This is a genomic window from Methylobacterium sp. Gmos3 (assembly GCF_056430985.1).
The window spans coordinates 274927-329430 of record NZ_JBWJYL010000007.1 but is presented as its reverse complement, the minus strand read 5'-3'; the positions used below and the strand labels follow the sequence as shown (position 1 = coordinate 329430).

The following is a 54504-nucleotide window of genomic DNA, read 5'->3' as shown; positions in this document are numbered from 1 at the left end:
CGGCATGAAGCCCATCGATTCGGTGACCGAGGATCTGACGGGAATCCTGGAGCCGCACCGGGAGCGCATCGCGTCCTGACGCGTTGGGCGGGTCATCCGAGGGGCGTTCGCCAGACGGCGGGCGCCCCTTTTCCATGCCGGACAGCCTCGATGATTGCCCGCCTGACCCTTGCCGCTGCTCTCCTCGTTGCCGGGAGTGCCCTGCCCGCTTCCGCGCAGAGCCCGGCCCAATCCTTCGTCTACGGCCAGAAGCAGTTCCGCAACGCCTGCCGGCCGCCGCTGAAATACGCCGCCGGCGCCTGCGTCCGCCGCTGCCCCGCCGGCTATCGCAACGAAGGCCGCACCTGCCGCCTGTCGAACCAGCGGATGCACTGAGTCGTCAGGGCCGGGTGCGCGCGGCTTCGGCCTCGCGGCTCGGCCCGAAGAAGTTGACGATGTCCATCGGGAGGGAGCGCCGCCCGAATCGGCGTATGGGATGCTCTTCGAGATCCCCCGACCGCAATTCGATCATCGCGGTCATCGGGTTGTACCGGAAGGCCATTCGCTCGCCGCCGAACGACGCCCATAGTGTCCCGCCCGCGCCGTCATCGGCATCCCGGAGACTGACGCTCTCCGGCTCGGCCGAGGCGAGAACGCCACCGGCCACGGCGAGGATGACCGGCACGACCTCCTCGGCATTCGACTCGGCCGCTTGCATGACGCCGGCCACGAAGGCTTTGAGTGTCTCACCGTGATGCGTGGCCCGTGCCATTGCTTTTCGTTCCCATGTGATTGACAGGCCGCCGCGCGCGGAGTAGCAGACCCCCCTTCGTCCAACCGAACGATGGTTCGAGGTGCCCTGTCGAGGGGCCGCCCTCGGGCCGCGTCGTCGTTGCACGCGCGCAGGGGCCGGCCTCCACCGGACGCGCGCGAAACCCCGAGCCCGGCTTCGCCGGGCCTCACATGGAGTGAGACTGTGGCCCGTATCGCAGGCGTCAATATCCCGACTGGCAAGCGCGTCGTCATCGCGCTTCAGTACATCCACGGCATCGGCCCCAAGAAGGCTGAAGAGATCACCGGCAAGGTGGGCATCCCCGCCGAGCGTCGTGTCAACGAACTGACCGACGCCGAGGTTCTCTCGATCCGTGAGGCCATCGACCGCGATTACATCGTGGAAGGCGACCTGCGCCGCGAGATCTCGATGAACATCAAGCGGCTGATGGACCTCGGCTGCTACCGTGGCCTGCGTCACCGCAAGCAGCTGCCCGTGCGCGGCCAGCGGACCCACACCAACGCCCGCACCCGCAAGGGCAAGGCGAAGCCGATCGCCGGCAAGAAGAAGTAATTTTTTCAGATCGGGAGGCCGTGCTTCGCTCGGCCTCCTTGTCGCGGCGGGTGTCCCTCGGCGGATCCCGCTCAGCCTCGCCGGTCCCGCAGGACCGCGAGGCTAAGTCCCTAAAGAATCCCGAGCGCCTGGTATTACGGGCGTGCCTGAAGGAAGAGTGGAAGTCAGATGGCCAAGGAACCGCAACGCGTTCGTCGTCGTGAACGCAAGAACATCGTGTCGGGCGTCGCCCACGTGAACGCCTCGTTCAACAACACGATGATCACCATCACCGACGCCCAGGGCAACACCATCTCGTGGTCGTCCGCCGGCGCGATGGGCTTCAAGGGCTCGCGCAAGTCGACACCCTACGCCGCCCAGGTCGCCGCCGAAGACGCCGGCCGCAAGGCCGCCGAGCACGGCATGCGCACCCTCGAGGTCGAGGTTTCGGGTCCCGGCTCCGGCCGTGAGTCGGCGCTCCGAGCCCTCCAGGCCGCGGGCTTCACCGTGACCTCGATCCGTGACGTCACCTCGATCCCGCACAACGGCTGCCGTCCGCGCAAGCGTCGTCGCGTCTGATCGATCATCCTTCGGCGAACAGGGAGAAGCTTATGGCGGGATCGAAGCCACTGCCCGGCGTGCTGCGTTGGAACCTCGGCGACCTCACGGTCACCGCGCTCAACGACGGCTGGTTCCAGGCGAGCCTCGATCTCGTCACGGGCATCGACAAGGCGGAGGCGGCGCGCCTGCAGCGGGCCGGTTTCCGCACCGAGCAGCCGAAGATCACCCTGAACGCCTTCCTGATCACCGGAGCCGGCCGCAAGCCGGTTCTGGTGGATACCGGCTACGGCGCCCTGGCGCCGGTCGAGACGATGGGGCGTTTGGGGGCCGCTTTGGCGACCACCGGCGTGAAGCCGGAGGACGTGGAGACGGTGCTGATCACGCACCTGCATCCCGACCATTGCGGCGGTCTCGCCGAGGATGGCCGGGCCGTCTACCCGAATGCCGAGATCGTCGTCCATTCGGACGAAGCGGCGTTCTGGCTTCCCGACGAGGCGCTCTCCAAGGCGCCCCAGGATGCCAAATCGTATTTCGAGGGCGCGCGGAATGCCGTGGCGCCCTATGCCGGCCGGATGCGCGAGCATCGCGGCGGTGAGGTGCTCTCGGGCATCGAGGCGGTACATCTCCCCGGCCACACGCCGGGGCATTGCGGTTTCCGGGTGACGTCGGGTTCCGAGTCGCTGCTGATCTGGACCGACGTGGTCCACCTGCCGGCGATTCAGTTCAAGAATCCGGACGCGGGTGTCGGCTTCGACGTCGACGGCGATCAGGCCCGGCAGACCCGCAAGCGGATCATGGACCAGGCGGCGTCGGAGCGGAGCTTCATCGCCGGCTGTCACCTGGAATTCCCAGCCCTCGGCTACGTCGACCGCGACGGTGCCGGGTACAGCTTCGTCCCGGCCCTGTGGGTCGGCGGCGAGTAGGGTTTAAGTCAGACGAATCGAGACCGGGCGGTGTGCCAGGGGGCGCCTCCACCCGGCCGGAACGCGGATACCGGACGATGCGGATCCGCGAGGCGTGAGAGGTAGGACCGTGGTCATTCAGAAGAATTGGCAGGAACTCATCAAGCCGAACAAGCTGCAGGTCTCGACCGGCGACGACCCCAAGCGGATCGCGACGGTCGTCGCCGAGCCGCTTGAGCGCGGCTTCGGCACCACCCTGGGCAACGCCCTGCGGCGTGTTCTGCTGTCCTCGCTGCAGGGCGCGGCGGTAACTTCGGTGCAGATCGACGGCGTGCTGCACGAGTTCTCGTCGATCCCGGGCGTCCGCGAGGACGTGACCGACATCGTCCTGAACATCAAGACGATCGCCATCCGCTCCCAGACCGACGCCCCCAAGCGCATGACCCTGCGCAAGACCGGCCCGGGCACGGTGACGGCGGGCGACATCGGCACGGTCGGCGACATCCAGATCCTCAACCCCGAGCTCGTCATCTGCACGCTGGATGACGGTGCCGAGATCCGCATGGAGTTCACGGTTTCGACCGGCAAGGGCTACGTCCCGGCCGAGCGCAACCGCCCCGAGGACGCGCCGATCGGCCTGATCCCGGTGGACTCCCTGTTCTCCCCGGTGACCAAGGTCAGCTACCGCGTCGAGACCACCCGCGAGGGCCAGGATCTCGATAAGGACAAGCTGACCATGACGGTCGAGACCAACGGCGCCGTGAGCCCCGAGGATGCGCTGGCCTATGCCGCCCGCATCATCCAGGACCAGCTCCAGGTGTTCGTGAACTTCGAGGATCCGCGCAAGGAAGAGGCCGCGCCGCTCACGCCGCAGCTGCCCTTCAACCCGGCGCTGCTCAAGAAGGTGGACGAGCTGGAACTGTCGGTCCGTTCGGCGAACTGCCTGAAGAACGACAACATCGTCTACATCGGCGACCTCATCCAGAAGTCGGAGGGCGAGATGCTGCGCACCCCGAACTTCGGCCGCAAGTCGCTCAACGAGATCAAGGAAGTGCTGGCCGGCATGGGCCTGCACCTCGGCATGGATGTTCCCGGCTGGCCGCCGGAGAACATCGAGGACCTCGCCAAGCGCTTCGAAGAGCATTACTGAGCGCCTGCGGCGCTCAGGGGCGAATAGGGAATAGCGAATAGGGGTGTCGGAGAAGCGGAACGGTTGAACGCCTCAGGGCTCAGCTACTCGCTATTCGCCACTCCCTATTCGCTCAACAGGCGGCCGACCCTTGGCACGGCGGTCGCGAACAACAGGAGAGCCACCATGCGTCACGGTTATCGCGGTCGTCGTTTCAACCGCACCGCCGAGCATCGCCAGGCGATGTTCGCCAACATGTCCGCCGCGCTGATCAAGCACGAGCAGATCATCACCACCCTGCCGAAGGCCAAGGACCTGCGTCCGGTCGTCGAGAAGCTGATCACGCTCGCCCGCATCGACAGCGTGCACACCCGCCGCCTCGCCATGTCGAAGCTGCGCGACGCCGACATGGTCAAGAAGCTCTTCTCGGTGCTCGGCCCGCGCTACCAGGGTCGTCCGGGTGGCTACTGCCGCATCATGAAGGCCGGCTTCCGCCAGGGCGACAACGCCCCGCTCGCCGTGATCGAGTTCGTGGATCGCGACGTCGATGCGCGCGGCAAGGATTCCGGCCCGTCGCAGATCGCCGACGCCGCCTGAGGCATTCGCCGTTCCATTTTAAAGGCCGCCCCGATTCATTCGGGGCGGCCTTTTTCGTTTGGGTTGTATCGTTGGAATCGCCCGGTTCCCCAGCCTCCCCCGTCATTGCGAGGGGGAGCGAAGCAATCCAGGGTTCCGCCACGTCCGTAAACGGCCCGCTGCCCTGGATTGCTTCACTGCGTTCGCAATGACGGCAGGGGGTGTTTGCCCGTCACACCCGTCGAGGACGGCAAGACCGCGCCTCAATCCGCCATCGTCTTCTTCACCGTCTCGACCAGCTGCTTCAGGCTGAAGGGCTTGGGGAGGAAGTTGAAGGCTTCGCCTTCGGGCAGGTTCTTGCGGAAGGCGTCCTCGGCGTAACCCGAAACGAAGATCACCTTCAGGTGCGGTTGATGCTTGCGCACCTCGCGCAGCAGCGACGGGCCGTCCATTTCCGGCATCACCACGTCGGAGACCACGAGGTCGATGGGCTGTTCGCCGTCGCGGACGATCGCCAGCGCCTCGAGGCCCGAGGCCGCTTCCAGCACGGTGTATCCCCGGGCCGAGAGGGCACGGCTGTTGACGGCCCGCACCGGGTCCTCGTCCTCCACGAGGAGGATGACGCCCTGGCCGGTATGGTCGGTCGCCGGGCGGCGCGGAGCCGGCGGCTCGGCGGCCTTGGCACCCGGCGCAGCGGCCGTTCCGTTTGGCGATTTCGCATCGGCCGGGGCCGCAGCCTCGACGGGCACCACCTCGGGAGCGGGGATGTGCCGGGGCAGATAGATCTTGAAGGCCGTGCCCTGGCCCACCGTCGACTGCACGTCGATGGTGCCGCCCGATTGCTTGACGATGCCGAACACCGTCGACAGGCCGAGGCCCGTGCCCTTGCCGATCTCCTTGGTGGTGAAGAACGGCTCGAAGATCTTCTCCATCAGTTCGGGGGGGATGCCCTGGCCGGTGTCGCACACCTCGATGAGCACATGGTCGCCGGCCGGCGGGCCGCCGCGCCCGTCCGTGACCGCCTTCTGGCCGGGATCGACCACGTTCTCGGTGCGGATCGTCAGCTTGCCGCCTTCCGGCATCGCGTCGCGGGCGTTCACCGCCAGGTTCACGATCACCTGTTCGAACTGGTTCACATCGGCCTTCACCGGCCAGACATCGCGCCCGTGCTTGAGTTCGAGGGTCACGCGCTCCCCGAGGAGACGCTTCAGCAGCAGGGTGAGTTCGGAGAGGCTTTCGCCGACATTCATCACCTCCGGCCGCAGGGTCTGCCGCCGCGAGAACGCCAGGAGCTGGCGGACGAGGCCCGCCGCCCGGTTGGCGTTCTGCTTGATCTGCATGATGTCCTGGAAGGCCGGATCGTTCGGCCTGTGGCTCGCCAGGAGCAGGTCGGAATAGCCGATGATCGCCTGCAGGACGTTGTTGAAGTCGTGCGCGATGCCGCCGGCCAGCTGGCCGACCGCGTTCATCTTCTGCGCCTGCGCGACCTGTTGCTCCAGCTGGCGCTGGGCCGTCGTGTCGAGGGCGTAAAGGATCACCCGCTCGGCCTCGTCGGCCTGCTCGCCCTCCGCGCCGCCATCGGCCGGGCTCAGCCACAGGCGCGCCGAGCGACCGCCCGGCCCCTGCAACAGCACCTCGATGGGCTCGGCTTCGGTGATGCCGCTGGCCGCGCGGTTGAGGCCGGTTTCCAGCGCGGTCTTGTCGAGGACCGAATCGGCGAGATTCGGCTCGGCGCGGGTGCCGCCCTCCCCGTCCAGCTCCGCCCCGTCCGACGTGAGCGGCGCGGTGCCGAACAGCCGCGTGAACGAGGCGTTGGCGCGGGCGATCCGCCCCGAGCGATCGAGCGTCGCGATGGCGATGGGCGAGTTGTTGAGGAACCGCGCGAGCCGCACCTCGGCGGCGCGCTGGGGCTCGTCCGCGTCGGCCCCGGCCGAGCGGTTGATGACGAAGGTGCGCGAGGCGCCGGGCTTGCCGTCCTTACCGAAGGCGACCCGGTGGTAGAGGCGCACGGGCACCGTGTGGCCGTTGCGGCGGCGCAAATCGAGGTCGAACCGGTCGGTGCGGACCTCGCCGGGCAGGCCGGCGGTGCGAATCAGGACGTCGGCGCTGGGCGCGATCTCGGTGAGGTGCAGGCCGCCCGAGCCGACGCTGGCGAGGTCGTAGCCGAGCCACGCGGCCAGCGTGGCGTTCATGTAGACGATGGTGCCCGTAGGGCTGATCGACAGGAAGCCCGCCGGGGCGTGATCGAGGTAATCGATGGCGTGCTGCAATTCCTGGAAGACGTTCTCCTGGCGCTCGCGCTCGGCGGTGACGTCGGCGACCGTCCAGAGGGAGGCGGCCCGGCGCGGGCGCGGCAGGGGCCGCACCGAGACCCGGTACCAGCCGAAATCGCGCTCGCCCGCCACGCCGGCCACCTGCCCGAGGGGCGGCGCCATGCGCATCTCCTCGGTGTGCGGGCGCCCGTCGCGGGCGGCCTGGGAGAGGCGGTAGACCGCCTCCGACACTTCCGGCGAGCCGACGAAGATCCGCTCCACGGGGGCGAGGTTCGAGAAGCTGTCACCGCCGGCGAGGCGCAGATACGAGGCGTTGGCATAGATCAGCCGCCCCCCATCTTCGACCACGAGGGCACCGTCAGGCCCGCCATCCACGATGGCGCGGGTGATGTCGTCGCGGGCGCTGCTGCCGGAGAGCTGGATCGCGCCGATGGCGAGGGCGAAGAGGAAGAACACGCCGGCCATGGCGAGCAGCGCCAGCAGCCACACGATAAGCGCCTGCGCCTGCTCGTTGGCGACGAAGGACAGGCCGATCGCCGCGCCCACCAGCAGGCCGGCGAGCATCAGCAGCAGGCCGACGCGGCCGGGCTGCTCCGAACGGTCGATGGACCCGTTCACCGGCGGCTGAACCGCCAGGATCTCGGACGCGCTCTCCGGCCTCGCCGGGTCTGCCTTCAAAGTCGGGGCCGGGGATCCGGTCACGTCGGCCATCGGGATCTTTCCAGAAACGGGCTCCGGTTTGGCCCGCGGCCCGCCCCACGGCAAGGGGCGTCGGACCACGGACGGTACCAAGCCCATCAAGAGCTTCGCGCAAAATGGTGGAGGAAGGGTAGCCCCGCCCTCACGCGGCCCGGCGGCGCAGGCGCATCACGAAGCCGATCACCTCGGCCACCGCCTTGTAGTGCTCGGTCGGGATCTCCCGGTCGATCTCGACGGTGGCGTGCAGGGCGCGGGCAAGCGGCGGGTTCTCGACGATGGCGACGTCATGCGCCTTGGCGACCTCGCGGATGCGCAGCGCCAGGGCATCGACCCCCTTCGCGACGCAGATCGGGGCCGGCATCCCCGCCTCGTAGCGCAGGGCGACGGCGTAGTGGGTCGGGTTGGTGACGATGACGGTGGCGCTCGGCACGGCGGCCATCATGCGCTTCTTGGCGCGGGCCATGCGCAACTGCTTGAGCTTGCCCTTCACCTCGGGGTTGCCCTCGGATTCCTTCATCTCCTGCTTGATCTCTTCCTTCGACATGCGCAGCCGGCCGCGCCAGCGCAGCCGCGCATAGAGGTAATCCGCCCCCGCGATGGTCACGTGGACCGCGAGCATCCCCGCGAGGAGCTTGAGGCTGAGGGTCAGGATCGCCGGCAGGCAGGCGCCGGGATCGAGCCGGGCGAAGACCTCCAGCCGGTCGCGGTCCCGCCACAGGATGGAGCCGCCGACGACGCCGACGGCGATCATCTTCGCCAAGCCCTTGCCGAACTGGAACAGGGCCTCGACGCCGACGATGCGCTTGAGCCCCGCCATGGGCGAGATGCGCTCGAATTTCGGCATCAGCGCCTCGGCGTTGAACACCGGCGGATGCTGGAGATAGCCGGCCGCGACGCCCGCCACGAGGGCGACTCCCACCGGCACGGCCACGGCTTCGAGCCAGATCCACAGGCCGCTGCGGGCCGCCCGCGCCATGGCCCAGGGGCCGTCCGGCACTTGATGGGCGTTGGCGAGGAAGCCGGTGAGGCTGTGCATCAGGCCGCTGGCGATGCCCGGCGCGGCCACGAGCAGGGCGAGGGTGAACGCGCCGAGGATCGCGAGGGTGTTCACCTCCACGCTCTTGGCGACGTCGCCGCGCTCGATCGCCTGATCGATCCGCCGCTGGGTCGGCTCTTCGGTCTTGTCTTCCTGCTCCGCGCCCTCGGCCATGGCTCAGCGCCTCCGGCCGTCGGGGGTCAGCGCCCGACGAACTCGTTGAGATACCGGCCCATGTCGTCGAGGAAGACACCCATCATCACGCCGAGCGACCCGGCGAGGATCAGCATCCCGATCAGCACCGAGGCCGGCACCGCCAGGAAGAACACCTGCAATTGCGGCATCAGCCGCGAGAGCACCCCGAGCCCGAGGTTGAACAGGATGCCGAAGGCGATGAACGGGCCGGAGATCTGCACGGCCAGGGTGAAGCCCCGCGCCACGGCCTTGAGGGCCAGCATCAGCGCGTCGCCGAAGGCCGGCACGCCGTCCGGCGGCAGCACCTGATAGCTCCGGGCGATGGCCGCGATGGCGAGGTGGTGCAGGTCGGCGGCGAAGATCAGCGTGATGCCGAGCAGCGACAGGAAGTTGCCCACCGCCGCCGATTGCCCGCCCACGGTCGGGTCCACGGTCATGGCGTAGGACAGGCCGAGCTGCTGCGAGATGATGAGCCCCGCCGTCTGCAGCGCGGCGAGCACCATCCGCACCGTCAGCCCGATGACGAGGCCGATGATCGTCTCCCCGAACAGGAGCGCGATCAGCCGGGGCCCGGCGATCCCCTCGGTGCCGCCGAGCAGCGGGCGCGCCATGGGATAGAGCACCAGCGTGACCATCAGCGCGAAGGCGAGACGCAGGCGCGGCGAGACGGTCTGCTCGCCGACGCCCGGCATCAGCATGATCAGCGTGCCGACCCGCGCGAAGACGAGGAGGAAGGCCGAGGCCACGCCCGGCAGGAGGAGGTTCATGCGCCTCCCTATAGCGCATGACGGGCGCCATCACCCGCCCGCCGCGATCCGCGCGGCGATGCGGGTCATGTAGCCGGCCATGGCATCGCCCATGAACGGGAGCATCAGCAGGAGGGTCGCGAAGACCGCGACGATCTTGGGCACGTAGATCAGCGTCTGCTCCTGGATCTGCGTCAGCGCCTGCACCAGCGAGACGACGAGACCCACGAACAGGGCGACGAGCATCAGCGGGCCGGCGACCTTCAGGAAGACGAAGATGCCGTCGCGGGCGACGTCGAGGATGGCGAGGCCGGTCATCGTGGGGTTCCGCGCGGTGTCAGATCTGCATCCGCATGATTTCCTCGTAGGCCGAGATCATGCGGTCGCGGACGGCGACCATGGTTTGAAGGGCCGTCTCGCTCTCGGCGACGGCGGTGACGACATCGACCACATTCGCCTTGCCCGAGGCGGCGGTGATCGCCTGGGCATCGGCCCGGCGGCCGGCATCGCCGACCCCGTCGATGGCTTGGCCCAGGAGGCCGGCGAAACCCTCGCCGGGCGATTGGGTCTGCTGGACGCGGGGCGCCGGCCGCCCGGAGGCGAGGCCCTGGACGGCGGCGTAGGCGCCCGCCGCGAAGTTGCTCGAAGCCATGGCGCCGCCCCTACTTCAGGATCGCGAGGGTCTGCGCGATCATCTTGCGCGTCGTCGTGACCATGTTGAGATTCGCCTCGTAGCTGCGCTGGGCCTCGCGCATGTCCATGTTCTCGATCAGCGGATTCACGTTCGGCATCGACACGTCGCCCTTCGCGTCCGCGACGGGGTTGCCGGGGTCGTGCTTCATGCGGAAAGCGCTCGAATCGCGCCGCACGCGGCCCGTCTCCACGACGTTGGCGCCGGTCTCGCGGTCGAGATGGCTGGTGAAGGTCGGGATCTTGCGGCGATAGGGCTCGGCGCCCTTGCTCGCCGGCGCGGAATCCGCGTTCGCGATGTTTTCCGCGATGATGCGCATCCGGCCCGATTGGGCCTTCAGGCCGGAGGTCGATGCCGCCAGGGATTTCGAGAATTCCATCGCCCGCCCCTTCCTTCAAGGTTTCCGCACGCTCTAGGAGCCCGTTCGATCAGCTCTTGCCGATGGCGATCTTCAGGGTCGTCAGGCTGTGCTGGTAGAGCGAGGCGGCGAGCTGGTAATCGGTCTGGATATCGCCGGCCTTCATCATCTCGTCCTCGAGATTGACGCCGTTGCCGCTGGGCCGGATCTCGAAATCCTTCACCTTCCTCGGGTCGGCACCGGCTTCCGGCTGCCCGATCGGCGCCATGTGGCCCGCCGCCGTGAGGGCGAGCCCCGGGGATGTCCGCTGCGCCTGCCCCGTCGCCCTGTCGAAGCGCAGCTCCGCGAGGTCGTGCGGCTTGAAGCCCGGCGTGTCGGCGTTGGCGACGTTCTCGGCGATGACGGTCTGGCGCGCCTGGTTCCACTGCATCCGGGTGCGCAGCATCGCCAGCATGGGCAGGTCGGAAATGGCCATGGCCCCCTCGCGCGGCGGAACCCCGCAGATCCGGGGTCGGCAAAAACTGCCGCCTGCATGGTTAACGCGCCGTTAAAGCCGGCTCCTCTCCGGCCTCTCGAGCCGCGAATGCCGGATCGTCCTTGCCCGAAGCGGTACGAACGGGTCCTCGGCCCTCCAACGAGCTGTTAACGAAGCCTTAATTCGGCCTGCCCGATTGATGCGGCCTCGTGTTATGACGCGAGGCCTGCCGCGGAACCCGCCACGGCAGGATTGTGTGAGTGCGTAACCTTGTCATGGCTACGATCCGTGTTCGGCTCTGACGGCTCCCCGGTCATCCAGTACCTCGTCATCTTCGCGATCATCTTCTCGGCCCTCGCCGCGATCGTGTTCGTGGTCCGCCGCCTCACCGGAGGCGGGGGCGCGCTCCAGGGGCGCAGCGGCCGCTCGCGCCAGCCGCGCCTGGGGATCGTGGACGTGTACGAGCTCGACCGCGCCCGCCAACTGATCCTGCTGCGGCGGGACAATGTGGAGCACCTTCTCCTCGTCGGCGGCCCGAACGACGTGGTGATCGAGCGCAACATCCAGCGCGGGCAGCGGCCCCTGCCCGAGGCGACGCTGCGCGCCGAGCCCGCCGCCGAGCCCCTGCCCGATCCGCTGGCGGAAGCCGGGCGCCTGCCCGAGCCGCCCCGCGCCATCGCCGAGGCCGCGCGTCCGATCATCGAGACGCCGCCACGCCGGACCGAGCCGGCCTTCGAGATGCCGGTGGTGGTGCCCCCACCAGTCCCCGGCTCCAACGCGCCGCCGCCGGTGCGCCTCCCCCTCGACGCCGCCTTGCTCGACGGCGACGAACCGGGACGGGACATTCCCGTGCCGCCGCCGAACCCCGCCCCTCCGGCCGCGCCGATCCTGCCCGCCCCGCCGCCCCCGGTGCGGGAGGCCCTGATGCGCCCCCGTCCGCCGCGCGGCGCCACTCCGACCCTCGACCGCAAGCCGGAAGCCGAGAGCCCGGCCGAGCCCATCCGCCTGCCGGATGCCGTCCCTGCCAGGCCCTCGATCAGCTCGCCCCCGATCACCCCGCCCCCGCTGACGCCGCCGCCGAACCTGACGCCGCCGCCGGCCAGTCCGCGTCCGGTGGATCCGGCGATCCTTTCGGACATGGCGCGGCAGCTTCAGGCCGCCATCGCCCGTCCGAGCTCGGCCGTCGCCCCGCCGCCGGCCCCGCCGGCCCCCGCCGTCCAGCCACCGCCGCAAGGAGCGCCGCAGGTCGATCCGATCGCCGCCGCGATGGCGGCCCTGGTTCCACCGGCGCTCGACCCTGTCGCCTCCGGCATGTCGAAGGCGGAGGTGGAGCCCGAGCCGGCCCCAACCTTCGAACCGCCCCCGCCCCCGCGCCCCGAGCGGAAGCCCACCGTGCCGCGCCCGGAACCGGCGGCGGCGATGCCCGAGCCGAAATCCCCGGGCAACCCGTTTTCGGTGGAGGAGATCGAGGCGGAATTCGCCCGGCTTCTCGGCCGCCCCCTCGACAAGCGTAGCTAGGACGGGGGCATAAGCGCCTCGCTTGTGCGAGTCGGGCGCGACGGCCTTGCCTTCGCTCCGGTGCTTCGCCAAGCTGAACGACCGTTTTCCTGGGGCCGCCGCGGCCCCGAATGATCAGAGTTTGTGCGATGAAAGTCATCGTCGAGCGCGCGGCCCTTCTCAGGTCGCTCGGCCACGTCCACCGGGTGGTGGAGCGTCGCAACACCATTCCGATCCTGTCGAACGTGCTCCTGCGCGGCGAGGGATCGACGCTCCAGCTGAAGGCGACCGACCTCGACATCGAGGTGACGGAGGGCATCGCCGCCGACGTGTCCGATCCCGGCGCCACCACGGTGCCGGCGCACGTCCTCTACGACATCGTGCGCAAGCTCCCCGAGGGCGCGCAAGTCTCGCTGGAGACCGGCGGCGAAGGCGGGCAGATGACGATCCGCTCCGGCCGCTCGCGCTTCGCGCTAGGTGCCCTGCCGGAGGGCGATTTCCCCGATCTCGCCACGGGCGAGATGCCGCATGGGTTCGAGATCGGCGCCGCCGACCTCAAGCGCCTGATCGACAAGACGCAATTCGCGATCTCCACCGAGGAGACGCGCTATTACCTGAACGGCATCTACCTGCACGTTCTGGAGGCGGACGGCGCGCCGGTCCTGCGCGCGGTGGCGACCGACGGGCACCGCCTCGCCCGCGTCGAGATCCCTGCCCCGGCGGGCAGCGTCGGGATGCCGGGGGTGATCGTGCCGCGCAAGGCGGTGGCCGAGATCCAGAAGCTCCTCGACGACGGCGGCGAGACGGTCGGCATCGACCTCTCTCCGGCGAAGATCCGCCTGCGCTTCGCGGACGGGCTGACGCTGATCTCGAAGCTGATCGACGGCACCTTCCCCGATTATCAGCGGGTGATCCCGGCCAACAACGACAAGCGCCTGACCGTCGAACGCGATACCTTCGCCAAGGCGGTGGACCGCGTCTCGACCATCTCGTCGGAGCGGGGCCGGGCGGTGAAGCTCGGGCTGACGGACGGGCGCCTCGCCCTCTCCGTGAACAATCCCGACGCGGGCAGCGCCACCGAGGAACTGGACGTCGACTACGCGGCGTCCGCCCTCGATATCGGCTTCAACGCCCGCTACCTGCTCGACATCACGGCGCAGCTCGAGGGCGACACCGCCCTGTTCAAGCTCGCCGATCCCGGCTCGCCGACGCTGATCCAGGACCGCGAGGGCGCCTCGGCCCTCTACGTGCTGATGCCGATGCGGGTGTGAGGCTGCGGGCGGGGTGCCCGCAGCCCGCCGCCCCTACTCGCAGACCTGCACGCGCTTGAAGGTGAAGTTCTCGTCGTCGAGCCACACCTTGCGGCGCTCGTAATGGCAGATCGGCCCGCGACGCTCGCGGACGATGACGGTCTCGGGCTCGTCTTCCACCAGCACCCGGCGCGGGCGGTACTCCGGCGGGGGCGGCGGCGGCGGGTTGTTGGCGCCGTTCACGATGGCGCTGCCGACCATGCCGCCGACGACGCCGGCCGCGAGGCCGCCGATGATCGCGCCGTTCTGCCCGTCGCGGGCGGTGGCGGGCATGGCGGTGACGGTGAGAAGACCGGCCAGCGCGAGGGCGCCGGCACGGAGCGTGGTGAAGGAACGGTGGACGGACACGCGAGAACTCTCCTGCTCGTGTTGAGCGGATGAGAGCGCGAGAGCCTTAATTTTGTCGGAAGGCCCTAAGCCGGCAGCAACCCGTCGAGGGAGCCGAGCACCGCCACCGGGGCGAAATCCGGGTACTCGTCGGGCAGGCCCTTCCGGTTGATCCAGACCGGACGGAAGCCGTAGGCGGCGGCGCCCGCGATGTCCCAGCGGTTGGAGGAGCTGAACAGCACCTCCTCGCGGCTCACACCGAAATGATCGAGGGCGATCCGGTAGGCGTCCGGGTGCGTCTTGAACATCCGCACCGCATCCACCGTCAGCACCGCATCGAGATGCCCCGCCAGCCCGGCCGAGGCCACCGCCCGCTCGATCATCGCAGTGTCGCCGTTGGTGAGGATCGCCGTCCGCAGGCCCCGTTCCCGGAGCGCCGAGAGTACGCCCGGCACTTCCTCGTAGGCATCGAGATCGCGATAGGCGTCGAGCAGCCGCTCGCGCAAACCCCGGTCCACCTCCGGGTGCCTGGCCAGTGCAAAATCGAGGGCGCGCTCGGTCAGCGTCCAGAACGGCTCGTAGCGGCCCATCAGGCCGTGGATCCAGCTGTATTCGATCTGCTTGGTGCGCCAGAGCTCGGACAGGGAAGTGGCCTGCGGGCCGACAGCGGCGGCGTGGCGCTGGACCGCCGCGTTGACGTCGAACAGCGTGCCGTAGGCGTCGAAGACCGCCGCGCGGATCCCGTCCAGAAGGTTCAAGTCGGACATGCGGTCTCCCTCGCATTCTCCGCCATCAACTCGGCCGGCGGTCCTCCGTTCACGCGCGGCGCAGGCGTAGGCCGAACAGGTGCAGCAGCCCGAGGAGCAGGCCACCATAGACCACGGCCCCCGCGATGCCGAGAAGGGCGAGCACCGCGATCTCCCGCCCATGGGACAGGGCCGGCACCAGCGCCTCGGCGACGGGACGGCCGAACAGGGCCACGCCGGTCAGGGCGAGGCAGGCGACCACCACCCCCGCGAGGGTCAGGCCGAGAGTCCGTCCCGGCGCCGTCCATCCCCTCCGCAGGGCGAGGCCGACGAGGATCGCGAGGTTGACCCACTGGCTCACCGCCGTCGCCATGGCGAGGCCGGTAACGCCGTAGGGGCCGGTGAGCCACAGCTTCAGCACCACGTTCACGGCGATGGCGGTGAGCGAGGCCCAGAGCGGCGTCTTGGTGTCCTGGCGGGCGTAGAAGCTCGCCACGGCGCTGCGCACCAGCACCACCGCCGGGAGCGCCAGCCCGTAGGCCGCAAGCACCGACGCGGCGCGGGCGGCGTCCTCGCCGCTGAATTCGCCCCGCTGGAACAGGGCGGCCATGATCAGGCCGGGGATCGTCAGGAACGCGACGGTGAAGGGCGCCGACAGGGCCAGGGAGAACCCCGCCGCCCGGTTCTGTGCCCCATGCGCGCCGGCCACGTCCCCGGCTGCGATGCGGCGGCTCATCTCCGGCAGCAGCACCGTGCCCGCCGCGATGGCGATGACGCCGAACGGAAGCTGATAGAGCCGGTCGGCGTAATACAGCGCCGAGACCGCCCCGGTCGGCAGCCAGCTGGCGATGATCGTGTCGGCGAAGGCCGCGATCTGGAACCCGGCCGAACCGATCACCGCCGGGCCGAGCACCGCGAAGAAGCGCTTCAGCGCCGGATCGAGGCGCGGCACGGCGAGGTCCGGCATCACACCCACGCGGCGGCAGCCCCACCAGAGCAGGCCGAACTGGAGCAGGCCCGAGACCGCGACGCCCCAGGCGGCGGCGTAGGCAGCGTTGGGGAACAGGGCCGTCAGGCTCAGGGCCGCCAGCATGGCGAGGTTGAGCAGGACCGGCGCGCCCGCCGCCACGGCGAAGCGGCGATGGGCGTTGAGGATGCCCGACAGCAGCGTCACCAGGGTCATGAACAGCAGGTAGGGGAAGGTGATGCGCGTCAGCGCCACCGCGAGCTGGAAACGCTCGCCCCCCTCCTCGAAGCCGGGCGCCAGGGCGTGGACCACCCAGGGCATCAGCGGCAGGGCGAGGTTGAGCAGCACGAGCTGCACGATCAGCATCAGCGTGAACACGCGGTCCGCGAAGCGCCGCGCGGCGCCTGTCGCCCCCGCCTCCTCCAGGGAGGCGTAGGAGGGCACGAAGGCGGTGTTGAACGCCCCCTCGCCGAAGATCGCCCGGAAATGGTTGGGGAGCCGGAAAGCGACGACGAAGGCGTCGGCGATGGGGCCGGCACCCATCACGGCGGCCATCACCACATCGCGGGCGAAGCCGGTCACACGCGAGACGAGCGTCCACCCGCCGACGGAGAGGATGGAGCGGATCATGAGTGGCAATCCGGGCGCGCGACCGGCTCGAAACGATTGTCGGAAATGGCCGCGCCCCCGTCTCGCCGGGTCGGCCCGGCGGGCGCATCAAGAACGGGTTTCGGCTTTCATCTCAAGGGCCCGGGCGCCACAACCGCAAGGCGCGGCGCCCGGAGGGATACGCTCAGGCGGTGGCCTCGGCGTACATCTTCTCGACGTGCTCCCAGTTTACGAGGTTCTCGATGAACGCCTTCAGGTAGTCGGGGCGACGGTTGCGGTAGTCGATGTAGTAGGAGTGCTCCCACACGTCGACGCCGAGGATCGGCTTCGCGCCGTGGACCAGGGGGTTCTCGCCGTTCGGGGTCTTCATCAGGGCGAGCTTGCCGTCCTTCACGACGAGCCACGCCCAGCCCGAGCCGAACTGCGTGACGCCGGCCTGGATGAAGTCGGCCTTGAACTTCTCGGCGCCGCCGAGATCCTCATCGATCTTCTTGGCGAGCGTGCCGGGAATGGCACCACCACCGTTCGGCTTCATCCACTGCCAGAAATGGATGTGGTTGTAATGTTGGCCGGCATTGTTGAAGAGCGCCTGATTCGTGTTGTAGGCGGCCTTCACGATCTCCTCGACGCTCTTGCCGGCCAGATCGGTGCCTTCGAGCAGCTTGTTGCCGGTATCCACATAAGCCTTGTGGTGCTTGTCGTGGTGAAACTCCAAGGTCTCCTTCGACATGTACGGCCCGAGGGCGTCATAGGCGTAGGGCAGTTCCGGCAGGGTGAAGGTCATCGTGTGTCTCCGTGCGGCCGGGGGCAACCGCATGCCCCCGGCGGGGGTCCCCGGGTTGACGTCAGGTACGTAAGTCGGGTCTGCGTCATCGGCAACGCCGGAAGAGCGGCGCGAACAGGTTTTGCAAAACCTGTGCAGCGCCTTATCGTGCCGGCCGATTTCGGGGCCCATTCCGCCCGCGTCCAGAGAGTACAATGATCGCTGCGCTGTTCGCGCTCGCCGCCGCCATGCTCATCACCGGGGTGATCGCAGTCGTCGAGGGCTTCCCCTACGTGCGTCTCGAGAGCGGGATGGCGATGGTCTACGGGGGCGCCGTCGTCGCCTCCTCCGGCATCCTGCTGTTCGGCCTCGCCGTGGTCGCCACATGGCTGCGCCGGATCGAGACCGCGCTGCGCGAAGCCCCGTCGCGCGTCGACAGCACGCCCGCCGAGGCGGCATCCGCCCCCGCTTCCGAGCCCGGCTTCGACCTGTCGGCCTCCGCCCTCTCGATCCCGGCGGCGGCGCCGTCGTCCGAACGCCCGAGGATCGAGCCGTCCCTCGGCGTCCCGTCGCGCGCACTGCCCGCCGAACCGGAACTGCCGATGCCGGGCCTCGTCGCACCGATCGTGCATCCGCCGGAGGAGAGGCCCGCCGAGGAACCCGCCAAGCCGGCCGAGGCGGTGGCGGACGCCGACGATCTGTTCGTGCCCGGGCGGCCCGAGCCAGTGAAGCCGGAGCCCGCACCGGAGCCGCCCCTCCGGTCGAGCCTCGATGCGGCGCCCGAGGCGAAGACCGAGCGCACGGTCGTCGGCCGCTACAGTTCGGGCGGCAACACCTACATGATGTACGACAACGGAGCGATCGAGGCGGACACGCCGAACGGCCGCTTCTCCTTCGCCTCCCTGGACGAGTTGAAGGCTTTCGTGGACGGCGGCGGCGAGGCGGGCGCGCGGGGCGCCGCCTGACCGCACCCGAGCGCCGCCCGGCACGGCATCTGCAGCGGAGAAGCGTGACCGACAGCTTCGCCCTCCGTTTCGACCCACGACGGCACGGACCCGCCCCATCCGGGGATTTGGGCCGCGCACCGAACGCGATGCCATGATCGCCCGGCACAGCCTGATCTATGTCGGCTCGCGCGGGATCGCGGCGGCCTTGAACATGGCCTCCGTGGCGGTGTTCACGCGCCTCGCGCCGACGGAAATCTACGGCAGTTATCTCTACCTGCTCTCGTGGGCGCTCGTGCTCTACGGCGCGACGTGCCAATGGCCGAAATTCGCGTTCTTCGCCCTCTATGACGAGCACCGCGCCTCGGCGCAGATCGCGACGGTGGTGCGCCTTCTCGGCGCCTCGCTGCTGCTCGCGGGCATCGCGGCCTCGCTCGCGGCCTTCCTCGGGTTGATTTCCCCCCAGGCGGCCTGGGCGATCCTGCTCCTGGCCCTCGGCTTCGTCCTGTTCGAGGGGTCCACCGAGATCGCCCGCACGCGCCTCGCGGCGGGCGCCGTGGCCGCCGCCGTCCTGTGCCGCGCGGTGCTGATGCTCGCCCTCGGCAGCGCGGTGCTCAAGGCGACGGGCGACCCCATCGACCTCGCCATGGCCATCGCGGCGGCGAACGCCCTCGGCGCCCTGCCGGCGCTGATCACCATCGCTCCGCTGATGCGCGGACGGGGGAGCCGCGACGAGGCCCTGCGCCTGCTGGCCTATGGCTGGCCCCTGGTCCTGTCCTTCGGCACGGCCGCCCTGGCCCAGAGCCTCGACCGCCTCATCATCGCCAAGACGGTCGGCCCGTCGGGTCTCGGCGCCTATGGCGCCATCGCCGACTTCCTGCGCCAGAGCTTCATCGTGTTCGGCGAGGCCCTGGCCCTCTCGCTCATGTCCATCGCCAAGCGCGAGGCGCGGATCGGCGGCATGGCGGCGGCGTCGGGCGTGCTCTGCGACGCCGCGAGGGCCATGACCGCCATCGCCGCCTTCGGCGCCGTATTCTTCCTGTGCTTCGACGACCTCGTGGTCACGATCCTGCTCGGGCCGGGCTACCGCGAGGAGGCGCGCCGCCTCGCCCCGGTCCTGATCCTGGCGAGCATCCTGATGATGTTCCGGTCGTATTACTTCGGGCAGGTCATCTACTTCACCCGGACCAGCCGGCTCGAGGCGGCGGCCGCCTTCGCCACGCTCGTGACGGTCGCCGCCGCCTCGCTGCTGCTGATCCCGAGGCTCGGTGCCATGGGCGCCGCCGTGGCCTTCGCGGGCGGACAGGCCGCCGCCTGCATCGTCCTCGTGGTCGGTGCGAAGTGGGCCGGCACCGCGATGCCGCTGCCGCTCACCGATATGGGCGGCATCCTCGCCGCCGCCCTCGCGGCGGGGCTGGCGGTGCTCGGCATCGGCCTCCTGCCCGGCGGGACGCAGCCGCCCGGACAGGCGCTCGGGATCCTCATCCTCGGCGCGGCCTTCATCGCCGTGGCGTGGCGCCTCGACATGCTGGGTCTGGCCGGAGCGATCCGCCGCCGGCTCGCGGCATGATCGCGCCCGCGCCGATGCCGGAGCGCCAGACGCCGGAACCCCGCCCCGCGTCGGCGACGGCCCCCCTGCCCGGCGGCCTCGTCGCCGCGATCCGGCCCCTCGATCCGGCCGCGCCCTGGGTGCCGGCCTGGGACGCCCTGGGCGCCCGCGCCCTCGTCGCCAACCCGTTCTACGAGGCGCCCTACGCCCTGGCCGCCGCGCCGGGCTTCGGCGCCGGCGTGCGGATGCTGCTCGTGGCGGACAGGCCGCCCGAGGAACCCGGTGCGCGCCTGCTGGCCGCGTGGCCGCATCGCCGGATCATCCGTCGCTGGGGCCTGCCCCTTCCGGTGCTGATGGGCTGGACCCATGGCTATGCGCCGCTCGGCATCCCCCTCCTCGACGGTGGAGACCCGGCTGGTGCCCTGGCGGCTTTCCTCGCCGCGCCGCGCGCCCTCGGCGAGCCGCCGCGCCTGCTCCTGCAGAATGCCCCCGCCGATGGCCCCTTCCGCAGCCTCCTCGACGGGGCGGGCATCCGGCACGAGGCCTATTGGGCGCATGAACGCGGGATGCTCGACGCCACCGGCCTCGGTCCGGCCGAGCGCGACGCCTATCTCGACCACCTGTCCGGCCAACGCCGCCGCAGGCTGCGCCGGGCGCGCCGCCGCCTCGACGCGGATGGGTCCGTCGCCTTTGACATGCTGGCCGATCCGGCCGCCTTCCCCGCCGCCCTCGACGCGCATGTCGCCCTCGAAGCGGCGAGCTGGAAGGGTCGCGCCGGCACCGCCCTCGCCCAGCGACCCGAGGAGGCCGCATTCCTGCGCGCCGCCGTCGCGGCCCTGGCGGAACGAGGGCGGGTCCGCATCGCGCGGCTGCGCCAGGGGGACAGGCTCGTCGCCTCCATGGTCCTGCCGCTCGCGGGCCGGGATGCCTTCGTCCTGAAGGTCGCGCACGACGACACCGACCCGGCCGCCGCGACGGGCGTCCAGCTCGTCCATCGCCTGACCGAGGCTGTGCTGGCGACGCCGGGGATCGACCGGATCGATTCCTGCGCCCCGCCGGATTTCGAACTCGCCACCCTGTTCTGGACGGAGCGCAGAGCCATCGCGCACCGGCTGGTGGAATCGGGTCGTGACCCGCTCTTTCCCCTCGCCGCCCGGCTGGAACGCGGGCGTGAGACTCTGGCGCGGCTGCGGCTCAGGCTGCGGGAGCGGCGGGCGAGAGGCTAGGGCGGCCTCCGATCATGTTGGTTCAGCCAGCTTTCTCCAGATCGTCCCCTCATCCTGAGGTGCGGCGAAGCCGCCTCGAAGGAGGGCTCCAGGGATCGCGCGGCAGGCTGGACCCCTCCTTCGAGGCCCGCTGACGCGGGCACCTCAGGATGAGGGGAGAGGGTGGGAGCCGCCTCACCATGATCGGTCGCTGCTCTCGGCACCCTCAGTCGCCTTCCTCGAACCGTGTGCGGTGGAACACTTCCCGGCCGGCGCCGTCGATCACCCGCACGGCCTGGGCCGGCTCGTCGCGCCGCTGCGGCACCCGCGCCCGGGCGAAAAGGCGCAGCGCCCTCTCCTGCGCCGTCTCCAGATTCGCCACGCGGACCGAGGTCCGGGTGACGACTTCCTCGCCATCCGGCCCGATCACTTCGATATGGAAAGTCTCGCGCAACCGGGGGCACCTGCTCTATGTGGGGCGCAACCGTCCATTCCGGTCGGCCATGCCGCAATAGGGGAGACGCGTGGATCCACTCAAGGCCGCCGCCGCCACCCTGTTCTGCCTCGCCCTGTTCTGGCTGGTCCTGCGCCTGACGCGGCGGCTGATGGAAATGGCCATCGCCGCCGGCCATGCCGAGGAGCGCCGCCGGATCGAAGCCGAGGCGCAGGCCGATCAGACCGGCGCGGGCGCGGTGCCGTAGGCATCCGCCATCGCGGCGATCCGCCCGAGCTTGGCCTCGTAGACCGACCAATCGTCCCGCTCCGCGATGGGGGCCCAGAGCGCCTCGACCTCATCGATCAGCATCGTGCAGGGCTCGCCCACGAAATACGGGTGGTCCAGCCTCGCCTCCGCCGACGCCTCGACGCCCTCGAGGGCGGCCCGCACCGGGGCGAAACCCTCGGAGGCGTAATGGCCCGCGCTCGGGCTCGCGGCGGCACGCTCGGCGCTGGCGAGGCCCCCGCGCCAATCGAAGAAGAACCGCTCGAACGGCGCCCGGCTGTCGCCGAGGAAGCGCCAGATCGCGGCGACGAGGCGGTCGGTCTCGGGCTGAGGCGCCGGAGCGAGGCCGAGCCGGGCGAACAGCGCCCGCGCGAAGCCGTCTTGCAGGGCCGGGCCGAACCCTTCGAGGGCCTTTTCCAGCCGCGCCTGCGGGGTGAGCGCGAGCAGGCAATCGGCCAGCCGGCACAGGTTCCAGAACAGGGCCTCGGGCTGGCGGCCGAAGCTATAGAGGCCGGATTGGTCGAAATACGCCGCCGTGAAGTTCGGGTCGAAGGCCGGCAGGAAGCGCCATGGCCCGTAATCGAAGCTCTCGCCGGTCACGTTGATGTTGTCGGTGTTGAGCACCCCGTGGACGAAGCCCGCCGCCGCCCATTGCGCGCCCATCCGCGCCACCCGTTCCGTCACGCTCTCCAGGAAGGCGGCGGCCCGATTTTCGACGCTGTCGCGCCAGAGTTCCGGCATGTGGGTGGCGATAGTGTGATCGAGGAGCTTGCCGACGTTCTCCGGCTGCTCCAGCGCGAGGAAGCGCTGGAACGTGCCGATGCGGATATGCCCATGCGAGAGCCGCACCAGCACCGAGGAGCGCGTCGGCGACGGCTCGTCGCCCCGGATCAGGTCCTCGCCGGTCTCGATCAGGCTGAAGGACTTCGACGTGTAGACGCCCAGCGCTTCCAGCATGGCGGTCGCCAGCACCTCGCGCACGCCGCCCTTGAGGGTGAGGCGCCCGTCGGCGGTGCGCGACCACGGCGTGGTGCCGCTGCCCTTGGTGCCGAGGTCGAGGAGCCGCCCGTCCTTCAGGTCGTGGAGTTGCGCGAAGAGGAAGCCGCGCCCATCCCCGAGTTCGGGGTTGTACGAGCGGAACTGGTGCCCGTGGTAGCGCAGCGCCAGGGGCTGCTCGAAGCTGCCCGGCAACGGCTCGAACCGGCCGAAATGCGCGATCCATTGCTCGTCGGTGAGCCCGCCGAGGCCCACCCGCTCGGCCCAGGGCTGGTTGCGATGGCGCAGCACCGTCGTCGGGAAGCGCGCCGGGGCCACGACATCGTAGAAGTCGGGTCCGAGATCGGCGTGGCGACGGGACGGGCGGGGGCTTGGCTGGTCCGGCAAGGCTGCTCTCTGTCGGGCGCGTCGGGCGATATCTGACGGGTCAAGCCCGCTCGGGGCGATCCGTTGCGTCCCCGACCTGACGGAGGGCTTCGCCGATGATCATCGCCGCCGCCACGGCGACGTTGAGGGAGCGCATCCCGGAGCGCATCGGCACCAGAACGCGGGCATCGGCGGCGGCGTGGACCGCCTCGGGCACGCCGGCCGATTCACGCCCGACCATCACGCAATCGCCGGGGCGGAAGGCGAATGCCGTGTAGGGCACGGCCCCGCTCGTGGTGGCGAGCACGAGCCGCGCCCCCGCCTCCCGCCGCCACGCCTCGAAGGCCGCGAAGGAGCGGTGACGGGTGATGGCGACATGGTCGAGATAATCGAGGCCGGAGCGGCGCAGGTGCCGGTCCGACACGTCGAACCCCGCCGGTTCAACGATCTCCACGGGCAGGCCGAGGCAGGCGGCCATGCGCATCATCGTGCCGGCATTCTGCGGGATGTCGGGCTGGTAGAGGGTCAGGCGGGGCATCGACCATGGGCTATCGCCGCTCAGCCGGCAAAGCGCAATGTTTTCAACATCGCGCGTGGAACCGGGCGCCGTCGCTGGCCCTTGAGCGGGCGTCGCAGCCGACGCGGCTGCCCGACCGGAAGGCTCCCGCACCATGCGCAACACGCTCGCGACCGTCGCCCTGGCGACGGCCCTCGTCACCGCCGCCCTCGTCCCGGCCCTCGCCCAGAACGCCGACACCCCGGCGGCCGGCGGTCCCGTGGCCGCCAAGCCGGCGACCCTCTCCGACGACCTGCGCCCGAAATTCGTCGCCCAGGCGCCCTCCGACATGGTGTCGAGCAAGCTCGTGGGCCTCAGCGTCACCAACGGCGCCAACGAGACGATCGGCCAGATCGCCGATCTCGTCCTCGACGAGAAGCAGCAGGTGAAGGCCTGGATCGTCGGCGTCGGCGGCTTCCTGGGGATCGGCGCGAAATACGTCGCCATCGATCCCACCGCGATCAAGGTCGCGCGGGGCGACAACGATACATTGAAGGCCACCATCGACACCACGAAGGATCAGCTTCGCGCGGCGCCGGAATACATCTACCTCGGCAAGGAGAAGCCGAAGGACGCACAGTCCGCCGAGCCCGCCCGTAAGCCCTGAGCCGGTCCGCATGGCCCGGCGGCGACGTGCGGGGTTGAAGAGTGGGTTGGTTCCGTGCACCACCCCGGCACACCAGTGCCGGGGTCCTTACACGCCATGCGCCGCGCCCTCATCCCGCTCCTCGCCTTCTGCCTCGGCCTCGTCGGCATCACCGCCGCCGCCTTCGTCATGCTGCGGCCGGAGGCGACATCCGTCGGCACCGCCACCGTCGGCGGCCCGTTCACCCTCGTCGATCAGGACGGGCGCACGGTGACGGAGAAGGATTTCGGCGGGGCGACGCACCTCGTCTTCTTCGGCTTCACCCATTGCCCCGACGTCTGCCCGACGACGCTCCAACAGATTTCCGACGTGCTCGCCGCCCTCGGCCCCAAGGGCAAGAACATGAAGGTCGCCTTCGTGACCGTCGATCCCGAGCGCGATGACCCTGCGAGCCTGAAGACCTATCTGTCGAGCTTCGATCCGCGCATCACCGGCCTCACCGGCACGCCGGAGCAGATCACCGCCGTCGAGAAGGCGTACCGGGCCTATGCCCGCAAGGTGCCGGACCAGAAGGGCGACTACGTCATGGAGCACACGGCCATCGTGTACGTGATGGACGCGCAGAACCGCTTCCTCGGCGCCCTCGACATCTCCCGCCCGGCCGACCAGACGGCGGCGGAACTTGCCAAGAAGATCTGAGCCGTATTCTTACAGGGTCATCCCCGCATGGAAGCGGTCGGGGGAGAGCGGCAGCATGAACTGCACGCCGATGCCGCCCTCGAACACGCGCACCAGCCGCCCGGGCGTACTGCCCACCGTGACGATGCTGCCCATGGGCGGGGTCGCGCTGCAGGAGATGGCCGCGCCCGAAAGCGAGATGTCGATGAGCCGCGCCGCGACCTCGCGGCCGTTCTCCAATTTGAGGATGACGCCGGGCTTGTCCGGCACGACACGCTCGTGGCTCCGGCCTTCGGGCAGGCCGAGAATCTCGCGGTTGGCGAGCCACGTGAGCTGAGAGGCGAGCTTGTCGCGCTTGCGTGCCGTCGCCGCGAGCCGCACCGCGAAGCCGCCGGCCGTGTGCCGGGCCACGACCCCTTCGATCCGGCCGATGAATTCGAGGTAGAGCACCACCCGCTCGCCGATCTCGCCCAGGACGGCGCAGGTCAGGCGGACGCCGCCGGGAGACATGTCCACGGTCTGGCAGGGGTATTCGCGCCGGTCGGACAGCATGTAGCGGCCGAGGACGGACACGCGCACGCGCTGGTGCTGGCGACGATCCGACGCCACGCCCACGACGGGGCGGCTTCTCAAAGTCTGGAGTGGGCCGGCATCCACCGCGATCATGCCTAGATCAGTCGCCGTATAAGCTTCGCTACGGCAACCCTAGAGATCACCAGTTACGGAAAGCCTTCACCGCTACGGTTCCTGTCGATCCTTTCGCGGATTGCTGCGCGTCAATCATGCACGGCCGCCGGGGTGGACCATCAGATGCCCGCGCCGAACTGGTGTGTCAGGCATCAGCACCCGGCGTATCCCCTCGCCGGGCCCGGACGCGGGCGGGCGGGCGCCGCGGCTGCGCGGTGCCAGGATTCGCAAGGAGGTGGTTTCCGCCCGCTCCACCGGCTTCAGGCCGAGCCAGGGCGGCGCGCCGACGAAGCTCAGCGCCCCGAGCGCACGGACATGCGGGCGGCCCCGATGCCGGAGGGGAAGGAGGAGGAGTTCGAGATCGACCCCCTCTTCCGCGCGGTTCACGCCGCGCAGGCCCGCCACGACGCCGAGCGTGTCGAGGGCGACCGTCTCCGCGAGGCGCCACGCATCGGCGGCCCGGTCGCCCCACAGGGCGGAGAAGGGCTGCCCGCGCAGCTCCCGGCCGTAGAGGGCACAGACCCGCGTTCCCGCGAGGCGAATGATCGCGGAGCGCGCCGGCACGTCGAGTTCCAGAATCAGGCTATCCGCCAGCAGGTGACGGATTTCGCCGGGCTCGATCTCGGCCCGCTCCGGCGCGGCACGATCACCGCGGAGCTTTTCCCAGTAAGCGTGAAGCAGATGACTCGTGGGATGCTTCATATCTGTCCCGGATCGGTACAAAGATGCCTCGTGGATGCCCGTTCCGAAACGCCTGAACGACGTTCCCGACCGCGCATCGGGCGGTTACCGGCCCATTCCGCAATCCCTATGCCCTCGGGCGCGCCGATGCATCCGACGAGTTACGCTTTGGTTAAGGTTGATCACCACTGAAGCGTGTGTCGAGTCGCACAACACAACGGGAAGAAGAGGTTGCGCCCTGCGGAATCGCCTTCTCACAGCAGAGTGGGCTTGTCCGCAACTCCCGCGTGCCAACATGTGGGGCGATGGACGCTTCGCCCGACCTCCCCCGCCAGAGCCGTGCCCCGGTTTTCAACATGCCGGGGGTGGTCACAGCCTCCATCGCGGTGCTCATCGCGATCCAGGCGATTCGGGAGTACCTGATCTCCGACGTCCGCGACATCGAGGTCGTGCTCGATCTCGCCCTGGTCCCCGCCCGCTGGACGGTGTGGTTCGACCCGAGCCGCGTCGCGGAGGTGATCCAGGCGGCCGGTTCGGGCGATGCCGATCTCGGCGCGATGCGCGAGGCCTTCGCGCGCTACGTCACCGGCCAGCAGAGCCTGGAGCCGTGGACGCTGGCGACCTACGGCCTGCTCCACGGCTCGTGGATGCATGTCCTGTTCAATTGCGTGTGGCTCGCGGCCTTCGGCACGCCCGTGGCCCGGCGCTGCGGCGCGTGGCGCTACGGCGCGGTCGCGCTGGCGGGCATCCTCGCGGGCGGCGTGCTGCACATCCTCGTCGACCCGCTGAGCGCGACGCCGCTGGTCGGCGCCTCAGCGGGCATCTCGGCCCTGATGGCCGCCGCCGCGCGGTTCGTGTTCCAGCCGCCGGCCTCGGCCTACGGCGCCCAGCCCTGGCAGGTCCCGGTGCACCGCCCGGCCGAGACGATCCCCGAATTGCTGCGAAACCGCACGGCGGTGTCGTTCCTGGCGATCTGGCTCGTGACCAACCTGCTGTTCGGCCTCGTCAGCCTGCCGCTCGGCGCGGAGAACGCCTCCGTGGCCTGGGACGCGCATCTCGGCGGCTTCGTCGCCGGCTTCCTGCTCTTCCCCCTCCTCGACAGGAAATCTCCCCCACGGCCGTGACCGGCGCCCTTGCCAGGGCGGTGGAACGGTCACACACTCCGGAACGATCGAGAGCCGGGACGAACCCGGCCGGATGTCGCAACCGGTGCGCCGGGGCTGACGGCGCACCCAACCGGCGAAAAAGGGAGGGGTCGATGACCGTCGCGCGTATCCTATCCGAGAAGGGGACTTCCGTGGCCACGGTGAGCCCGGACAAGTCTCTCGGGGACGTCATTCACATCCTGGCGGAGAAGCGGATCGGCGCCCTCGTCGTCGCGCATCCCGACGGGACGGTCGCCGGCATCGTCTCGGAGCGCGACATCATGCGTGCGCTGGCGCGGCTCGGCGCCGCCACCTTCGACGCCCCGGTCGGCGACCACATGACCACCACCGTCACGACCTGCAACCGCTCCACGACGATCGAGGACGTGATGGAGCTGATGACCAACGGCCGCTTCCGCCACCTCCCTGTCTGCGAGAACGGACGCCTCATCGGCATCGTCTCCATCGGCGACGTGGTGGCCCGCCGCATCGCCACCGTCGAGGCCGAGCATCAGGCCCTGCGCGAGTACATCACCACCGCGTGAGGACGCCGTCCTCCGGGGGGCGCTACGCCCCTCGGGGTCCCGCCCGCTACAGCCACTTCTTCCAGCGGAAGAAGGCGTAGGGCAGCACGGCCGCCACCACCATCATCACCACGGCCATCGGGTAGCCGAAGGACCAATCCAGTTCGGGGATGCTCTTGAAGTTCATGCCGTAGATCGACGCGATCAGCGTCGGCGGCATGAACACCACGGCCATGACCGAGAACAGCTTGATGATGTTGTTCTGTTCCAGGTTCACGAGGCCGAGGGTCGCGTCGAGCAGGAACTGGATCTTGGTGGAGAGAAAAGTCGCGTGCTCCTCCAGCGATTGCAGATCGCGCAGGGTGGAGCGCACGTCCTCGCGCAGGTCGCGGGGCGCCTTGTTGGTGCGGTAGGTCGCCGAGAGCGAGAGCAGGATGCGCTCCATCGAGACGAGGCTCTCGCGCTGCTTCGAGATCAGGTCCCCGTGCCGGCCGAGCGCCCGGAGGGTATCCTGCAGCGCGGTGTTGCGGGCGCTCGGGTCGTCCTGCACTTCGAAGATCGACCCCGACAGGCGGTCGATCCGCTCACCCTGGAGCTGGAGCACGTCCGCCGCCCGGTCGATCACCGATTCGATCAGCCCGGCGAGGATGGCGTCGCCGGTGGCGATGGTGGGCTGGCCGTTGCCCATGGCCCGCCCGGCCCGCTGCGCGAACATGCGGAACGATTGCGGCTCCTCGTAGCGGACGGTGATGAGCCGGGTCCCGCGCAGGATGAAGGTGATGCCGGCGAGCCCCGGCTCCTCCGAATCGCTGACCTTCGAGAGCACGCGCCCGGTCATGTAGCGGGCGCCGTCCTCGATATAGAGGAGTTCGGACGGCTCGATGTCCTTCATCTCCTCGCGGGTCGGCACCTCGATCCCGGCGAATTCCTCGACCTTCAGCTCCTCCTCGCGGGTGGGCCGGATCAGGTCGAGCCAGATCGTGTCCTCCGGGATCACGTCCTGAAGGTTCACGGCCCGGCGTTCGAGCAGACGCTGCCCGGCCTCCGTGGCGGGCTGATGGATGAAGATCACGCGGGAATCTCTTCAGGGACGCGGCGGCTGTGGCGGACCTCGCATCCCGCAGGCGAGCGGAAGGCGCAAGGGGCCGAGGGCATGTGGCGCCGTTTCTTGAAGCTTCAGTGACAGCCGCGCTGTCCGCGCGGCTCAGTTGCAGCCGCTGCAGATGCTGTTCTCGATCCGGTTCGTCTGGCTGCGCTCCTCCCGGCGCTCGCGCGCGGAGGGAACCTCACCCGGTCCCATCGACGTGCCCGGGGGCTTCGTCACGCCGAGGCTGTTCGTGTTGGGGGCCGTGATGGTCGAGCGCGGGCCGCCTCCCGTGCCGGTCTCGTCCGGGGCCACTCGGGCTTGAGCCAGGGCCGAACCCGGCAGGACGAGCGAGATGATCAGCAGGGCAAGGCGCTTGTGGGAAAGGCTTTTGGCACGCATCGTCCGGGTCTCCGTCGCCGGGCAAAACGTGCGATGCGCGCGGCAGTTGCCTCGCCCTATCGCTTCGGCTTCTCCCGCCGGAACAGGCCGACCATCTCGACATGGCCGGCGTGGCGGAATTGATCGACCGGCGTCACCCGCTCCAGCCGATAGCCCCCCGCGACCAGGGTCGCCGCATCGCGCGCGAAGGTGCCGGCATCGCAGGCGACGCCGACGACGAGGGGCACGATGGAGGCGGCAAGCTGCTTCGCCTGCGCCTCGGCGCCCGCGCGGGGCGGATCGAACACCACGGCGTCGTAGGCCTTGAGTTCGAGGGGCAGGAGCGGGCGGCGGAACAGGTCGCGCCGCTCCTGGGTGATGCGCTTCAGGCCGGTCGCCGCCCGCACGGAGCGGTCGAGCCCGGCGAGCGCCGAGGCCTCGCCCTCCACCGCGTGGACGGAGGCCCGGCTCGCCATGGCGAGCGCCAGCGGGCCGCAGCCGCAGAACAGGTCGGCGACCTTCTTCACCTTCGGGCCGAGGGCGTCGAGGACGAGGCCGGTGAGCACCGCCTGCCCCGCCGCCGTCGCCTGAAGGAAGCCGCCGGGTGACGGGAAGAGCCGCCCGCCTTCGCCGGAGACCGAGACCGGCTCCGCCTCCATCAGCCGCTCACCGTGAAGGGAAAGCCGGGCGAGGCCGAGTTCCCCCGCGATGCGCACGAGGGCGGCACTCGAACCCGGAGAGACCGGCCCGTGGCCGCGTATGTCGACGTCGAGCCCCTGGTCGGTGGCGGTCATCGCCACGTCGAGGGGCTTGCGCCCGCCGCCGATCGGCACCGACAGGGCGCGGGCGATATCCGGCGCGCGGTGCAGGGCCAGCACGGTGATCGGGCAATGATCGAGATCGACCAGGGCGTGGCTGCGCGCCTCCATCAGCCCCGCCTCCGTCCGCCCTTCGACGAAGCGGACATGCAGCGTGATCCGCCGTCGCCCCGCCCCGTGAGCGTCGAGGGTCGGCTCCGGCGCCACGGGAAGCCCCGCCTGCGCGAGGCCGTTCGCCACGATCCCGCGCTTCCAGGCGAGCTCCGCATCGCGGGCGAGGTGCTGCGTGCGGCACCCGCCGCAGCGCATGAAGTAGGGGCAGAACGGCTCCACCCGCTCCGGCGACGCCCGCTCGATCTCCACGAGTTCGGCCCTCTGGCCCTCCCGGCGGATCGACGCGCGCTCCCCCGGCAGGGTGTAGGGCACGATGGTGCCGTCCTGCGCGATGCCGTCGCCGCGTGCGCCCAGGCGGATGATCTCGACGCTTTCGCTCACGGCAGCTTCGCCCCAATCAGGAATTCGACATTGCCGTCCCCACCCTCGACGGGCGACGGCACGAGGCCGAGGATCACGGCCCCCCGGCCTTCCAGGAGCCCGCGCACCATCGCGCAGACCTCCGCATGGATCTCGGGATCGCGGACGATCCCGCCGCGCCCGACCCGCTCGCGCCCCGCCTCGAATTGCGGCTTGATCAGCGCGACGAGGGACGCCCCCGGCGCCAGCAGCGGCCACAGGGCCGGCAGGACGAGTCGCAGGGAGATGAAGCTCACATCGACACTCGCCAGGCGCGGGGCCGGATCGAGGCTGCCGGGTTCGAGGTTGCGGATATCGACACCCTCGCGGCTCGTCACCCTCGGATCGGCCCGCAGGCGCGGGTGGAGCTGATCGCGCCCGACATCGACCGCGTCGACATGGGCCGCCCCGCGCGTGAGCAGCACATCGGTGAAGCCGCCGGTCGAGGCGCCGACATCGAGGCAGGGCAGGCCCGCCGGATCGAGGCCGAAGGCGTCGAGGGCGGCGCTGAGCTTCAGCCCGCCGCGCGAGGCGAAGGGGTGCTCGGGCTCCGCCTCCACCGACGCGCCCGGCGGGATCGTCTCGGAGGCGCGGGCGAGCACGCGCCCGCCCACCCGCACGCGCCCGGCGCGGATGGCGGCCTGCGCCCGGGCGCGGCTCTCGAAATGGCCGTGCTCCACCAGATAGAGGTCGGCCCTCTGCCGCTCGCGGGTCATCGTGCTCCGGTCTCATGCGGGGGTGTCGGCGCCGCCCGCGACCCCTACCTAACCGCGGCCAGAGAAGAGGGCCATCGCATGACACGCACGTTGACGCTGCTCGCCGCACTGGGATGTTTCGCGGCAGGCGGGGCTCTGGCGCAGGAGCCAGCGAAGGACGCGGCCAAACCCGCCACCCCCGAGACCTATGAGAGCCCGATCAAGAACGCCAAGGGCGATACGATCGGCAAGCTCGCGATCCGCGACGGGGCGAATTCCCTGGTCATGCGCGTCACCATCCAGCCCGGCGGCCTGCCGCCCGGCTGGCACGGCATCCATTTCCACGCGGTCGGAGATTGCTCCGATCCGAAGTTCATGAACTCCAAGGCCCACGTGAATCACGATCAGAGCAAGCACGGCCTGCTCAACCCGGACGGGCCGGACGAGGGCGACCTGCCGAACATCTTCGCCAATCAGGATGGCTCGGCCAATGCCGAGGTCTCGTCCGAGACGGCCCTGACCGGCGAGGGCGGGCTGAAGGATGGCGACGGCTCGGCGCTGATCATCCACGCCAACGAGGACGACCACACCACCCAGCCCATCGGCGGCGCGGGCGACCGCATCGCCTGCGGGGTGATCAAGTAGAAATCGCGCGCGGGCGGCCCTCGTCGTCGATGGCGACGAAGGTGAAGGTCGCCCGCGTGACCTTCTCCCGGTGCTGGGTACGGAAGCGCCGCGCCCAGGCCTCGACCTCGATCTTCATCGAGGTGCGGCCCACATGCGACACGCGGGTATAGACGCAGAGCACGTCGCCCACGGAGACGGGGCGCAGGAAGGTCATGCCGTCGAGGGCCACGGTGACGACCCGGCCCCGCGCCCGCTCGACCCCGGCGATGCCGCCCGCCTGATCCATCTGCGACAGCACCCAGCCGCCGAAGATGTCGCCGTTGGCGTTGGTGTCGGCGGGCATGGCGATGGTGCGCACCGTCAGGTCGCCCTGAGGCATCCCCTCGGTGGTCTCGTCCGCAGTGCCGGAAACCTGCATCGGGCCGCCCTCAAGGAAACACCCCGGCGAGCGTGAGCCCCGCCGCGACGAACACGAACACCGCGCACAGGATGCAATCGAGCGGGATCGATTGCCAGAGGTCACGCGACGCACGCGCCTCCGCGTGACGCTCGGCGATATCGTTCATGGCGAAAGGTCCGCGTTTCCTCGCGGCCAGCCGGATCTGACGCCGACCGTGCCGAACCGGCACCATAGCGCAGGGCGGGCCCGGACGCGATGGGCGGTTCGCGTCACTTCTCCGGCGTCGTCAGCCACGTCTCCACACGAAGGTCGGGCACGCGGGAGAACTCGCGGAGATTGTCCGTCACCAGCGTTGCGCCGATGGCGACGGACTGGGCGGCGATCCAAGTGTCGTTTGCCCCGATCGGCGTGCCCTGCCGTTCGAGATGCGCGCGGATGCGGCCATAGCAACGGGCCGTCTCCGCATCGATCCCGACCACGGGAATGCGCTCCGTCAGAGCGGCCAAGTTGGCGCGGTTGCGGTCGCCATAGGCGCTCTTCTCCGCGCCGAACTCCAGTTCGCCCAGCACGATGGTAGAGAGGCGCAGCGCCGCCGCCGGTTCGGCTTCCAGGCGCCTGCGTACCTCACGGTGTCCCTTCAGCGCGGCGATGACGATGTTCGCGTCCAGCAGGAACAGGAGCGGCACGGCTCACGCGTCCCAGGACGCCACCGGTTCCGCCGGAGGGTCCTCGGGCGCCGTCAGATCGATCGAGTCTGCGGAGGGCCAGAAGTCGCGGAACAGGTCGGCCGCACTCCGGGGGTGATCCGGGACGATCCGCGCCACGATCCTGCCATGGCGCGTCACGGCGATTTCCGCGCCGGCCTCGACTTCGGCCAGCAGAGCCGAGAAATGCGCCTTGGCCTCGACGATCGGAACGCTCCTCACGCCACCCTCCAGAGAATGACCATATGGTCATAATATCGGCGGCGTGAGGAGGGAGTCAAACGGCTCTCAGGCGATCTTCGTCGTCATGTCCTCGATCTTCGCCTCGGCGCTCTGGCGCACGAGGTTGATGCCGTGCTCGCAATCCTCGCGGCGGACATAGCCCTCGCCCGATTCGGCGATGATCTCGCCGTTGCGGGCGCGCAGGCGCCAGCGCCATTGGCCGCCGGCATCCCGGTAGAGTTCGAAGCGCATCACCGTCTCCCACGAAAAAGGCCGCGACGCGGGACGCGTCGCGGCCGGGTGGCCTCAAGATAAGGTCGATGCGGCCCGTCGGAAGACGGGGCGGTTACGAGCGCGGGGCGCGGTCGAGCCAGCCGATGCTGCGGCCGTCATTGCCGCCACGGCCGGACGCCTCGCCCTGGCGCGGACGGTTGTCCCGGCCGGAGCGCGGCTGCTGCGGGCGGGCGTCGCGGCCCTGGCCGTCACGACCCTGCGCCGGGCGAGCGCCCTGCGCGGGGCGGCCGTGCGGACGTCCCTCGGCCGGACGCGCCTGGCCGTTCTGACCCTGGCGATGCTGGCCGGGGCCGGCACCGGGACGGGAGCCCTCGGCGCGACCCTGCTGCGGACGGCCCTGGCCCGGACGGCCGCGACCGTCCTGCGGGCGAGCGCCGCGCGGCTGCTGCTGCTGGCGCGGGGGCCGGCGGGCCTCCTCGCGGGCGATCTCGGCGGCAGCCTCGCCGGAGGGAGCCGTGAACCCCTCGGGGAAGCCGACGACCGGCACCTTCTGGCGGGTCAGGCGCTCGATGTCGCGGAGGTAGGCGCGCTCCTCGTCGTTGCAGAACGAGATGGCGAGACCATCCTTGCCGGCGCGGGCCGTGCGGCCGATCCGGTGGACGTAGCTCTCCGGCACGTTCGGCAGGTCGAAGTTCACGACGTGGCTGACGCCATCGACATCGATGCCGCGCGCGGCGATGTCGGTGGCGACGAGCACGCGGCACTCGCCATCGCGAAAGGCCTGGAGGGCGCGCTCGCGCTGGGGCTGGCTCTTGTTGCCGTGGATGGCGGCGCCGGCGATGCCGGACTTGTCGAGGCCACGCACCACCCGGTCGGCGCCGTGCTTGGTACGGGTGAAGACCAGCACCCGGTCGATGGCCGGATCGCGCAGGATGTGGGCGAGCAGCGCCTGCTTCGCGCCGGTATGGGCGAAGATCACCTGCTGCTCGACGCGCTCGGCCGTGGTGGCGACGGGCGTCACCGCGACCTGCACCGGGTCATTGAGGTACTGCGCGGCAAGGCCGGCGATGTTCTTCGGCATGGTGGCCGAGAAGAACAGGCTCTGGCGCTTCGCGGGGAGCATCCGCACGATGCGCTTCAGGGCGTGGATGAAGCCGAGGTCGAGCATCTGGTCGGCCTCGTCGAGGACGAGGATCTCGACGCCTTCGAGGGTCAGCGAGCGGCGGTCGACGAGGTCGATCAGCCGGCCCGGCGTGGCCACGAGGATGTCGACGCCCGGCGCCAGCGCCCGCTCCTGGCGGCCGATGGTGACGCCGCCGAACACCACGGTGTTCGTGTAGCGCAGGTGCTTGCCGTACTCGGAGAACGAATCGGCGATCTGGTTGGCCAGCTCGCGGGTCGGCGACAGGACGAGGACGCGGCAGCCGCGACGGGGCGGGCGGCGGTCTTCCAAGCTGAGGCGGTGGAGGATCGGAAGGGCGAAGGCGGCGGTCTTGCCGGTGCCGGTCTGAGCGATGCCGCAGAGGTCGCGGCCTTCCATGGCGGGGCGGATGGCCTGCGCCTGGATCGGCGTCGGCGTGGTGTAGCCGGCCTCCTCGAGCGCCCGGAGCACGGGCGTGGCGAGGCCGAAATCGGAGAATTGAGTCAAGGTGATATCCGTCGCAGCAGACCGGCCGGCCGCGCGAGAGGCTGCGGCACCGTTTGGGCGGTCCATCGAGTGGGGAAAGCCCGCGTGATGGGGCCGTCCGGGTGCATGCACGTTATGAAGAGGGGGGCCGGACCGCGGCGCTGAAGCCCGTCCGTCACGCAGCCCCCTCAGGCGGTCCATCGATGCGGCCGCTGACGCTGCATGCCGCATATGCTGCGCTGCGGCGCGGAAGTCAATGGCGGAGCCCTGCTTCAGGCCAGCGGGTTGAGGCTCGCGTTCCGCACCGGCAGCGGCGCGCGCATGGTGAGGGAGAACCCGTCGGGCGAATAATCGGTCGTCACCTCGGCCTGGACCTGGGTGATCAGCACCCGGTGCAGCAGCCTTGAGCCGAAGCCCTGGCGGCGGGGCGGTTGCACCACGGGTCCGCCGCTCTCGCGCCAAGTGAGGCGCAGCGTGCCGGCGGGGCCGCCGGGTTCCAGACCCCAGGCGACGGTGACGCGGCCGGTGCGGTTCGAGAGCGCCCCGTACTTCGCGGCGTTGGTGGTGAGCTCGTGGATCGCCATGCCCACCGGCACCGCGATGTCGGAGGGCAGATCGATGGATGGCCCTTCGAGGACGACGCGCCCGTCCTCGCCGCCGGCCTCGGCCACCTCGGCGTAGGGGCGCAGTTCGTTGACGAGGAGGCCGGTGAGGGAGGCCGTCTGCCACGTCGCCTCGGTGAGAACCGAGTGGGTGTGGGCCAGCGATTTGATGCGGCCGACGAACGCCTCATAGAAGCTGTCGATGTCGGTCGCCGTCCGCGCCGTCGAGCCGACGATGGCCTGCACCGTGGCCAGGGTATTCTTCACCCGGTGGTGCAACTCGCGGATCAGCAGGGTCTGCCGTTCCTCGGCGAGGCGGCGGTCGGTCACGTCGGCGACCACGCCGATCAGGCGACGGGGCAGCCGGTCGGGGGCGTCGCGCTCGAACCGGCCCGCCATGTCGATGGTGCGCCACGCCCCATCGGACTTGCGCCGGATGCGCCCGCTGATGTGGAGGTCGCGGTCCTCGCGCAGGGCCGCCGAGATCGCCTTGCGCACCGCCGCCCGGTCGTCGGGATGGAGGATGCCGCTCAGGAACTCGGTCTTGCCGATCGTGCCGTCCTCGGGCGCGTGCCCGAAGATCTCGTACATGCGGTCATTCTCCCAGACCGCGTGGTCGTCGAGCATGTGCCACTCGAAGATGCCGAGCTTGGCCACCGCCGTCGCGGCGCGCAGGCGGTGGTCGTGGGCCTGCAACTCGCTGCGGGTCTCGATGCGGGTGGTGATGTCCTGCACCACGCCGACCATGCCGCTGAACGCGCCCGCCTCGTCGGTGAGGGCCTGCCCGCTCACCTGCACGACGATCCCGCGCCCCTCGATGGCGAGGCGCGTCTCGAACCGGTAGGGCTCCAGGCTCTCCACCGCCGCTTCCATCAGCCGCGAGACCCGCTCGGGCTCGATGAGGAAGGGCCGCAGCACGCCCCAGGTGACGGAACGTCCCGGCGGCTGGCCGAGGATGCGCGCGGCCCGGTGGGACAGGGTTAGGTCGCCGCTCGCCCGGTCCCAGCGCCATTCGCCGAGCCCGGCCGCGGCCATGGCATCGCGGTTCGCCTCGGAATGGGCGGCCTCGTCCGGGTCTACCGCCTCGACCACCAGCGTGTCGCCGGAGCGGCGCACGCGCACGTCGATCTCGACGCCGTCCGCCCGCTGCCAGACGCGGATGCCGGACTGGAGAGAGGCCGCATCGGCGGCGAGGTCCGAGACGGGCGCCCCGTCGAGGCTGCCCGACGGCCGCGCCAGGAGGGCGTGCAGCGCCGGATTGGCCACGAGCACGCTCTCGCCGTCGCCCGCGAGCAGGGCGAGGCCGACCAGCGCGCCATCGAAGGCCGCTTGGCGCGCGTCAGTCGCGTGCTTTGTCCTTCCCGTCACGCCAGGAATCCTCGGACGCGCGGCTCGACCGGACCGAAGCGTCCTCAGCCGCCATCCATTCCAGCCACCCCGCGCCCCAAGGATGGGGCTCAAGCGTGGCGGCGGCAAGGCTGCCTGTGTCGCCGGGCCGACTTGTCAGCGGGTATTCCGGACGAATTCGAGGTAGGTCGGGCGCCGTCCGGTGGCGATGGCCTTCGCCTCGTAGCGGGTGCCGGGCCAGCCGGGAAAGGGCTGCAACCAATCGCGCGAGGTGGCCGCCTCCCAGCGCAGATCGGGGCAGCGAGCGACCCGCGCCAGGGTCCATCCGGCGTAATCGTCGATGTCGCTGGCGAAGCGGAACACGCCGCCATCCTTCAGGAGGCGGGCGATCTGGGCCAGGGATTCGTCGGAGACGAAGCGCCGCTTGCGCTGCCGCCGCTTCGGCCAGGGATCGGGATAGAGTAGGCTGACCTGCCCGAGGCAGGCATCCGGCAGGCGGGCGAGAAGCGGCGCCACGTCGCCGTCGCGGACGCGGACGTTGGGCAGGCCCCGCGCCTCGATATCGGCGAGGAGCTTCACCACGCCGTTCACGAACGCCTCGGCGCCGATGAAGCCGATCCCGGGGTGTGCGGCGGCGCGGGCGGCGAGATGCTCGCCGCCGCCGAAGCCGATCTCGAGCCAGATCTCCTCCGGCGGGGCATCCATCTGCCCGAAGAGGGTCCGGGGAACGATCCGGCCGCCCCCCGGCGGCAGGTCGATCCTCAGGGCCGGCAGCAGGGTTTCGAGGCGGGTTTCCTGCGCGTCCCGCAGGCGCTTGCCCTTGCGACGGCCGAAGAAGGCGCGATCCGCCTCCTCCGGGCCGTCATCGTGTTCACCCTCCAGCGCGGGAGGGACATCCGCCCTCCCGGTCATGGCAGGGTCAGGCGAGGGTCGAGCGGAGCTTGTCGGCGAGGTCGGTGCGCTCCCAGGAGAAGCCACCATCCGCCTCGGGCGCCCGGCCGAAATGGCCGTAGGCGGCGGTGCGGGCGTAGATCGGCTTGTTGAGGCCGAGCGCCGTGCGGATGCCGCGGGGCGAGAGATCGATGGCGTCCATCAGGACGGATTCGAGCTTGGCTTCGTCCACCTTCCCCGTGCCGTGCAGGTCGACGTAGATCGACAGCGGCTTCGAGACGCCGATGGCGTAGGAGAGCTGGATCGTCGCCCGCGAGGCGAGGCCGGCGGCCACCACGTTCTTGGCGAGATAGCGCGCGGCGTAGGCGGCCGAGCGGTCGACCTTCGTCGGATCCTTGCCGGAGAAGGCGCCGCCGCCATGCGGAGCCGCACCGCCGTAGGTGTCCACGATGATCTTGCGGCCGGTCAGCCCGCAATCGCCGTCGGGGCCGCCGATCACGAACTTGCCGGTCGGGTTGACGTGCCAGACGGTGCCCTCGTTCACCCAGCCCTGCGGCAGGGCCTTGAGGATGTAGGGCTCCACGATGGCGCGGACGTCGGCCGAGTCCAGGCTCTCGTCGAGGTGCTGGGTCGAGAGCACGATCTGCGTCACCTCGACCGGGCGGCCGTTCTCGTAGCGCACCGTCACCTGGCTCTTGGCATCGGGCCCGAGCTTGGCGGCATCGCCATCCTTGCCCTTGCGGGCGTCGGCGAGGTCCTTGAGGATCTTGTGGGCGTAGAACAGCGGGGCTGGCATCAGCTCGGGCGTCTCGTCCGAGGCGTAGCCGAACATGATGCCCTGGTCGCCGGCACCCTCATCCTTGTTGCCGGCCGCGTCCACGCCCTGGGCGATGTCGGCCGACTGGGCGTGCAGGTAGATCTGCACGTCGTTGTTCTTCCAGTGGAAGCCGTCCTGCTCGTAGCCGATGTCCTTCACGGCCGCGCGGGTCAGTTCCTCGAGATCCTTGAAGGTCACCGAATCGGGGCCGCGCACCTCACCGGCGATCACGACGCGGTTCGTCGTGGTCAGCGTCTCGACGCCGAGCCGGGCCTCCGGCATGGCGGCGATGTAGGCATCGACGACGGTGTCGGAGATGCGGTCGCTGACCTTGTCGGGATGTCCCTCGGACACCGATTCGCTGGTGAAGAGGTAATTCGAGCGCGCCATCGGTTCTCTCGTCGCCTAGTGGTCGCGGGCGCCCGGCCGTCGCGGCTCCGCACCCTTAGGGCGGGCCTTTTCCCACCCGTCTTTCGCACGGTCAAGACGATACATCGAACTCGTTCGTTTTAAAGGACGACAGTGTGTCCTTCAGGGGCGCAGTCGACGCTCCAAAATGTGAACGGCGGCGGCGATGTCCCGTCGCTTGTCGTCCGGGAAAGTCTCGTTGATGTGGCGGCCCACGAGGTCGGCGAGGCCGGTCAGCCCGCCCTCTACGAACGGAACCTGTGCCTCTTCGGCAAACCCGTCCGGTCCCGCTTCGTTATTCGGCATACCCCGGAAGAAGTACTCCATCGGGACGCCGATCATCCGGGAGAAGATATCGAGATGGACCGCGCTGATGCGGTTGGTCCCCTTCTCGTATTTCTGGAGTTGTGCCGCGGACATGCCGAAGCTCTGAGCGACCCGGCGTTGAGTCAGCGAGGCCTTCCGCCGCTGCTCGGCGATTCGCTGCCCGATATAGACGTCGCGCTGGTCCGTTTTCTGGCCTGCCATCGAGAAACTCTCGGACCTCCTGACTGCTTCCGGACCCACACGGTGAGGCGCGAGTTCCCGCAAGCTTAGCCGCCCGCTGACAATTTGTCACGGCGCCGGTCGAAGCCGTCCGCGCGCAATCCCATTTGCGGTTACGAAGGTCACGACTTTCTGAACGTTGGACCTTCGCCGGAGCCCATCAGGCCACAGCCGCGAAATGCTCCACCGCGACTTTCCCCACCTTGCCCCTGGTGCCGCCCTCCACGTCCGGCGCCAGGACCGGCGGCTGCACCCAGGTCCCGGCATCGATGGCGGCGACGCGGGCGTCGATCTCCCGCATCACGTAGCGGGAGAACGGATAGACGTGGAGGTAGATCACGATGTTCGTGACCACCGCCTCAAGCGCGGCCGGGTTGCGCCGGGCCGTTTCGGCGAACACGCTCCAGGCGTGCTTGGCGAGGTCCGGCCGCCGCACGGTGATCCGCCACATGATCCGCGTGAGGGAGGCGAGATCCTTCGCGACGGCCCCCCAGCGGATCCGCTGCGCCGTGAAACGCGGCCGGTTCAGGCGGCGTCCGAGTTCGCGCACGCGGGCGAAGAAGGCCTCCGGCTCGTAGACCTGTTCCAGCACGCCGCGATAATCGGCCAGAACGTCCCGCTGCGGGCGTGAGGTGACGAAGTTCAGCCCCTGGGTGCATTGATCGCCCTGGTCGGCCGTGGTCTCGGCGTAGTTCGCGTAGAGACGCCCCTCGCGCCGCAGCCGCCGGGAGAGCTGCGTGTTCGGCAGCGCGAACAGCAGCCCGACCATGGCGATGGGAATGCCCGTGTCGGCGATGCAGGTCGCCATGGCGCGGGTGATGCTGTCCTTCTCGCTGTCGAAGCCGACGATGAAGCCCGCCGTCACGAACATCCCGGCCTCGTAGAGCTTGTGCACGCTCTCCGCGATGGACCGGCGGGTGTTCTGCTTCTTCTGCGTCTGGATCAGCGTCGCCTCGTCCGGCGTCTCGATGCCGGTGAACAGGGCGAAGAAATTCGCCCGACGCATCAGGTCGAGGAGTTCGTCATCGTCCGCGAGGTTGAGGGACGCCTCGGTCGAGAACTTGAACGGGTAGCCGTGCGCCTCCTGCCACGCGATCAGGTGGGGCAGGAACAGCTTGATCGCCTTCTTGTTGCCGATGAGGTTGTCGTCGACGAAATCGACATGGCCGCGATAGCCGAGCGCGAAGAGGCGATCGAGTTCGGCCAGCATCTGCGGCGCGGTCTTGGTGCGCGGCGAGCGGCCGTAGAGCTCGATGATGTCGCAGAACTCACAGGTGAACGGACAGCCGCGCGAGAATTGTACGCCGATGTAGAGGTAGTGGCTGAAGGTCAGCAGGTCGAAGCGCGGGATCGGGCTCTGCGTCACGTCCGCCTTGAACTTCGCGGCGGTGAAGCGGCCCTCGCGCTCGCCGCGCTCCCAGGCGGCGATGAAGTCCGGCAGGATCCCCTCGGCCTCGCCAGCCACGATGAAATCGGCGCGATGATAGACCTCCGGCGTCGAGGTCGGCGCGGGTCCGCCGACGCAGACCGGCGTGCCGAGCGCCCGGCACCGCTCGATGATGCCCAGGCAATCCGGCTCCTGCGGCAGCATCCCGCCCGTGAGCACGAGGTCGGCGGCACGGATCGCGTCGTCGGTGAGGGGCTCGCAATTGGCGTTGATCAGGCCGATCTGCCAGCTATCTGGCAGCATTGCGGCCAAGGTTATCAGGCCCAACGGAGGCGCAGCAGCGCGGGCGCCCTGAATCTCCATGGCTTCCTTGAAGTTCCACATCGAGTTTTCGTAGAACTTCGGGAACACGAGCAGAACCCGCGGAGCCGTGTTCACGTCCGACTTACGGTCCATCAGTGCCTCGCAACCTGAGCCGAGGAAAATAAATCCTTCGGCATCATAACACCCCACGGCAAAAACCCTGAGCTGCAATTGAGGCCGTTTTGCGCGGGCGCGCTCGATCACCCGATCTGCAGTCGCTCGGGCTGGGTGCCGTTCACATCGGTGAAGCCGTAGCGCCGGGCGAGGTCGCCCGCATGGAGCACCTGACCGGCGACGGCCGACACGCCCGGGTCGGCGGCGAGCGCCGCGAGCGCCCGGCCGGCATAGAGCGGGGTCTCTTCGGGCACATCGCCCTCGCCGATCTCGCGCGCGCGCTCGGTCGCGACGGCGCCGGGCGAGAGGCCGAGCGCCGTCACCCCATGGGGCGCGAGTTCCCGGGCGAAGGCCAGGGCGAGGCGGTTCTCGGCGGCCTTGGCGGAATCGTAGAACACGTCGCCGAGATAGGCCTCCGCCGTCCCGAACGAGACCAGGGCGAGCAGCCCCGAACGCGCGGCGACCATGGCCGGCGCCACGGCGCGGGCGAAGAGCAAAGCCGGCAAAGGTCCGGCCTGCATGAAGGCGAGATAGGGTTCGGCCGAGCGTCGCCAGAACGGCGTGCCCCAGGCGGTGCCGTCGGCGTAGCGCTCGCCGTCGAACCCCTCGTTCCCGCCCCAGACGGCGCAGGCGGCGACATCGATCCGGCCGAAGCGACGGAGCACCCAGTGGACCATCTCGTCCGTCGCCCGCTCGGAACGGTGATCGCAGAGGTAATGGTGGCCCCTCCCCCCGGCGAGGTCGACCATCCGGGCGGTGTCCTCGACGGCCTCGGAGCGCATCTCGGTACGTGGCCCGGTCTCGCTCGACCGGGCGGTGACGATGACCGTCGCGCCGCCCTCCCCCAGGGCCTGGGCGAGACCCCGCCCGACGCCCCGCGAGGCGCCGGCCACGAGACAGACCTTGCCGGAAAGATCGGGCGCGGCCACGGCTCAGGCGGGCTTGGCGCGCGACAGGAAGGCTTGCAGCCGCTGCTGTGACTCCGGTGATTGCAACTGCGCGTCGAAGGCCTTGGCCTCCTCCTCCAGGGCGGCTTCCACCCGCTCCCGGTCGCCCCGGATCAGCTTTCGCGAGGCGGCCAGCGCCCCCTGCGGCAGGGCCGCGAGGCGGCCCGCCTGCGCGAGGGCGTGCTCGACCACCATGTCGGCGGGCATCACCGCGTTGACGAGGCCGAGCGCATAGGCGGCGTCGGCATCCAGGGTTTCGGAGAGGAGCAGCAGTTCCGTGGCCTTGAGCCGCCCGACCCGCAGCGGCAGCAGGTAGCTCGACGCGGCCTCGGGCACGAGGCCGAGTTCCACGAAGGGCATCCGCAGCCGCGCCGCCGGGCTCGCATAGACGAGGTCGCAGTGGAGCGTCAGCGTCGCGCCGATGCCGACCGCGATCCCATCCACCGCCGCCACCATGGGCGTGTCGGTGCGGGCGAGCTGGCGGATGAAGCGCAGCGCGGGCGCGTCGCTGAAGCCGTTCCGGGCCTGCCCGAGGAAATCCGCGAGGTCGTTGCCGGCACTGAACACGCCCGGCTGCCCGGCGAAGACCACGGCCCGGATCGCCGCTGAGGCGTCGGCCTCCTCGAGTCCCCTCCGCAGCGCGTCGTACATGGCGCCGGTCAGGGCGTTCTTCTTCTCGGGCCGGTCGATGACGATCAGGCGAACGCCGTTCTCGCCGTCGGTGATGGTGATGGTGTCGGACATATCCCCCCTCCTCAAACGGCGAGCGCCAGGGCGGCATCCTCGGTGAAGGCGCCACCGCCCAGTACCGCCTCCTCCAGGCCGGAGGCCGCCGGCAGCAGGTTCTCTGCGTAGAAGCGGGCGAGCACGATGCGGGCGCGGTGGGCCGGATCGGTCTCGCCGTCCTTCAGCGCCGCCGCCGAGGCCAGGGCCGCGCGGGCATGGCAGGCGCCGCCGAGCGCCAGCCCGAACAGGCGCAGATACGGCGCCGCCCCGGCCAGCGCCGCCTCCGGCCGGTTGGAGCCCAACGCCGCCAGTTGGTGGCTCGTCGCCCGGTCGAGGGATTCGATGGAAGCGCGCAGGCGGGGGGCCATCTGCCCGAAGGCCGGGTCCGTGTTCTTGAGCAGGCCCTCGGCGGCCCGGCGCATCCAGGCGATCTGCGAGCGCGCCGTCGCCCCGCCGTTCAGGGGCAGCTTGCGGGCGGTGAGGTCGATCGCCTGGATGCCGTTGGTGCCCTCGTAGATGCCGAGGATGCGGGCGTCGCGCATGAGCTGCGCCGCGCCGGTCTCCTCCACGAAGCCCATGCCGCCATGGACCTGCACGCCGAGCGAGGCGACCTCGTTGGCGATGTCGGTGGAGAAGGCCTTCGCGATGGGGGTGAGGAGCGAGGCCCTGTCATGGGCGGCCTGCCTCTCTGGCCCAGGGTCGCCGTCATGGGCGGCATCGAGCGCGGCGGCGGTGAGGAAGCAAAGGCTGCGCGAGACCGAGGTGTAGGCCTTCATGGTGAGCAGCATCCGCTGCACGTCCGGGTGAGCCACGATGGAACTCGTGGCCTCGGCGGAACCGATGGCCTTCCCCTGGCGCCGCTCTTGAGCATAAGCGAGCGCCTTCTGCGTCGCGGCCTCCGCGATGCCGACGCCCTGAACCCCGACGCTGAGGCGGGCCGCGTTCATCATCGTGAACATGCAGGCCAGCCCCTTGTTCTCCTGGCCGATCAGCCAGCCGATGGCGCCGCCGTTGTCGCCGAAGGCCATGGAGCAGGTCGGCGAGGCGTGGATGCCGAGCTTGTGCTCGATGCCGGAGCAGCGGAGATCGTTGAGCGACCCGTCCGGCAGCACCTTCGGCACGAGGAAGAGGGAGATGCCCCGCGTACCGGCCGGCGCGTCCTTCAGCCGGGCGAGGACGAGGTGGACGATGTTCTCCGAAAGGTCGTGCTCGCCGTAGGTGATGTAGATCTTCGAGCCGGTGATCCGGTAGCTGCCGTCGCCGGCCGGTTCGGCGCGGGTGCGCAGCAGGGCGAGGTCCGAGCCCGCCTGCGGCTCGGTGAGGTTCATCGTGGCGGGCCACTCGCCCGAGACGAGCTTTTCCAGATAGCGCGTTTTCAAGTCGTCCGAGCCATGGGCGGCCACCGCCTCGATACCGCCCTGCGTCAGCAGCGGACACAGGCCGAAGGAGAGGTTCGCCGCGCTCCACATCTCGGTGCAGGCCGCCTCGATGGCCTTGGGCAGGCCTTGGCCGCCATGGTCCGCGTCGGCCGAGAGGCCGTTCCAGCCGCCTGCGGTGAAGGTGGCGTAGGCCTCCCGCCAGCCCGGCGGCGTGGTCACGCGGCCATCCTCGAAGCGCGTCCCGTGCCGGTCGCCGACCCGGTTCAGGGGAGCCAGCACGTCGGCGGCGATGCGCCCGGCCTCGGTGAGGATCGCCCGCGCGTCGTCCGGGTCGACGCTTTCGAGCCCCGCGATGTGGCGCAGGGCGAACAGCATCTCGGAGACGGGCGCGCGATAGCTCATCGGGTGGTCCTCACCATCTGCTCCGGCATTGCCTCGGTTTGACCCCGCCACGCTGCCGGCGCTACGGCGGGTAAGGTCTCAAACCACGGGGCGGCGCGAGGCCGCCGGAGATGGCATCCCGCATGAACAATCCGGGGTCAACATTCCCGGTCGAAACCCGGCTGCTGGCCGCCGATGCGGCCGGCATCGCGGAGGCGGCCTCGCTCCTGCGCGCGGGACGCCTCGTCGCCTTCCCGACGGAGACGGTCTACGGCCTCGGCGGCGACGCCACCGACCCTGCGGCGGTCGCCGCCATCTACTCGGCCAAGACCCGCCCGAGCTTCAACCCGCTGATCTCGCACGTCCCCGACACCGAGTCCGCCCGCGCGCAGGGCGGCTTCGACGCCGAGGCGGATCGCCTCGCGGAGGCGTTCTGGCCCGGCCCGCTCACCCTCGTCGTGCCTGCCTCGGGTGGGACGCGGGTCTGCGACCTCGCCCGCGCCGGCCTGCCGAGCCTCGCCCTGCGCGTGCCGGGCAGCGAGACGGCCCGCGCCCTGCTCGCCGCCGTCGGTCGCCCGATCGCCGGCCCCTCGGCCAACCGATCCGGCCGGGTCAGCCCGACACGGGCCGCCCATGTGCTGGCGGATCTGGATGGACGTATCGCGGCCGTGCTCGACGGCGGCGATACGCAAGTCGGGTTGGAATCGACGGTGGTGGCCTGCCTCGGCGGGCGGGCACGCCTGCTCCGGCCGGGGGGAATCACCCGTGAGCGCCTGCGCGATGTGCTCGGCTACGATCCCGCCGGGCCGGACGCCGCCGAGACCCACGCCCCCGTGGGGCCGGGCCTGCTCGCCTCGCATTACGCACCGAATGCCCGCGTGCGCCTCGACGCTACGGGGATCACCCCCGGCGAGGCGCTGATGCTGTTTGGATCGTACCGTCCGAACGGCTGGGAGAAGGCCGGCGCGGTCGTGAACCTCAGCGAGGCGGGGGATGCCGGCGAGGCGGCGGCGCGGCTCTTCGGGGCGCTGCGCGATCTCGATGCCTCGGGGGCCGAGACCATCGCGGTGGCGCCGATCCCGCCCGAAGGGCTCGGCGAGGCGATCCGCGACCGGCTCGGCCGAGCCGCGGCGCCCCGCTGATTTTTTTATGGAACAAGACGGCCGCGAGCCCGTTCATTGCTCAGGAAGGCCACTCAGCCCCCATACGGCCTTCAACCTTTCGAGGCTCGGAGCAATCCGAGCCTTTTCTTTTGGCCTCAGGCCAGCTTCGCCGCGATGCCGGCGACGTGGCGGCCCTGGAAGCGGGCGCCCTCGAGTTCGATCGGGCTCGGCTGGCGCGAACCGTCGCCATCGGCCAGCGTGCTGGCTCCGTAGGGCGTGCCGCCCTTCACCTGCTCGAGCCCAGCCTGGCCCTGGAACGCGTAAGGCAGGCCCACCACCACCATGCCGTGGTGGAACAGCACCGTATGGAAGCTGGTGAGGGTCGTCTCCTGGCCGCCATGCTGCGAGGCGGTGGACGTGAAGACCGAGCCGACCTTGCCGACCAGGGCGCCCTTCATCCACAGGCCGCCGGTCTGGTCGATGAACTGCTTCATCTGCGAGGCCATGTTGCCGTAGCGGGTCGGGGTACCGAAGATGATCGCATCGTAGTCCGGAAGCTCGGCCACGGTCGCGACGGGCGCCTGCTGATCGAGCTTGAAATGATTCTGCCGGGCGATCTCGTCCGGCACCAGTTCCGGCACGCGCTTCACCACGACCTCGGCGCCGGTCTCGCGGGCGCCTTCGGCGACGGCGTAGGCCATCTGCTCCACATGGCCGTAGGTCGAGTAGTAGAGTACAAGGATCTTGGCCATTGCGGTAACTCCTCTCGTCGGCCCCGGAGGGGCACGGTGCCGCTCACATCGCCCCTCCCGCCGCTTGCAGGAAGCCCATCACGTGCAAGAATGACCTTGCAGGATTGCAAGGATTGTGGATGCACGCCACCTGGGACGACTTCCGCTTCGTAAAGACCGTGGCGGACAAGCATGGGTTGACGGGCGCCGCCGAGGCCCTCGGCATCGACCATTCGACCGCTTTCCGGCGGCTCGGCGCCATCGAGAAATCCCTCGGCGTCGTCCTCTTCGAACGCCACCGGGGCGGATACACCGCCACCGCCGCCGGCCAGGCGATGCTCGACACGGCCGCGCGGATGGAAGCCGATGTCGATGGCTTCTCCCGCGATATCGTCGGGCAATCGGATGTAATGGCGGGAGAGCTGCGGATCACTGCCCCGACGAGCTTCGCCGGCACCTTCCTCATGCCGATCCTGGCCGACTTCTCGCGCAAGCACCCGGCGGTGCGGCTGCACCTGATCCTGGCGGAGGAAACCCTGAACCTGTCCCGCCGGGACGCCGACGTGGCGTTGCGCGCCAGTCGCGGCCCGGACGAGACCCTGGTCGGCCGGCGCCTGACCAATATCGGCTGGGCGCTCTACGGCGCGGCGGGCCGGACCTATGGGCCGCTGGCCGAGGAGAATTGGGTCGGTCTCGGCGAGAACGTGGCCGGCGGGGTGTTCGCGCGCTTCATTCGGCACCGGACATCGCCGGAGCGCATCGCCCTCTGTCTCAACGGTGTGGCGGGGTTGGGCGAGGCCATCGCCTCGGGCATCGGCATCGGCCCCCTCGCCTGCGTCGAAGGCGATGCCGATCCCCGCCTGCGGCGCCTCGGCGATCTGGAGCCCGAGTTGCAGACGGACCTATGGCTTCTCACCCATCAGGACCTGCGCCGGTCGGCACGAGTCCGCGCGTTCATGGACCACGTCGCGGCGGCGATGCAGCCCCTGCGACCCCTGTTCGAGGGCCGGGCAATCAGCCCTTGATCTCGAGGATCTCGACCTCGTTGCCGTTCACCTCGACCACGTCGCCGACGCTCTTGCCCGTGATGGCACGGGCGAGCGGCGCCACGTAGGAGATCGACCCCTTGTGCGGATCGGCCTCGTCCTCGCCGACGATTCGGAAGGTCTGCTTGGTTTCCTTGCCGGCATCGTCCTCGCGGACGATCGTCACGGTCGCGCCGAAATGCACGGTGTCGCCACCCTTCGGCTCCACGAGCTGCGCGGTGTTCTTCCGCGAAGCCCAGTAGCGCAGGTCGCGTCCGATGCGGGAATCCTCGGCCTTGTCGCTCGGGTCGAGCGACGAGACCTCCTTCTCCAGCCGCGCGACCTCGGCCTCGATCTGCGCGAGGCCTTCGGGCGTGACGAAGTTGGTGTGAGGCGAGATGGGACGGTCGGGAAGGTTCTCGAACGCTTCCCCGCCCTCGGGTTCTTTGACGAATGCGACACTCATGAAGTCATCAACAGGCTCGTTATGGCGACGGTTCCAGTATTCGCGCGAAATCCGCCTTAAGCCACTCTCACGACCGTGCGACCGCGCACCTGTCCGGCCAGGATCTCCTCGCCGAGCCTGCCGACCTCCTCCAGGCCGACCGTCCTGGTCATGGAGGCGAGCTTGTCGAGATCGAGCTCCCGCGCGATCCGCGCCCATGCCTCGCGCCGCTTCTTCTGCGGCGTCGTCACGCTGTTGATGCCGAGCAGCGAGACCCCGCGCAGGATGAAGGGCGCGACGGAGGTCGGCAGATCCATGCCCTGGGCGAGGCCGCAGGCCGCGACGGCACCATCCGCCTTGGTCATGGCCAGCACGTTGGCCAGGGTCGCGGAGCCCACCGCATCGACGGCCGCCGCCCAGCGCTCCTTGCCGAGCGGGCGGCCGGGCTTCTCCAACTCGGCCCGGTCGAGGATCTCGGCGGCGCCGAGGCTCTTGAGATAGTCGGCCTCGTTCGCCCGGCCGGTGGAGGCGATGACGTGCCAGCCCGCCCGCGCCAGCAGCGCGACCGCCACCGAGCCGACGCCGCCCGAGGCCCCCGTCACCAGCGCCGGACCATCGGCGGGCGTGACGCCGTGGGCATCGAGGGCCATCAGGGAGAGCATGGCCGTGTAGCCGGCCGTGCCGACTGCCATGGCCTGTTCCGGCGTCAGGCCCTGCGGGAGGGGCACCAGCCAGTCGCCCTTCACCCGTGCCTTCTCGGCATAGGCGCCGAGATGCGTCTCGCCGACGCCCCAGCCGGTGAGCACCACCTGATCGCCGGGCTTGTATTCGGGATGATCCGAGGACTCGACCGTACCGGCGAAATCGATGCCGGGAATCATGGGGAAACGGCGCACCACGGGGGAGCGGCCGGTGAGGGCGAGACCATCCTTGTAGTTGAGCGTCGAGTGGCCGACGCGGACGGTGACGTCACCCTCCATCAGGTCGGCTTCGTCGAAGTCGCGGAAGGCGAGGCTCTGCCCCCCGTCGGTCTTGTCGACCACCCACGCTTTGAACGTGCCCATCGCCTGCTCCTCCCAGTGTTGGCGGGGAGGTACGCCATGCGTCGTCGGAATCAAGACGGCCCGGATCGTCGATCCGGGCCGCGCGTCACTCAATAGCCGTCGTAGATGCTGCCGCGGGAGAAGCCGAGGCCGACGCCGATATCGGCCGAGCTGGCACCGGTGATGCCGAACGCATCCGGGATCGAGCCGACCAGCGGGCCGCCATAACCGGCGCCGTAGCCGCCGTAGCCGCCGCCGACCGGCACCCAGCCCGCCCGCGCCGGGGCCACCTGCACCCGGCGGCTGACCGTGGCGTATTCCGGCGGATAGGTCTCCGGCACCGTCTCGGCCGGGCGCACCAGCACGGTGCGCTGGCGCAGAGCGAAGCGCGGGGGGGTGACGACCCAGCAGCCGATCAATTCGCCGCCGGGGCCACGGCTCGTCTGCCAGACGCGACCGCCGGGGGCGACCATCACCTGCTCCTGCACCGTGTCGTAGACCGGCGGGATGGTGCGGTAGACGGTGCGCGGCGGGCGCACGAGCACGTTCTGCTGCACCGTGTCGTAGACCGGCGGCGTGGTCGCGTAGCGGTAGCAGCCGCCACCGTAGCAGCCTCCGGCCATGGCCGGGGCGGCGAAGAACAGGCCGCCCAGGGCGGCGGCCATCAGAACAGTCTTGGTGACCGGCGCGGCCATCGTTGCGAACCTCTTCGAGCGCGGGACAATCCGGGCCGCGGTGAATTCCGCGCCCTACGCTCATCAAGGAAAGCAGTATCCCGAGCTTCGCAGCAACCGAGATCCTCAATCAGAGTAAAATTAATCTATGGGCCTAACTGCGTAGATCCCATATGATTCGCGCGTTAACTGTTGTTCGCGTTATTCCGGAACCAAATGAGCTTGCGCCCGCGCCGGCAAACAAAAACCCCCGCCGGCTTGGGCCGGGCGGGGGGCTTGAAGGCGCGGGTCGTCGGTCGGCTCAGGTCTGGCCGGGCTTCAGGCCGTAGAAGATGTGCCGGCCGATCACGTCGAGCTTGCGCATCCGGCGGGACCAGCCGGGACGGACATAATCGGCGTGGTAGTGGGTCGCGCCGCCGACCTCGGCGACATAGGTCCGCCCTTCGAGGACGGAGCGGGCGACGCGGGTGGCGTTCGACCAGGCCGAGGCATCGCCGATGCGCAGCGACTTGCCCTCGCAGGCGAAGGAGAACTGGCAGCCCATGTAATGGTGCCGGTTCTGGTAGACGACCCCACAGATGCTCGGCGGATAGAGGCCGCTCTTCACCCGGTTGAGCACCACCTGGGCAACGGCGGCTTGCCCCGTCTCGGACTCGCTCCGGGCCTCGAAATACACCGCCTCGGACAGGCAGCGCTGCTCCTTGTCCTGGGCTTCCGGGTCGATCAGGTCGGCGTAACGGCTGCGTGCCTCGTCGGTCGGCGCCGGCTCGATCTCGGCACCGCTGCGCAGGGGATATTCCGGCATCGCGAGGCTCGCGGCGGTGATCTCCACCGGGATCGCGTCCGCCGGGGCCGGCGTGGTGGAGGACAGGGCGACCGCCTTCGGCACCGCCGGGGTCGAGCCGTCGAAGCGGTTCCCGTCCTCGTCGTCGGTGAGGTCGGCGCTGGCCGCGCCCGTGGATTCGGCGGTGCCGGCGCCCGTCGTCAGGCCGAGATCGGCGACGGGGACGAAGCCGGAGATCGGCTCGGCCTCCGCATCCCACACGGCCGAGCCGGTGGTGAGCAGGCCGCTGACGCCGCCGGTCACGTCGCCGAACAGCATGGCCATGCCGGTTTCGCGGGTGAAGGCGATCGGTTCCGGGCGCAGCGGATCCTCACCGATCCGCCGGATGGCCGCGCCGATCAGCGTGGTACCGCCGGGCATGGCAGGCACGGCGCGGCGGATATCGGCGGCGCCGAGCACACCTGAGCCCACGGTGCTCTCGGTGCCTGCGCTCGCGGTGAAGGAAACAAGCAACCCGAGCCCAGCCATCCACGGCGTGAACACCGCCGAAAGCCAGCGCAGGTGGGTCTCCTTTCGCACTCGTCTCGTCGCCACGACCCGCCGATCCGTTCCGAAGTGCCGCAACCGCCACGCTGCCCGCCGATGGCGGCGGCAAGTGGCCCTCGCGAAATTTATCGGGCGGGATGGTTGATCGGTGGTTAACGGGCCGGGCGCACGGGGCGGATACGAAAAAGGGCGACCTTTCGGCCGCCCCTTCTCGGTCTCACGATGGTGCCGCGATCACTCGGCGGCGGGCGGAAGGCCCTCGACCGGGTCGATCCCGCTCTCGGTCTGGCGCTGCTGGAGGATGAGGTTGTCGCGGCGGCGGGCCACCGAGCGGATGTCGGCGACGAGCGAACCGGTGCCGGCCGGGATGAGCGAGCCGACGATGACGTTCTCCTTCAGCCCCTCCAGCGTGTCGACCTTGCCGTTAACGGCGGCTTCGGTGAGCACGCGGGTGGTCTCCTGGAACGAGGCCGCCGAGATGAACGACTTCGTCTGGAGCGACGCCTTGGTGATGCCGAGCAGAACCGGCACGCCCTGGATCGGCTTCTTGCCCTCGGCAATTAGCTTCTCGTTGAACTCGGCGAGTTCGGTCCGGTCGATCTGGTCACCCGAGAGGATGTCCGAATCGCCGCCATCGGTCACTTCGACCTTCTGCAGCATCTGCCGGACGATCACCTCGATGTGCTTGTCGTTGATCGACACGCCCTGCAGCCGGTAGACCTCCTGGATCTCGTTGACGAGGTAAGCGGCAAGCTCCTCCACGCCCTTGATCGCCAGGATGTCGTGCGGCGCCGGGTTGCCGTCGACGATGTAGTCGCCGATCTCGACCACGTCCCCGTCCTGCAAGTGGATGTGCTTGCCCTTGGGAATCAGGTACTCGACCGCCTCCGACCCGTCATGCGGCGTCAGCGTCAGGCGACGCTTGTTCTTGTAGTCGCGCCCGAAGGCGATGGTGCCCGACTTCTCGGCGATGATCGCCGCGTCCTTCGGGCGCCGGGCTTCGAACAGCTCCGCCACCCGCGGCAGACCGCCGGTGATGTCGCGGGTCTTGGCCGAGTCGGTGGAGACGCGGGCGAGGATGTCGCCGGCCTTCACCTTGGCTCCCGGATCGTAGCCGATGATGGCATCGACCGGCAGCGCGTAACGGGCATCCGACCCGCGCGGCAGCTTCACGGCCTTCCCGTCCTTGTCGACCACTACCATCGAAGGCTTCAGGTCGGACGTCCGGGCGGAGCCGCGCCAATCGATCACGACGCGCTTGGCGATACCCGTCGACTCGTCGGTCGTCTCGGTGATCGACTGGCCGTCGTAGAGGTCCTCGTAGGCCACGATGCCGTCGACCTCGGTGAGGATCGGACGGGTATAGGGGTCCCACTCGGCGATCCGCTGGCCGCGCTTGATCTTGTCGCCCTCGTCCACGCGGACACGGGCGCCGTATTGCAGGCGGTGGACCGCCCGCTCGACCCCGTCCGCCCCGACGATGACCACCGCCACGTTGCGGCCGGTCGCGACCAGATCGCCGTCCGAGTTCTTCGCCAGAGCCCGGTTGCGGATCTTGATCGTGCCCTCGAAGCTCGACTCGATGAACGACGAGTCGGCGATCTGAGCGGCGCCGCCGATGTGGAAGGTGCGCATCGTGAGCTGGGTGCCCGGCTCGCCGATGGACTGCGCCGCGATGACGCCGACCGCCTCGCCCATGTTGACGGGCGTGCCGCGGGCGAGATCGCGCCCGTAGCAGGTGGCGCAGACGCCGCTGCGGGTGGCGCAGACCAGCACGGAGCGGATCTTCACCTCCTGGATGCCGGCGGCGTTGATCGCCGGCAGGTGCTTCTCCTCGATGGTCTCGCCGGTCTTCACGATGACCGTGCCGTCCTGCGCGACCAGATCCTCCGCGGCCGCGCGGCCGAGGATGCGGGTGGCCAGCGTCGCGACCACCTGGCCGGCATCGACGATGGCGCGCATCTTGATGCCGTTGGTCGTGCCGCAATCCACCTCGCGGATCACCGCGTCCTGCGCCACGTCGACGAGGCGGCGGGTCAGATAGCCGGAGTTGGCGGTCTTCAGGGCGGTGTCGGCGAGGCCCTTACGGGCGCCGTGCGTGGAGTTGAAGTACTCCAGCACGTCCAGACCTTCCTTGAAGTTCGAGATGATCGGCGTCTCGATGATCTCGCCCGAGGGCTTGGCCATCAGGCCGCGCATCGCCGCGAGCTGCTTCATCTGCGCGGGCGAACCACGGGCGCCCGAGTGGGACATCATGTAGATCGAGTTGACCTGCTTGTCGGCCCCGTTCTCGTCCTTCTTCACCGCCGAGATGCGGCCCATCATCTCCTGGGCCAGCTTGTCCGAGCACTTCGCCCAGGCATCGACGACCTTGTTGTACTTCTCGCCCTGGGTGATGAGGCCGTCGTTGTACTGCTGCTCGTAATCCTTCACGAGCGTGCGCGTGCCCTCGACGATCTCCCACTTGTTCTCCGGCACGACCATGTCGTCCTTGCCGAAGGAGATGCCGGCCTTGAACGCGTGGTTGAAGCCCAGCGCCATGATCCGGTCACAGAAGATCACCGACTCCTTCTGACCGCAGTGGCGGTAGACGGTGTCGATCATCGCCGAGATCTCCTTCTTGGTCATCAGCTTGTTGACGACGTCGAAGGGCACCTTCCGGTGCAGGGGCAGCGCCCCCGACAGGATCACGCGGCCGGGGGTGGTCTCGTAGGTCTTGGTCAGCGGCTCGCCATCGGGGCCGATGCCCTTCCAGCGCCACTTGATCTTCGAGTGCAGCTTCACGGCGCCGGCGGCGAGAGCGTGCTCGAGCTCGCCGACATTGCCGTAGACGCCCTGCATCGGGTTCTGCTTGTTGGTCGCGTCGAAGGCGCCCGGAAGGCCCTCGCCCACGATCGACAGGTAGTAGAGGCCGAGCACGATGTCCTGCGAGGGCACGATGATCGGCTGGCCGTTGGCCGGATGCAGGATGTTGTTCGTCGACATCATGAGGACGCGCGCTTCCAGCTGCGCCTCGAGCGACAGAGGGACGTGCACGGCCATCTGGTCGCCGTCGAAGTCGGCGTTGAACGCGGCGCAGACCAGCGGGTGCAGCTGGATCGCCTTGCCCTCGATCAGCTTCGGCTCGAAGGCCTGGATG

General features: G+C 69.8%; 61 protein-coding genes (2 of these 61 cut by a window edge). 20 read left to right on the top strand and 41 right to left on the bottom strand.

Annotation, left to right across the window (positions count from 1 at the left end; all coding sequences use genetic code 11):
• Together ACS5Q7_RS16835 and ACS5Q7_RS16830 are read left to right on the top strand one after the other, a co-directional pair.
• A protein-coding gene (locus tag ACS5Q7_RS16835) for an adenylate kinase (RefSeq protein ID WP_478340439.1) crosses the window boundary here: on the top strand, window positions 1-79 show its end. 524 nt of this gene lie to the left of the window's left edge; only the last 79 of its 603 coding nucleotides appear in the window; its start codon lies beyond the left edge, outside the window; it ends in the stop codon at window positions 77-79.
• 71 nt (window positions 80-150) lie between these two features.
• On the top strand, window positions 151-375 hold the full coding sequence (locus ACS5Q7_RS16830) for a hypothetical protein (RefSeq protein ID WP_478340438.1): 225 nt from the start codon (window positions 151-153) through the stop codon (window positions 373-375).
• 4 nt (window positions 376-379) lie between these two features.
• Here the strand turns inward: ACS5Q7_RS16830 and ACS5Q7_RS16825 are convergent, their stop codons facing one another.
• Complete coding sequence (locus ACS5Q7_RS16825) at window positions 380-751, bottom strand: hypothetical protein (RefSeq protein ID WP_478340437.1); 372 nt, start codon at window positions 749-751, stop codon at window positions 380-382.
• 204 nt (window positions 752-955) lie between these two features.
• Between ACS5Q7_RS16825 and rpsM the strand changes: the two genes are divergently transcribed.
• The 5 genes from rpsM (at window position 956) to rplQ (ending at window position 4492) form a co-directional block, all read left to right on the top strand.
• Window positions 956-1324, top strand: coding sequence for a 30S ribosomal protein S13 (gene rpsM / locus ACS5Q7_RS16820; protein ID WP_243952416.1), 369 nt, complete (start codon window positions 956-958; stop codon window positions 1322-1324).
• 168 nt (window positions 1325-1492) lie between these two features.
• Window positions 1493-1882 (top strand): 30S ribosomal protein S11, encoded by a 390-nt coding sequence (gene rpsK / locus ACS5Q7_RS16815; protein ID WP_010686167.1) that lies wholly within the window; start codon window positions 1493-1495, stop codon window positions 1880-1882.
• A gap of 32 nt (window positions 1883-1914) precedes the next feature.
• Window positions 1915-2787: an MBL fold metallo-hydrolase gene (locus ACS5Q7_RS16810; protein ID WP_478340436.1), complete on the top strand. Its 873-nt coding sequence runs from the start codon at window positions 1915-1917 to the stop codon at window positions 2785-2787.
• A gap of 94 nt (window positions 2788-2881) precedes the next feature.
• The gene (locus ACS5Q7_RS16805; protein ID WP_243952413.1) at window positions 2882-3916 is read left to right on the top strand and encodes a DNA-directed RNA polymerase subunit alpha; all 1035 of its coding nucleotides are present in this window, start codon (window positions 2882-2884) and stop codon (window positions 3914-3916) included.
• 165 nt (window positions 3917-4081) lie between these two features.
• Entirely contained in the window at window positions 4082-4492 is a 411-nt protein-coding gene (rplQ, locus tag ACS5Q7_RS16800) for a 50S ribosomal protein L17 (protein WP_478340435.1), read from the top strand.
• A 242-nt stretch (window positions 4493-4734) separates the two neighbouring features.
• Here the strand turns inward: rplQ and cckA are convergent, their stop codons facing one another.
• From cckA to flgB, 7 genes are all read right to left on the bottom strand, one after another.
• Complete coding sequence (gene cckA / locus ACS5Q7_RS16795) at window positions 4735-7455, bottom strand: cell cycle histidine kinase CckA (RefSeq protein ID WP_478340434.1); 2721 nt, start codon at window positions 7453-7455, stop codon at window positions 4735-4737.
• A 130-nt stretch (window positions 7456-7585) separates the two neighbouring features.
• A complete protein-coding gene (gene flhB / locus ACS5Q7_RS16790; RefSeq protein WP_478340433.1) occupies window positions 7586-8653 on the bottom strand; it encodes a flagellar biosynthesis protein FlhB in 1068 nt (355 codons plus the stop codon).
• 26 nt (window positions 8654-8679) lie between these two features.
• Window positions 8680-9441 carry a flagellar biosynthetic protein FliR gene (gene fliR, locus ACS5Q7_RS16785; protein WP_243952409.1) on the bottom strand — a complete coding sequence of 254 codons (762 nt, stop codon included), beginning with the start codon at window positions 9439-9441 and terminating at the stop codon, window positions 8680-8682.
• 30 nt (window positions 9442-9471) lie between these two features.
• A complete protein-coding gene (gene fliQ / locus ACS5Q7_RS16780) occupies window positions 9472-9738 on the bottom strand; it encodes a flagellar biosynthesis protein FliQ (RefSeq protein WP_238248936.1) in 267 nt (88 codons plus the stop codon).
• A gap of 19 nt (window positions 9739-9757) precedes the next feature.
• On the bottom strand, window positions 9758-10072 hold the full coding sequence (gene fliE, locus ACS5Q7_RS16775; protein ID WP_478340432.1) for a flagellar hook-basal body complex protein FliE: 315 nt from the start codon (window positions 10070-10072) through the stop codon (window positions 9758-9760).
• 10 nt (window positions 10073-10082) lie between these two features.
• Window positions 10083-10490, bottom strand: a complete 408-nt coding sequence (gene flgC / locus ACS5Q7_RS16770; protein WP_478340431.1) for a flagellar basal body rod protein FlgC — start codon at window positions 10488-10490, stop codon at window positions 10083-10085.
• 49 nt (window positions 10491-10539) lie between these two features.
• The gene (gene flgB / locus ACS5Q7_RS16765) at window positions 10540-10944 is read right to left on the bottom strand and encodes a flagellar basal body rod protein FlgB (protein ID WP_478340430.1); all 405 of its coding nucleotides are present in this window, start codon (window positions 10942-10944) and stop codon (window positions 10540-10542) included.
• A gap of 288 nt (window positions 10945-11232) precedes the next feature.
• Here flgB and ACS5Q7_RS16760 point away from each other — a divergent pair, with 288 nt between their 5' ends.
• Window positions 11233-12462 (top strand): hypothetical protein, encoded by a 1230-nt coding sequence (locus ACS5Q7_RS16760; RefSeq protein WP_478340429.1) that lies wholly within the window; start codon window positions 11233-11235, stop codon window positions 12460-12462.
• A gap of 128 nt (window positions 12463-12590) precedes the next feature.
• Entirely contained in the window at window positions 12591-13712 is a 1122-nt protein-coding gene (dnaN, locus tag ACS5Q7_RS16755) for a DNA polymerase III subunit beta (protein WP_478340428.1), read from the top strand.
• A gap of 33 nt (window positions 13713-13745) precedes the next feature.
• Here the strand turns inward: dnaN and ACS5Q7_RS16750 are convergent, their stop codons facing one another.
• The 4 genes from ACS5Q7_RS16750 to ACS5Q7_RS16735 form a co-directional block, all read right to left on the bottom strand.
• Complete coding sequence (locus tag ACS5Q7_RS16750; protein WP_478340427.1) at window positions 13746-14099, bottom strand: hypothetical protein; 354 nt, start codon at window positions 14097-14099, stop codon at window positions 13746-13748.
• Window positions 14100-14164: 65 nt separating this feature from the next.
• A complete protein-coding gene (locus tag ACS5Q7_RS16745) occupies window positions 14165-14845 on the bottom strand; it encodes a haloacid dehalogenase type II (protein WP_478340426.1) in 681 nt (226 codons plus the stop codon).
• Between the two features lie 49 nt (window positions 14846-14894).
• The gene (gene murJ / locus ACS5Q7_RS16740) at window positions 14895-16421 is read right to left on the bottom strand and encodes a murein biosynthesis integral membrane protein MurJ (RefSeq protein WP_478340425.1); all 1527 of its coding nucleotides are present in this window, start codon (window positions 16419-16421) and stop codon (window positions 14895-14897) included.
• Window positions 16422-16584: 163 nt separating this feature from the next.
• Window positions 16585-17184, bottom strand: a complete 600-nt coding sequence (locus ACS5Q7_RS16735; RefSeq protein WP_478340424.1) for a superoxide dismutase — start codon at window positions 17182-17184, stop codon at window positions 16585-16587.
• Between the two features lie 194 nt (window positions 17185-17378).
• Between ACS5Q7_RS16735 and ACS5Q7_RS16730 the strand changes: the two genes are divergently transcribed.
• The 3 genes from ACS5Q7_RS16730 to ACS5Q7_RS16720 all read left to right on the top strand — a co-directional run bounded on the left by ACS5Q7_RS16730 (window position 17379) and on the right by ACS5Q7_RS16720 (window position 20882).
• Entirely contained in the window at window positions 17379-18128 is a 750-nt protein-coding gene (locus ACS5Q7_RS16730; RefSeq protein ID WP_478340423.1) for a hypothetical protein, read from the top strand.
• A gap of 133 nt (window positions 18129-18261) precedes the next feature.
• A complete protein-coding gene (locus tag ACS5Q7_RS16725) occupies window positions 18262-19677 on the top strand; it encodes a lipopolysaccharide biosynthesis protein (RefSeq protein ID WP_478340422.1) in 1416 nt (471 codons plus the stop codon).
• Window positions 19674-20882 carry a GNAT family N-acetyltransferase gene (locus ACS5Q7_RS16720; RefSeq protein WP_478340421.1) on the top strand — a complete coding sequence of 403 codons (1209 nt, stop codon included), beginning with the start codon at window positions 19674-19676 and terminating at the stop codon, window positions 20880-20882. Before ACS5Q7_RS16725 ends, ACS5Q7_RS16720 begins: the two co-directional genes overlap by 4 nt.
• A gap of 205 nt (window positions 20883-21087) precedes the next feature.
• On the opposite strand, the gene ACS5Q7_RS16715 is transcribed toward ACS5Q7_RS16720, so the two are convergent.
• On the bottom strand, window positions 21088-21315 hold the full coding sequence (locus ACS5Q7_RS16715; protein WP_478340420.1) for a hypothetical protein: 228 nt from the start codon (window positions 21313-21315) through the stop codon (window positions 21088-21090).
• Window positions 21316-21385: 70 nt separating this feature from the next.
• Between ACS5Q7_RS16715 and ACS5Q7_RS16710 the strand changes: the two genes are divergently transcribed.
• A complete protein-coding gene (locus ACS5Q7_RS16710; RefSeq protein ID WP_478340419.1) occupies window positions 21386-21562 on the top strand; it encodes a hypothetical protein in 177 nt (58 codons plus the stop codon).
• Here the strand turns inward: ACS5Q7_RS16710 and ACS5Q7_RS16705 are convergent.
• Window positions 21535-22965: a protein adenylyltransferase SelO gene (locus ACS5Q7_RS16705; RefSeq protein ID WP_478340418.1), complete on the bottom strand. Its 1431-nt coding sequence runs from the start codon at window positions 22963-22965 to the stop codon at window positions 21535-21537. The two genes, ACS5Q7_RS16710 and ACS5Q7_RS16705, sit on opposite strands and share 28 nt — an antisense overlap.
• Before the next feature lie 40 nt (window positions 22966-23005).
• The gene (locus ACS5Q7_RS16700) at window positions 23006-23482 is read right to left on the bottom strand and encodes a tRNA (cytidine(34)-2'-O)-methyltransferase (protein ID WP_478340417.1); all 477 of its coding nucleotides are present in this window, start codon (window positions 23480-23482) and stop codon (window positions 23006-23008) included.
• Window positions 23483-23615: 133 nt separating this feature from the next.
• Between ACS5Q7_RS16700 and ACS5Q7_RS16695 the strand changes: the two genes are divergently transcribed.
• Both ACS5Q7_RS16695 and ACS5Q7_RS16690 read left to right on the top strand, forming a co-directional pair.
• Entirely contained in the window at window positions 23616-24107 is a 492-nt protein-coding gene (locus ACS5Q7_RS16695; protein ID WP_478340416.1) for a PRC-barrel domain-containing protein, read from the top strand.
• A 96-nt stretch (window positions 24108-24203) separates the two neighbouring features.
• Complete coding sequence (locus ACS5Q7_RS16690) at window positions 24204-24785, top strand: SCO family protein (protein WP_478340415.1); 582 nt, start codon at window positions 24204-24206, stop codon at window positions 24783-24785.
• A gap of 9 nt (window positions 24786-24794) precedes the next feature.
• Here ACS5Q7_RS16690 and ACS5Q7_RS16685 read toward each other — a convergent pair whose 3' ends face one another.
• Window positions 24795-25430 (bottom strand): PilZ domain-containing protein, encoded by a 636-nt coding sequence (locus tag ACS5Q7_RS16685; RefSeq protein ID WP_478340414.1) that lies wholly within the window; start codon window positions 25428-25430, stop codon window positions 24795-24797.
• Between the two features lie 114 nt (window positions 25431-25544).
• Entirely contained in the window at window positions 25545-26153 is a 609-nt protein-coding gene (locus ACS5Q7_RS16680) for a PAS domain-containing protein (protein ID WP_478340413.1), read from the bottom strand.
• 284 nt (window positions 26154-26437) lie between these two features.
• Between ACS5Q7_RS16680 and ACS5Q7_RS16675 the strand changes: the two genes are divergently transcribed.
• Together ACS5Q7_RS16675 and ACS5Q7_RS16670 are read left to right on the top strand one after the other, a co-directional pair.
• The gene (locus ACS5Q7_RS16675; RefSeq protein WP_478340412.1) at window positions 26438-27256 is read left to right on the top strand and encodes a rhomboid family intramembrane serine protease; all 819 of its coding nucleotides are present in this window, start codon (window positions 26438-26440) and stop codon (window positions 27254-27256) included.
• 134 nt (window positions 27257-27390) lie between these two features.
• The gene (locus ACS5Q7_RS16670; RefSeq protein ID WP_478340411.1) at window positions 27391-27822 is read left to right on the top strand and encodes a CBS domain-containing protein; all 432 of its coding nucleotides are present in this window, start codon (window positions 27391-27393) and stop codon (window positions 27820-27822) included.
• Between the two features lie 46 nt (window positions 27823-27868).
• On the opposite strand, the gene ACS5Q7_RS16665 is transcribed toward ACS5Q7_RS16670, so the two are convergent.
• From ACS5Q7_RS16665 to ACS5Q7_RS16650, 4 genes are all read right to left on the bottom strand, one after another.
• Window positions 27869-28873, bottom strand: coding sequence for a magnesium transporter CorA family protein (locus ACS5Q7_RS16665; protein ID WP_478340410.1), 1005 nt, complete (start codon window positions 28871-28873; stop codon window positions 27869-27871).
• A gap of 132 nt (window positions 28874-29005) precedes the next feature.
• A complete protein-coding gene (locus ACS5Q7_RS16660; RefSeq protein ID WP_478340409.1) occupies window positions 29006-29287 on the bottom strand; it encodes a hypothetical protein in 282 nt (93 codons plus the stop codon).
• Between the two features lie 56 nt (window positions 29288-29343).
• The gene (locus ACS5Q7_RS16655) at window positions 29344-30579 is read right to left on the bottom strand and encodes a class I SAM-dependent RNA methyltransferase (RefSeq protein ID WP_478340408.1); all 1236 of its coding nucleotides are present in this window, start codon (window positions 30577-30579) and stop codon (window positions 29344-29346) included.
• Window positions 30576-31313 (bottom strand): TlyA family RNA methyltransferase, encoded by a 738-nt coding sequence (locus ACS5Q7_RS16650; protein WP_478340407.1) that lies wholly within the window; start codon window positions 31311-31313, stop codon window positions 30576-30578. Before ACS5Q7_RS16650 ends, ACS5Q7_RS16655 begins: the two co-directional genes overlap by 4 nt.
• 78 nt (window positions 31314-31391) lie before the next feature.
• Between ACS5Q7_RS16650 and ACS5Q7_RS16645 the strand changes: the two genes are divergently transcribed.
• Window positions 31392-31937, top strand: coding sequence for a superoxide dismutase family protein (locus ACS5Q7_RS16645; RefSeq protein ID WP_478340406.1), 546 nt, complete (start codon window positions 31392-31394; stop codon window positions 31935-31937).
• Here ACS5Q7_RS16645 and yciA read toward each other — a convergent pair.
• The 14 genes from yciA to ACS5Q7_RS16575 form a co-directional block, all read right to left on the bottom strand.
• Complete coding sequence (yciA, locus tag ACS5Q7_RS16640) at window positions 31930-32337, bottom strand: acyl-CoA thioester hydrolase YciA (protein WP_478340405.1); 408 nt, start codon at window positions 32335-32337, stop codon at window positions 31930-31932. The two genes, ACS5Q7_RS16645 and yciA, sit on opposite strands and share 8 nt — an antisense overlap.
• Before the next feature lie 10 nt (window positions 32338-32347).
• Window positions 32348-32485 (bottom strand): hypothetical protein, encoded by a 138-nt coding sequence (locus tag ACS5Q7_RS16635; RefSeq protein WP_243952376.1) that lies wholly within the window; start codon window positions 32483-32485, stop codon window positions 32348-32350.
• Window positions 32486-32588: 103 nt separating this feature from the next.
• Window positions 32589-33005 carry a PIN domain-containing protein gene (locus ACS5Q7_RS16630; RefSeq protein ID WP_478340404.1) on the bottom strand — a complete coding sequence of 139 codons (417 nt, stop codon included), beginning with the start codon at window positions 33003-33005 and terminating at the stop codon, window positions 32589-32591.
• 3 nt (window positions 33006-33008) lie between these two features.
• Window positions 33009-33245 (bottom strand): type II toxin-antitoxin system Phd/YefM family antitoxin, encoded by a 237-nt coding sequence (locus ACS5Q7_RS16625; RefSeq protein WP_478340403.1) that lies wholly within the window; start codon window positions 33243-33245, stop codon window positions 33009-33011.
• Between the two features lie 66 nt (window positions 33246-33311).
• On the bottom strand, window positions 33312-33497 hold the full coding sequence (locus tag ACS5Q7_RS16620; protein ID WP_243952373.1) for a YegP family protein: 186 nt from the start codon (window positions 33495-33497) through the stop codon (window positions 33312-33314).
• Between the two features lie 94 nt (window positions 33498-33591).
• Window positions 33592-35127 carry a DEAD/DEAH box helicase gene (locus ACS5Q7_RS16615; RefSeq protein ID WP_478340402.1) on the bottom strand — a complete coding sequence of 512 codons (1536 nt, stop codon included), beginning with the start codon at window positions 35125-35127 and terminating at the stop codon, window positions 33592-33594.
• A 251-nt stretch (window positions 35128-35378) separates the two neighbouring features.
• The gene (locus tag ACS5Q7_RS16610) at window positions 35379-37076 is read right to left on the bottom strand and encodes a sensor histidine kinase (RefSeq protein WP_478340401.1); all 1698 of its coding nucleotides are present in this window, start codon (window positions 37074-37076) and stop codon (window positions 35379-35381) included.
• A 135-nt stretch (window positions 37077-37211) separates the two neighbouring features.
• Window positions 37212-37967, bottom strand: coding sequence for a tRNA (guanine(46)-N(7))-methyltransferase TrmB (gene trmB, locus ACS5Q7_RS16605; protein WP_478340400.1), 756 nt, complete (start codon window positions 37965-37967; stop codon window positions 37212-37214).
• A gap of 7 nt (window positions 37968-37974) precedes the next feature.
• Window positions 37975-39153, bottom strand: a complete 1179-nt coding sequence (metK, locus tag ACS5Q7_RS16600; protein ID WP_478340399.1) for a methionine adenosyltransferase — start codon at window positions 39151-39153, stop codon at window positions 37975-37977.
• 141 nt (window positions 39154-39294) lie between these two features.
• Complete coding sequence (locus ACS5Q7_RS16595) at window positions 39295-39699, bottom strand: helix-turn-helix domain-containing protein (RefSeq protein ID WP_478340398.1); 405 nt, start codon at window positions 39697-39699, stop codon at window positions 39295-39297.
• Between the two features lie 178 nt (window positions 39700-39877).
• Complete coding sequence (locus ACS5Q7_RS16590) at window positions 39878-41560, bottom strand: B12-binding domain-containing radical SAM protein (RefSeq protein ID WP_478340397.1); 1683 nt, start codon at window positions 41558-41560, stop codon at window positions 39878-39880.
• A 107-nt stretch (window positions 41561-41667) separates the two neighbouring features.
• On the bottom strand, window positions 41668-42474 hold the full coding sequence (locus tag ACS5Q7_RS16585) for an SDR family NAD(P)-dependent oxidoreductase (RefSeq protein WP_478340497.1): 807 nt from the start codon (window positions 42472-42474) through the stop codon (window positions 41668-41670).
• 39 nt (window positions 42475-42513) lie between these two features.
• Complete coding sequence (locus ACS5Q7_RS16580; protein WP_478340396.1) at window positions 42514-43272, bottom strand: enoyl-CoA hydratase-related protein; 759 nt, start codon at window positions 43270-43272, stop codon at window positions 42514-42516.
• 11 nt (window positions 43273-43283) lie between these two features.
• On the bottom strand, window positions 43284-45035 hold the full coding sequence (locus ACS5Q7_RS16575) for an acyl-CoA dehydrogenase (RefSeq protein WP_478340395.1): 1752 nt from the start codon (window positions 45033-45035) through the stop codon (window positions 43284-43286).
• Window positions 45036-45157: 122 nt separating this feature from the next.
• Between ACS5Q7_RS16575 and ACS5Q7_RS16570 the strand changes: the two genes are divergently transcribed.
• Complete coding sequence (locus tag ACS5Q7_RS16570; RefSeq protein ID WP_478340394.1) at window positions 45158-46156, top strand: L-threonylcarbamoyladenylate synthase; 999 nt, start codon at window positions 45158-45160, stop codon at window positions 46154-46156.
• Window positions 46157-46272: 116 nt separating this feature from the next.
• Here the strand turns inward: ACS5Q7_RS16570 and wrbA are convergent, their stop codons facing one another.
• Complete coding sequence (wrbA, locus tag ACS5Q7_RS16565) at window positions 46273-46869, bottom strand: NAD(P)H:quinone oxidoreductase (RefSeq protein ID WP_478340393.1); 597 nt, start codon at window positions 46867-46869, stop codon at window positions 46273-46275.
• 119 nt (window positions 46870-46988) lie between these two features.
• Here wrbA and ACS5Q7_RS16560 point away from each other — a divergent pair, with 119 nt between their 5' ends.
• Entirely contained in the window at window positions 46989-47873 is an 885-nt protein-coding gene (locus tag ACS5Q7_RS16560) for a LysR family transcriptional regulator (protein ID WP_478340392.1), read from the top strand.
• Here ACS5Q7_RS16560 and greA read toward each other — a convergent pair.
• From greA to rpoC, 5 genes are all read right to left on the bottom strand, one after another.
• Window positions 47863-48339 (bottom strand): transcription elongation factor GreA, encoded by a 477-nt coding sequence (gene greA, locus ACS5Q7_RS16555; RefSeq protein WP_478340391.1) that lies wholly within the window; start codon window positions 48337-48339, stop codon window positions 47863-47865. The genes ACS5Q7_RS16560 and greA overlap by 11 nt on opposite strands.
• Window positions 48340-48395: 56 nt before the next feature.
• Complete coding sequence (gene acuI / locus ACS5Q7_RS16550; RefSeq protein WP_478340390.1) at window positions 48396-49382, bottom strand: acrylyl-CoA reductase (NADPH); 987 nt, start codon at window positions 49380-49382, stop codon at window positions 48396-48398.
• 89 nt (window positions 49383-49471) lie between these two features.
• Complete coding sequence (locus ACS5Q7_RS16545) at window positions 49472-50056, bottom strand: hypothetical protein (protein ID WP_478340389.1); 585 nt, start codon at window positions 50054-50056, stop codon at window positions 49472-49474.
• A gap of 280 nt (window positions 50057-50336) precedes the next feature.
• The gene (locus tag ACS5Q7_RS16540) at window positions 50337-51413 is read right to left on the bottom strand and encodes a cell wall hydrolase (protein WP_478340388.1); all 1077 of its coding nucleotides are present in this window, start codon (window positions 51411-51413) and stop codon (window positions 50337-50339) included.
• 186 nt (window positions 51414-51599) lie between these two features.
• Window positions 51600-54504, bottom strand: partial view of a DNA-directed RNA polymerase subunit beta' gene (rpoC, locus tag ACS5Q7_RS16535; protein ID WP_478340387.1) — the 3' portion only. The gene runs 1304 nt beyond the window's last position; 2905 of the gene's 4209 nt are visible here — the last part of the coding sequence; its start codon lies off the right edge, out of view; it ends in the stop codon at window positions 51600-51602.

Excerpts from the sequence above, each read along its gene's own strand:
- rpsK (WP_010686167.1), top strand. The coding sequence starts at position 1,493 with ATGGCCAAGGAACCGCAACGCGTTCGTCGTCGTGAACGCAAGAACATC.
- ACS5Q7_RS16575 (WP_478340395.1), bottom strand. The coding sequence starts at position 45,035 with ATGAGCTATCGCGCGCCCGTCTCCGAGATGCTGTTCGCCCTGCGCCAC.
- ACS5Q7_RS16675 (WP_478340412.1), top strand. The coding sequence starts at position 26,438 with ATGGACGCTTCGCCCGACCTCCCCCGCCAGAGCCGTGCCCCGGTTTTC.
- yciA (WP_478340405.1), bottom strand. The coding sequence starts at position 32,337 with ATGCAGGTTTCCGGCACTGCGGACGAGACCACCGAGGGGATGCCTCAG.
- ACS5Q7_RS16745 (WP_478340426.1), bottom strand. The coding sequence starts at position 14,845 with ATGTCCGACTTGAACCTTCTGGACGGGATCCGCGCGGCGGTCTTCGAC.
- metK (WP_478340399.1), bottom strand. The coding sequence starts at position 39,153 with ATGGCGCGCTCGAATTACCTCTTCACCAGCGAATCGGTGTCCGAGGGA.
- trmB (WP_478340400.1), bottom strand. The coding sequence starts at position 37,967 with ATGACCGGGAGGGCGGATGTCCCTCCCGCGCTGGAGGGTGAACACGAT.
- wrbA (WP_478340393.1), bottom strand. The coding sequence starts at position 46,869 with ATGGCCAAGATCCTTGTACTCTACTACTCGACCTACGGCCATGTGGAG.
- dnaN (WP_478340428.1), top strand. The coding sequence starts at position 12,591 with ATGAAAGTCATCGTCGAGCGCGCGGCCCTTCTCAGGTCGCTCGGCCAC.
- ACS5Q7_RS16545 (WP_478340389.1), bottom strand. The coding sequence starts at position 50,056 with ATGGCCGCGCCGGTCACCAAGACTGTTCTGATGGCCGCCGCCCTGGGC.
- ACS5Q7_RS16700 (WP_478340417.1), bottom strand. The coding sequence starts at position 23,482 with ATGCCCCGCCTGACCCTCTACCAGCCCGACATCCCGCAGAATGCCGGC.
- ACS5Q7_RS16660 (WP_478340409.1), bottom strand. The coding sequence starts at position 29,287 with ATGCGTGCCAAAAGCCTTTCCCACAAGCGCCTTGCCCTGCTGATCATC.
- flhB (WP_478340433.1), bottom strand. The coding sequence starts at position 8,653 with ATGGCCGAGGGCGCGGAGCAGGAAGACAAGACCGAAGAGCCGACCCAG.
- flgB (WP_478340430.1), bottom strand. The coding sequence starts at position 10,944 with ATGGCCATTTCCGACCTGCCCATGCTGGCGATGCTGCGCACCCGGATG.
- ACS5Q7_RS16560 (WP_478340392.1), top strand. The coding sequence starts at position 46,989 with ATGCACGCCACCTGGGACGACTTCCGCTTCGTAAAGACCGTGGCGGAC.
- ACS5Q7_RS16680 (WP_478340413.1), bottom strand. The coding sequence starts at position 26,153 with ATGAAGCATCCCACGAGTCATCTGCTTCACGCTTACTGGGAAAAGCTC.
- cckA (WP_478340434.1), bottom strand. The coding sequence starts at position 7,455 with ATGGCCGACGTGACCGGATCCCCGGCCCCGACTTTGAAGGCAGACCCG.
- flgC (WP_478340431.1), bottom strand. The coding sequence starts at position 10,490 with ATGGAATTCTCGAAATCCCTGGCGGCATCGACCTCCGGCCTGAAGGCC.
- fliR (WP_243952409.1), bottom strand. The coding sequence starts at position 9,441 with ATGAACCTCCTCCTGCCGGGCGTGGCCTCGGCCTTCCTCCTCGTCTTC.
- ACS5Q7_RS16825 (WP_478340437.1), bottom strand. The coding sequence starts at position 751 with ATGGCACGGGCCACGCATCACGGTGAGACACTCAAAGCCTTCGTGGCC.
- ACS5Q7_RS16620 (WP_243952373.1), bottom strand. The coding sequence starts at position 33,497 with ATGCGCTTCGAACTCTACCGGGATGCCGGCGGCCAATGGCGCTGGCGC.
- ACS5Q7_RS16590 (WP_478340397.1), bottom strand. The coding sequence starts at position 41,560 with ATGGACCGTAAGTCGGACGTGAACACGGCTCCGCGGGTTCTGCTCGTG.
- ACS5Q7_RS16720 (WP_478340421.1), top strand. The coding sequence starts at position 19,674 with ATGATCGCGCCCGCGCCGATGCCGGAGCGCCAGACGCCGGAACCCCGC.
- fliQ (WP_238248936.1), bottom strand. The coding sequence starts at position 9,738 with ATGACCGGCCTCGCCATCCTCGACGTCGCCCGCGACGGCATCTTCGTC.
- ACS5Q7_RS16735 (WP_478340424.1), bottom strand. The coding sequence starts at position 17,184 with ATGACCTTCACCCTGCCGGAACTGCCCTACGCCTATGACGCCCTCGGG.
- rplQ (WP_478340435.1), top strand. The coding sequence starts at position 4,082 with ATGCGTCACGGTTATCGCGGTCGTCGTTTCAACCGCACCGCCGAGCAT.
- ACS5Q7_RS16690 (WP_478340415.1), top strand. The coding sequence starts at position 24,204 with ATGCGCCGCGCCCTCATCCCGCTCCTCGCCTTCTGCCTCGGCCTCGTC.
- ACS5Q7_RS16830 (WP_478340438.1), top strand. The coding sequence starts at position 151 with ATGATTGCCCGCCTGACCCTTGCCGCTGCTCTCCTCGTTGCCGGGAGT.
- ACS5Q7_RS16670 (WP_478340411.1), top strand. The coding sequence starts at position 27,391 with ATGACCGTCGCGCGTATCCTATCCGAGAAGGGGACTTCCGTGGCCACG.
- fliE (WP_478340432.1), bottom strand. The coding sequence starts at position 10,072 with ATGGCTTCGAGCAACTTCGCGGCGGGCGCCTACGCCGCCGTCCAGGGC.
- ACS5Q7_RS16635 (WP_243952376.1), bottom strand. The coding sequence starts at position 32,485 with ATGAACGATATCGCCGAGCGTCACGCGGAGGCGCGTGCGTCGCGTGAC.
- ACS5Q7_RS16645 (WP_478340406.1), top strand. The coding sequence starts at position 31,392 with ATGACACGCACGTTGACGCTGCTCGCCGCACTGGGATGTTTCGCGGCA.
- greA (WP_478340391.1), bottom strand. The coding sequence starts at position 48,339 with ATGAGTGTCGCATTCGTCAAAGAACCCGAGGGCGGGGAAGCGTTCGAG.
- ACS5Q7_RS16580 (WP_478340396.1), bottom strand. The coding sequence starts at position 43,272 with ATGTCCGACACCATCACCATCACCGACGGCGAGAACGGCGTTCGCCTG.
- ACS5Q7_RS16650 (WP_478340407.1), bottom strand. The coding sequence starts at position 31,313 with ATGACCCGCGAGCGGCAGAGGGCCGACCTCTATCTGGTGGAGCACGGC.
- ACS5Q7_RS16730 (WP_478340423.1), top strand. The coding sequence starts at position 17,379 with ATGATCGCTGCGCTGTTCGCGCTCGCCGCCGCCATGCTCATCACCGGG.
- ACS5Q7_RS16810 (WP_478340436.1), top strand. The coding sequence starts at position 1,915 with ATGGCGGGATCGAAGCCACTGCCCGGCGTGCTGCGTTGGAACCTCGGC.
- ACS5Q7_RS16685 (WP_478340414.1), bottom strand. The coding sequence starts at position 25,430 with ATGATCGCGGTGGATGCCGGCCCACTCCAGACTTTGAGAAGCCGCCCC.
- murJ (WP_478340425.1), bottom strand. The coding sequence starts at position 16,421 with ATGATCCGCTCCATCCTCTCCGTCGGCGGGTGGACGCTCGTCTCGCGT.
- ACS5Q7_RS16695 (WP_478340416.1), top strand. The coding sequence starts at position 23,616 with ATGCGCAACACGCTCGCGACCGTCGCCCTGGCGACGGCCCTCGTCACC.
- acuI (WP_478340390.1), bottom strand. The coding sequence starts at position 49,382 with ATGGGCACGTTCAAAGCGTGGGTGGTCGACAAGACCGACGGGGGGCAG.
- ACS5Q7_RS16570 (WP_478340394.1), top strand. The coding sequence starts at position 45,158 with ATGAACAATCCGGGGTCAACATTCCCGGTCGAAACCCGGCTGCTGGCC.
- ACS5Q7_RS16595 (WP_478340398.1), bottom strand. The coding sequence starts at position 39,699 with ATGGCAGGCCAGAAAACGGACCAGCGCGACGTCTATATCGGGCAGCGA.
- ACS5Q7_RS16725 (WP_478340422.1), top strand. The coding sequence starts at position 18,262 with ATGATCGCCCGGCACAGCCTGATCTATGTCGGCTCGCGCGGGATCGCG.